At 68.9% G+C, this 57,671-nt stretch carries 48 protein-coding genes, 2 pseudogenes and 2 riboswitches (2 of these 52 only partly in view); of the genes and pseudogenes, 26 read left to right on the top strand and 24 right to left on the bottom strand.

The features are described from left to right. Positions 1-900, bottom strand: the 5' end (the start) of a protein-coding gene (locus GFH48_RS01540) for a carboxypeptidase regulatory-like domain-containing protein (protein ID WP_228120258.1). The gene continues 3,234 nt to the left of window position 1, outside the view; the window shows 900 of its 4,134 coding nt (coding positions 1-900); it begins with the start codon at positions 898-900; the stop codon falls past the left edge of the window. Between the two features lie 507 nt (positions 901-1,407). Between GFH48_RS01540 and GFH48_RS01535 the strand changes: the two genes are divergently transcribed. Beyond that, positions 1,408-5,586 (top strand): carboxypeptidase regulatory-like domain-containing protein, encoded by a 4,179-nt coding sequence (locus tag GFH48_RS01535; protein WP_153286488.1) that lies wholly within the window; start codon positions 1,408-1,410, stop codon positions 5,584-5,586. An 87-nt stretch (positions 5,587-5,673) separates the two neighbouring features. Here the strand turns inward: GFH48_RS01535 and GFH48_RS01530 are convergent, their stop codons facing one another. Continuing rightward, a complete protein-coding gene (locus GFH48_RS01530; RefSeq protein WP_153286487.1) occupies positions 5,674-6,714 on the bottom strand; it encodes a helix-turn-helix transcriptional regulator in 1,041 nt (346 codons plus the stop codon). Between the two features lie 510 nt (positions 6,715-7,224). On the opposite strand from GFH48_RS01530, the gene GFH48_RS01525 reads away from it, so the two are divergent. Both GFH48_RS01525 and GFH48_RS01520 read left to right on the top strand, forming a co-directional pair. Next, positions 7,225-8,061 carry an alpha/beta fold hydrolase gene (locus GFH48_RS01525; protein ID WP_153286486.1) on the top strand — a complete coding sequence of 279 codons (837 nt, stop codon included), beginning with the start codon at positions 7,225-7,227 and terminating at the stop codon, positions 8,059-8,061. Positions 8,062-8,083: 22 nt separating this feature from the next. Continuing rightward, positions 8,084-8,617, top strand: coding sequence for a TetR/AcrR family transcriptional regulator (locus GFH48_RS01520; protein WP_153292666.1), 534 nt, complete (start codon positions 8,084-8,086; stop codon positions 8,615-8,617). A gap of 686 nt (positions 8,618-9,303) precedes the next feature. Here GFH48_RS01520 and GFH48_RS01515 read toward each other — a convergent pair. Then, positions 9,304-9,903, bottom strand: coding sequence for a hypothetical protein (locus tag GFH48_RS01515; RefSeq protein ID WP_153286485.1), 600 nt, complete (start codon positions 9,901-9,903; stop codon positions 9,304-9,306). A gap of 130 nt (positions 9,904-10,033) precedes the next feature. Here GFH48_RS01515 and GFH48_RS38895 point away from each other — a divergent pair, with 130 nt between their 5' ends. Further along, positions 10,034-10,225 carry a hypothetical protein gene (locus tag GFH48_RS38895; RefSeq protein ID WP_228121468.1) on the top strand — a complete coding sequence of 64 codons (192 nt, stop codon included), beginning with the start codon at positions 10,034-10,036 and terminating at the stop codon, positions 10,223-10,225. A gap of 237 nt (positions 10,226-10,462) precedes the next feature. Here GFH48_RS38895 and GFH48_RS38890 read toward each other — a convergent pair. Continuing rightward, positions 10,463-10,798: pseudogene (locus GFH48_RS38890) on the bottom strand (DUF4259 domain-containing protein); the annotation flags it as partial. A gap of 459 nt (positions 10,799-11,257) precedes the next feature. Here GFH48_RS38890 and GFH48_RS01505 point away from each other — a divergent pair. The 6 genes from GFH48_RS01505 to GFH48_RS01480 all read left to right on the top strand — a co-directional run bounded on the left by GFH48_RS01505 (position 11,258) and on the right by GFH48_RS01480 (position 18,120). Then, positions 11,258-12,334, top strand: coding sequence for a hypothetical protein (locus tag GFH48_RS01505; RefSeq protein ID WP_153286483.1), 1,077 nt, complete (start codon positions 11,258-11,260; stop codon positions 12,332-12,334). Positions 12,335-13,034: 700 nt separating this feature from the next. Further along, positions 13,035-13,385, top strand: a complete 351-nt coding sequence (locus GFH48_RS01500) for a hypothetical protein (RefSeq protein ID WP_228120256.1) — start codon at positions 13,035-13,037, stop codon at positions 13,383-13,385. Between the two features lie 292 nt (positions 13,386-13,677). Beyond that, entirely contained in the window at positions 13,678-14,295 is a 618-nt protein-coding gene (locus GFH48_RS01495; protein WP_153286481.1) for a hypothetical protein, read from the top strand. A gap of 155 nt (positions 14,296-14,450) precedes the next feature. Continuing rightward, entirely contained in the window at positions 14,451-14,645 is a 195-nt protein-coding gene (locus GFH48_RS01490) for a hypothetical protein (protein ID WP_153286480.1), read from the top strand. A 380-nt stretch (positions 14,646-15,025) separates the two neighbouring features. Continuing rightward, positions 15,026-15,760 carry an HAD family hydrolase gene (locus GFH48_RS01485; protein WP_153286479.1) on the top strand — a complete coding sequence of 245 codons (735 nt, stop codon included), beginning with the start codon at positions 15,026-15,028 and terminating at the stop codon, positions 15,758-15,760. Beyond that, entirely contained in the window at positions 15,757-18,120 is a 2,364-nt protein-coding gene (locus tag GFH48_RS01480; RefSeq protein ID WP_153286478.1) for a glycoside hydrolase family 65 protein, read from the top strand. Before GFH48_RS01485 ends, GFH48_RS01480 begins: the two co-directional genes overlap by 4 nt. A 379-nt stretch (positions 18,121-18,499) precedes the next feature. Here GFH48_RS01480 and GFH48_RS01475 read toward each other — a convergent pair whose 3' ends face one another. The 4 genes from GFH48_RS01475 to GFH48_RS01460 form a co-directional block, all read right to left on the bottom strand. Next, positions 18,500-19,723 carry an MFS transporter gene (locus GFH48_RS01475; RefSeq protein WP_194280455.1) on the bottom strand — a complete coding sequence of 408 codons (1,224 nt, stop codon included), beginning with the start codon at positions 19,721-19,723 and terminating at the stop codon, positions 18,500-18,502. 597 nt (positions 19,724-20,320) lie between these two features. Continuing rightward, on the bottom strand, positions 20,321-21,073 hold the full coding sequence (locus GFH48_RS01470; protein WP_153286477.1) for an SDR family oxidoreductase: 753 nt from the start codon (positions 21,071-21,073) through the stop codon (positions 20,321-20,323). Positions 21,074-21,333: 260 nt separating this feature from the next. Continuing rightward, positions 21,334-23,283: an N-acetylmuramoyl-L-alanine amidase gene (locus GFH48_RS01465; RefSeq protein ID WP_153286476.1), complete on the bottom strand. Its 1,950-nt coding sequence runs from the start codon at positions 23,281-23,283 to the stop codon at positions 21,334-21,336. Positions 23,284-24,056: 773 nt separating this feature from the next. Further along, positions 24,057-24,950, bottom strand: coding sequence for a LysR family transcriptional regulator (locus GFH48_RS01460; protein ID WP_153286475.1), 894 nt, complete (start codon positions 24,948-24,950; stop codon positions 24,057-24,059). Between the two features lie 102 nt (positions 24,951-25,052). Here GFH48_RS01460 and GFH48_RS01455 point away from each other — a divergent pair, with 102 nt between their 5' ends. After that, positions 25,053-26,144 (top strand): alcohol dehydrogenase catalytic domain-containing protein, encoded by a 1,092-nt coding sequence (locus GFH48_RS01455; protein WP_194280454.1) that lies wholly within the window; start codon positions 25,053-25,055, stop codon positions 26,142-26,144. A gap of 408 nt (positions 26,145-26,552) precedes the next feature. Here the strand turns inward: GFH48_RS01455 and mihF are convergent, their stop codons facing one another. Next, on the bottom strand, positions 26,553-26,867 hold the full coding sequence (mihF, locus tag GFH48_RS01450; RefSeq protein WP_153286474.1) for an integration host factor, actinobacterial type: 315 nt from the start codon (positions 26,865-26,867) through the stop codon (positions 26,553-26,555). Between the two features lie 110 nt (positions 26,868-26,977). Between mihF and GFH48_RS01445 the strand changes: the two genes are divergently transcribed. Beyond that, the gene (locus tag GFH48_RS01445) at positions 26,978-27,316 is read left to right on the top strand and encodes a S1 RNA-binding domain-containing protein (protein WP_228120254.1); all 339 of its coding nucleotides are present in this window, start codon (positions 26,978-26,980) and stop codon (positions 27,314-27,316) included. A gap of 186 nt (positions 27,317-27,502) precedes the next feature. Here GFH48_RS01445 and GFH48_RS01440 read toward each other — a convergent pair whose 3' ends face one another. Then, positions 27,503-28,192 (bottom strand): TetR/AcrR family transcriptional regulator, encoded by a 690-nt coding sequence (locus GFH48_RS01440; protein WP_153286473.1) that lies wholly within the window; start codon positions 28,190-28,192, stop codon positions 27,503-27,505. Between the two features lie 112 nt (positions 28,193-28,304). Here GFH48_RS01440 and GFH48_RS01435 point away from each other — a divergent pair, with 112 nt between their 5' ends. The 6 genes from GFH48_RS01435 (at position 28,305) to GFH48_RS01405 (ending at position 33,720) form a co-directional block, all read left to right on the top strand. Beyond that, the gene (locus GFH48_RS01435) at positions 28,305-28,880 is read left to right on the top strand and encodes a hypothetical protein (protein WP_153286472.1); all 576 of its coding nucleotides are present in this window, start codon (positions 28,305-28,307) and stop codon (positions 28,878-28,880) included. Between the two features lie 53 nt (positions 28,881-28,933). After that, positions 28,934-29,428, top strand: coding sequence for a hypothetical protein (locus tag GFH48_RS01430; protein WP_228120252.1), 495 nt, complete (start codon positions 28,934-28,936; stop codon positions 29,426-29,428). A gap of 1,106 nt (positions 29,429-30,534) precedes the next feature. Beyond that, a complete protein-coding gene (locus GFH48_RS01425) occupies positions 30,535-31,122 on the top strand; it encodes a DinB family protein (protein WP_153286471.1) in 588 nt (195 codons plus the stop codon). A 36-nt stretch (positions 31,123-31,158) separates the two neighbouring features. Further along, positions 31,159-31,608, top strand: coding sequence for a transposase (locus GFH48_RS38885; RefSeq protein WP_228120250.1), 450 nt, complete (start codon positions 31,159-31,161; stop codon positions 31,606-31,608). 379 nt (positions 31,609-31,987) lie between these two features. Continuing rightward, positions 31,988-33,310, top strand: a complete 1,323-nt coding sequence (locus GFH48_RS01415) for a hypothetical protein (RefSeq protein WP_194280453.1) — start codon at positions 31,988-31,990, stop codon at positions 33,308-33,310. Positions 33,311-33,429: 119 nt separating this feature from the next. After that, entirely contained in the window at positions 33,430-33,720 is a 291-nt protein-coding gene (locus GFH48_RS01405) for a hypothetical protein (RefSeq protein WP_153286470.1), read from the top strand. Positions 33,721-33,951: 231 nt separating this feature from the next. Here the strand turns inward: GFH48_RS01405 and GFH48_RS01400 are convergent, their stop codons facing one another. Then, on the bottom strand, positions 33,952-34,827 hold the full coding sequence (locus GFH48_RS01400) for an AraC family transcriptional regulator (protein ID WP_153286469.1): 876 nt from the start codon (positions 34,825-34,827) through the stop codon (positions 33,952-33,954). Positions 34,828-35,070: 243 nt separating this feature from the next. On the opposite strand from GFH48_RS01400, the gene GFH48_RS01395 reads away from it, so the two are divergent. Continuing rightward, positions 35,071-35,970 carry an oxidoreductase gene (locus tag GFH48_RS01395; protein ID WP_153286468.1) on the top strand — a complete coding sequence of 300 codons (900 nt, stop codon included), beginning with the start codon at positions 35,071-35,073 and terminating at the stop codon, positions 35,968-35,970. 294 nt (positions 35,971-36,264) lie between these two features. Here GFH48_RS01395 and GFH48_RS01390 read toward each other — a convergent pair whose 3' ends face one another. Beyond that, positions 36,265-37,260: an aldo/keto reductase gene (locus tag GFH48_RS01390; RefSeq protein ID WP_153286467.1), complete on the bottom strand. Its 996-nt coding sequence runs from the start codon at positions 37,258-37,260 to the stop codon at positions 36,265-36,267. A 148-nt stretch (positions 37,261-37,408) separates the two neighbouring features. Beyond that, positions 37,409-38,335 carry an alpha/beta hydrolase gene (locus GFH48_RS01385; protein WP_153286466.1) on the bottom strand — a complete coding sequence of 309 codons (927 nt, stop codon included), beginning with the start codon at positions 38,333-38,335 and terminating at the stop codon, positions 37,409-37,411. Positions 38,336-38,456: 121 nt separating this feature from the next. On the opposite strand from GFH48_RS01385, the gene GFH48_RS01380 reads away from it, so the two are divergent. After that, positions 38,457-39,335: a helix-turn-helix transcriptional regulator gene (locus GFH48_RS01380; RefSeq protein ID WP_153286465.1), complete on the top strand. Its 879-nt coding sequence runs from the start codon at positions 38,457-38,459 to the stop codon at positions 39,333-39,335. A gap of 641 nt (positions 39,336-39,976) precedes the next feature. Here the strand turns inward: GFH48_RS01380 and GFH48_RS01375 are convergent. The 11 genes and pseudogenes from GFH48_RS01375 to GFH48_RS01335 form a co-directional block, all read right to left on the bottom strand. Further along, positions 39,977-41,383: an amidase gene (locus GFH48_RS01375; RefSeq protein ID WP_153286464.1), complete on the bottom strand. Its 1,407-nt coding sequence runs from the start codon at positions 41,381-41,383 to the stop codon at positions 39,977-39,979. Between the two features lie 868 nt (positions 41,384-42,251). Next, positions 42,252-43,073 (bottom strand): transglutaminase domain-containing protein, encoded by an 822-nt coding sequence (locus GFH48_RS01370; RefSeq protein WP_194280452.1) that lies wholly within the window; start codon positions 43,071-43,073, stop codon positions 42,252-42,254. A gap of 83 nt (positions 43,074-43,156) precedes the next feature. Further along, a complete protein-coding gene (locus GFH48_RS01365; RefSeq protein ID WP_153286462.1) occupies positions 43,157-43,600 on the bottom strand; it encodes a DUF742 domain-containing protein in 444 nt (147 codons plus the stop codon). Between the two features lie 843 nt (positions 43,601-44,443). Further along, positions 44,444-45,469, bottom strand: coding sequence for a LacI family DNA-binding transcriptional regulator (locus GFH48_RS01360; RefSeq protein WP_228120248.1), 1,026 nt, complete (start codon positions 45,467-45,469; stop codon positions 44,444-44,446). Positions 45,470-45,636: 167 nt separating this feature from the next. Further along, on the bottom strand, positions 45,637-46,212 hold the full coding sequence (locus tag GFH48_RS40035; RefSeq protein WP_407698604.1) for an SbtR family transcriptional regulator: 576 nt from the start codon (positions 46,210-46,212) through the stop codon (positions 45,637-45,639). A 285-nt stretch (positions 46,213-46,497) separates the two neighbouring features. Further along, entirely contained in the window at positions 46,498-48,186 is a 1,689-nt protein-coding gene (locus GFH48_RS01355; RefSeq protein ID WP_407698603.1) for a dipeptide ABC transporter ATP-binding protein, read from the bottom strand. Beyond that, the gene (locus tag GFH48_RS01350) at positions 48,168-49,100 is read right to left on the bottom strand and encodes an ABC transporter permease (protein ID WP_153286460.1); all 933 of its coding nucleotides are present in this window, start codon (positions 49,098-49,100) and stop codon (positions 48,168-48,170) included. Before GFH48_RS01350 ends, GFH48_RS01355 begins: the two co-directional genes overlap by 19 nt. Continuing rightward, positions 49,097-50,056: an ABC transporter permease gene (locus GFH48_RS01345; protein WP_153286459.1), complete on the bottom strand. Its 960-nt coding sequence runs from the start codon at positions 50,054-50,056 to the stop codon at positions 49,097-49,099. Before GFH48_RS01345 ends, GFH48_RS01350 begins: the two co-directional genes overlap by 4 nt. Before the next feature lie 3 nt (positions 50,057-50,059). Next, complete coding sequence (locus tag GFH48_RS01340; protein ID WP_153286458.1) at positions 50,060-51,679, bottom strand: ABC transporter substrate-binding protein; 1,620 nt, start codon at positions 51,677-51,679, stop codon at positions 50,060-50,062. Between the two features lie 219 nt (positions 51,680-51,898). Further along, on the bottom strand, positions 51,899-52,015 hold the full coding sequence (locus tag GFH48_RS39860) for a putative leader peptide (protein WP_322746972.1): 117 nt from the start codon (positions 52,013-52,015) through the stop codon (positions 51,899-51,901). A gap of 34 nt (positions 52,016-52,049) precedes the next feature. Continuing rightward, positions 52,050-52,164: riboswitch (SAM riboswitch) on the bottom strand. Positions 52,165-52,252: 88 nt separating this feature from the next. Continuing rightward, positions 52,253-52,409, bottom strand: a pseudogene (locus GFH48_RS01335) (DUF1684 domain-containing protein); the annotation flags it as partial. A gap of 178 nt (positions 52,410-52,587) precedes the next feature. After that, positions 52,588-52,696, top strand: a riboswitch (SAM riboswitch). A 317-nt stretch (positions 52,697-53,013) separates the two neighbouring features. Between GFH48_RS01335 and GFH48_RS01330 the strand changes: the two are divergent. The 6 genes from GFH48_RS01330 to GFH48_RS01310 form a co-directional block, all read left to right on the top strand. After that, the gene (locus GFH48_RS01330) at positions 53,014-53,994 is read left to right on the top strand and encodes an amino acid ABC transporter permease (RefSeq protein ID WP_153286457.1); all 981 of its coding nucleotides are present in this window, start codon (positions 53,014-53,016) and stop codon (positions 53,992-53,994) included. Continuing rightward, a complete protein-coding gene (locus tag GFH48_RS01325; protein WP_153286456.1) occupies positions 53,991-54,788 on the top strand; it encodes an amino acid ABC transporter ATP-binding protein in 798 nt (265 codons plus the stop codon). Before GFH48_RS01330 ends, GFH48_RS01325 begins: the two co-directional genes overlap by 4 nt. A gap of 71 nt (positions 54,789-54,859) precedes the next feature. Further along, entirely contained in the window at positions 54,860-55,885 is a 1,026-nt protein-coding gene (locus GFH48_RS01320) for a transporter substrate-binding domain-containing protein (protein WP_153286455.1), read from the top strand. Between the two features lie 89 nt (positions 55,886-55,974). After that, positions 55,975-56,700, top strand: coding sequence for a GNAT family N-acetyltransferase (locus GFH48_RS01315; RefSeq protein ID WP_153286454.1), 726 nt, complete (start codon positions 55,975-55,977; stop codon positions 56,698-56,700). Continuing rightward, complete coding sequence (locus GFH48_RS40030) at positions 56,612-56,833, top strand: putative leader peptide (protein ID WP_407698602.1); 222 nt, start codon at positions 56,612-56,614, stop codon at positions 56,831-56,833. The genes GFH48_RS01315 and GFH48_RS40030 overlap by 89 nt, the downstream gene beginning before the upstream one ends. A gap of 76 nt (positions 56,834-56,909) precedes the next feature. Continuing rightward, positions 56,910-57,671: the 5' portion of an LLM class flavin-dependent oxidoreductase gene (locus tag GFH48_RS01310; protein WP_153286453.1), read on the top strand. 456 nt of this gene lie beyond the right edge of the window; 762 of the gene's 1,218 nt are visible here — the first part of the coding sequence; the start codon lies at positions 56,910-56,912; the stop codon falls past the right edge of the window.

The raw sequence follows: 57,671 nt of genomic DNA, 5'->3' as shown, positions 1-57,671 counted from the left end.
GGGTTCGTACAGCGAGCAGCCTGAACCGGCGAGGTTCCAGGCCGACTCGGTCCAGCCGCGCGGCGTGGAGGGGGCCCGGGTCAGCGTGGTGCCGCCGACGGAGGTCACGTACTGCGAGGCCGCCGGGTAGCCGACGCCGTAGGCGTAGTCGCCCGTGGACGCGGTGATCGCGACGCCCGGGTGGTTGTAGTGGGCGTCCAGCGTCGTGGTCTCGGACGGGTCCTCACCACCTCCGCCGCGGTAGTCGGTGCCGTAGGAGTTGGAGACGAACTTCGCACCGAGAGCGACCGCTTCGTCGACCGCTGCGGACAGGCTCTCGAAGCTGTTGTCGTCGGCCTCGACCAGCAGGATGTGCGCGTTGGGTGCGCTCGCGGAGACCATGTCGAGGTCAAGCGAGATCTCGCCGGCCCAGCCCGGATCGGGATCGGGGTAGGTGCTTCCGCCTCGTTGGTCGACCTTGCGGAAGCAGCCGTTGTCCGTGGTGCAGGCCGGCAGCCCGTACTGCTCGCGGTAGACGGCGAGGTCGGCCTCGGCGCTGGGGTCGTCGAAGGCGTCCACGATGGCGATGGTCTGTCCGCCACCGCCGTCGGCGGGCAGGTTGTACGCGCTCTGCAGATCGGTGGCGCCGTAGCCGTTGGGGGTGTCGGCCGCCCGCATCAGACCCTTGACGGGTTTCACGTCGGAGCGGCGCAGGGCGAAGCAGGAGAAGTGGCTGCGTTCGGGGACGGCGCATGTCGGCTCGAAGCGCGGGCGTGCGCTGTCCGAGGCGGCGGCCGCGGGATGTGCGGACGCCTGTGGTGCCTGCAGGCCGAGCAGCGCCATCGCGGTGGCGCCGAGGACGGCCAGGCCGGTGGATATCGTTCGTCGAAGAGGCGATCTGGTTCTCGCTGTTGTGCGCAAGGCGTGACTCCCATGCGTGCTTGCAGGGGTCGACCCGTACACGGCTCTCGGGCGACGGTGAATGTCGTGTGTGTTCACCGGGGGCTAATTAGCGGGTCCAGTAATTCACGTGTCAATCAGTTGCCTTCTGTGACCGTGGTGACTCACCGTCAGTGCTGAGGTGCCGTCGTGACCGCTTCCGTACGCGATTCAGGGATGTATCGCAGGGAATGCGCGATTCCCACGTCCGGTGAGCGGACGCCAGGTGGTAGCTACGGGCCACCGCCCGGCGGAATATGTCGAAGGCGTGAATACGACACGGCGCCAAACCGCCACCTTCCCGCGTTGACCGGCCGCTGCGACTGGTTGGACTTTTGTCCTGGTCAACACGTCTCTTCCGCCGAGCGCCCATGTGCCGAACGATGCCGGGCCGCCTGCCCCCGTCACCTCCTGGAGCTGTCCTTGTCGCACAGATCGCTCGCCGGACCCCGGTGGCGCAGACCGTCCCGACACCGGTCCGTCGCGGCCATGGCCGTCACCGTCCTCGCGGTCCTGATGGCGCTGCTGCCCCAACACGCCTTCGCGGCAGCCGCGTCCGCTCCGGAGCCGGCCGGCGTCTCCGCCGAGGCCGCCTGCGGCACACCCAGACCCGGCTCGTTCACCTGCTTCGCCCTGCGCCGCACCGACGTCCGCGCCGCACTCGGCCTGCGCCGCGCCGCGGTCGGCCAAGCGGCCCCCGACGGCTACTCCCCGGCCGACCTGCGCGCGGCCTACGGCCTGCGCGCGGACGGCGGCGAGGGGGCCACGATCGCCATCGTCGACGCCTACGACAATCCCGGCGCCGAGGCCGATCTCGCCGTCTACCGGCAGCAGTACGGGTTGCCGGCCTGCACGTCGGGCAACGGCTGTTTCCGCAAGGTGGACGAGCGCGGTGGCACCACCTACCCGGCCGCCGACGACGGCTGGGCCGGGGAGATATCCCTCGATCTCGACATGGTCTCCGCGATCGCACCGAACGCGCACCTCCTGCTCGTCGAAGCCGACACCGCGTCCTCCGACGACCTGGGCGCGGCCGAGAACACCGCCGTGTCCCTGGGGGCGCGGTACGTCTCCAACTCATGGGGCGGCTACGGCGACGATGCCAGCCAACTCGCCTACGACGAGGCATACTTCAACCATCCGGGAGTCGCGGTCGTCTTCAGCTCCGGTGACAACGGCTACGGCACCAGCTATCCGGCCTCTTCGCCGTACGTCACCGCGGTGGGCGGCACCTCCCTGGTGCGCGACGGCAGCACACGCGGCTGGAACGAATCGGTGTGGAACGCCACCACCATCGACGGCGGCGGTCAGCAGCACTGGGGCGCTCCCGGATCGGGCTGCTCCGACGTCGAGCCCAAACCCGCCTTCCAGGCGACCGTGGACTGCGCCGGCCGGTCGGTGGCGGACGTCAGCGCCGTCGCGGACCCGGCCACCGGCGTGGCGGTCTACAACTCCTTCTCCGACGGCGGCTGGAACGTCTACGGCGGCACCAGCGCCTCCGCACCCATCATCGCCGGCGTGTACGCGCTGGCCGGTACCCCCGTCGCCGGAACGTACCCGGCCGCCTACCCCTACCAGACGTCCGGAGCCCTGCACGACGTGACCCAGGGCGACGACGCCAGCTGCGCGGACCGCTCGGTGTGCGGCCACGGCCCGACGCCCGAGTGCACCCCCGCCTTCACCTGCTCCGCGCAGCCCGGCTACGACGGACCGAGCGGGCTGGGCACGCCGGACGGCACCATCGCCTTCCGGCCCGGCCCGCACGGCACGGTCTCCGGCTCGGTCACCGACGCGGGCACCGGCCGGCCGGTGCCCGGCGCCACCGTCACCCTCGGCGCCTACCGGGCGTCCACCGACGCCCAAGGCGGATACCGCCTGGACGTGCCGGCCGGCGCGTACCCGCTGACGGTCAGTGCGTTCGGCTACAGGGACAGTGACCTGGGCACGGTACGCGTGGACGACGGCGCCACGCTGGCCAAGAGCACGGCGCTGACCGGGGTGCCCGCGCAGACCCTGTCCGGCACCGTCCGCGACGGCGGTCAGCACGGCTGGGGTGTCTACGCCCGGCTCACCATCGACGGCGTGCCCGGCACGTTCTTCACCGACCCGGCGAGTGGCCGGTACGCGGTCCGCGTGCCCGAGGGCCGCACCTACACACTGCACGCCACGGCGCTCTACCCCGGCTACCGGCCCGCCGCCATCACCGTCCCGGTGCGCTCCGCCGCGCGGACCGCGAATCTGACACTCTCGCTCGAGACCACGGGAACACTTCCGCCCGGATACGAGATGACCTACCACGGTGGTGAGGCCCAGCACTTCGCGACCACGGCCACGCCCGAAGGGTGGACGGTCCGCAACAACACCGCAGCCGGCGGCTGGCAGTTCGACGACCCGCTCAACCGAGGCAACCAGACCGGCGCCACCGGCCGCTTCGCCGAGGTGGACGACTTCGCCCTGGGCTGGGCGCCCGCCGACACCGAACTCATCAGTCCTGCCTACGACTTCAGCGCCGAACGGGCCCCCGAGCTGCAGTTCGACACGGCACTGCCCTCGCTGTACCGAGTCGGTGACCTGACCGCCGACGTGGACGCGAGCACCGACGGCGGCGCGACCTGGACCACGCTGTGGCACCACACCGACATCGTCGCCGGACCCGCACACGAGACGGTGCCCCTGACCCGGTACGCGGGCAAGAAGTCCGTGCGCATCAGATTCCACTTCACCGGCTCCCTGACCGGCATCTGGCAGATCGACGACGTGAGCGTGGGCACCCCGGTCCTGGTCACCCGGCCCGGCGGACTGCTGGTCGGACGGGTCGACGACGCCAACACCGGACACGGCGTCCTCGGCGCGTCCGTCGCCGCTGCGGCGGTGCCCGCCGACAGCGGACGCATGGTGGCCTCGCCGGGCGATCCGGCGCGAGGCGAGGGTCTGTACTGGCTGTTCTCCTCACACACGGGCACCCGGAAGTTCACCGCGGGCCTTCCCGGCTTCGGCTACCCGCCCGTGACCGGCACAGCCAGGGTGCGGCCCGACGCCGTCACCACGGCGGACTTCACACTGCATCCAGCACAACTGCGCTACGACGTCCCGGCGGTGGCGGCCAACGTGCCCTGGGGCGACAGCAGGAGCGTCACGGTGACGATCCACAACACCGGCGGTTCGCCCGCCGACGTCTCGCTCGGAGAACAGCGACTCGGCGGCCCTTCGGCGTCCTCGGCCGGCGCTCCCGCTCGGCACACCAAGGCCGCACTCACGCCGAACACCCTGCTGCACACTGCGGCCGGGCCGGCGTCCGACCCCGGTTCCCGGGCCGGACAGGCATGGTCGGCGCTGACCGACCTGCCGACCGGGACTTTCGGAGGAATCGCCGCGGTCGACGGCGGCACACTGTACGCCGGTCTCGGGGAGGCACCGGGAGGCCAGTTCAGCGGCGCGTTCTCCGCCTACGATCCCGGCACCGCGAGCTGGCGCACGCTCACCGCCCCGGCGACCAAGCGGCTCGGCCCCGCCTATGGCTTCATCCGCGGCAAGTTGTATGTCACGGGCGGCCGTGACGCCGCGGGCGCGCCCATCGCGGGCAGCGAGGTCTACGACCCGCCCACCGACACCTGGTCGCAGATCGCCGACGCGCCCAAGGGGTACGGCGCTGCCGGCTCGGTGGTCCTCGGTGACCGGCTGTACGTCATCGGCGGCTGCGACCGGATCAACTGCGGCACCGACGACATCCAGGTCTATGACCCGGCCACCGACACCTGGTCGGCCGGGGCGCCCTACCCGGAACCGATCTCGTACCCGGTGTGCGGCGCAGCCGACGGAGTGGCCTACTGCACGGGCGGTGCCTACGAACCCAACGGCCACACCCCGCAGGACACCGACCACACCTACGCGCTGGACCCGGAGGCCGGGACCTGGCACCGGGTGGCCGATGCCCCGGCCGACGTCTGGGGCGCCACCGGGACGGCTGCCGACGGCCAACTGCTGGTGGCGGGGGGCTTCGAGGTGAGCGCAGGAGTGCTGACCAACGAGGCGCACACCTACGACCCGGCCACCGACACCTGGTCGGCGCTGCCCAATCTGGCCGAACCCGTGCTCGGCGCTCAATCGGCACCAGGCTGGTTCGCCGTCGGCGGCATGGACGCGTACAGCGTGCCGCAGTCGGCCGTACGTGAACTGCCGGGCTGGGACCAGGCGCACGGCGACGTGCCGTGGATCGCGGAGTCGGCCAGGAAACTGACCGTCAAGGCGCACGGATCGGCCCGGATACGGCTGACCCTCGACGCCGGGGCGATGACCGCCGCCGACGCCCGCACCCACCGGGCCGCGCTCGTCGTCGACACCGACACCCCGTACGGCGCGGTGTCGCTGCCGGTGACCATGACAGTGGTGCCGCCGGCCGGCTGGGGCCGCCTGACCGGGACCGTCACCGGTAGGACGTCCGGTGGTACGGCCGCGCCGCTGGGGGGCGCCGCCGTCGAGGTGGACGGAGCGAACGGCGCGATGACCGTGGCCACGGCTCTGGACGGTACCTACTCCGCATGGTTGGCGGTGAAGGGTGGCCCGGTCCGGGTGGTCGTGTCGGCCGCTGGCTACCGGCCGGTGACAAGGCCGGTTCGGCTGGTGAAGGGGGGAGCGGTCACGTCGGACTTCCGTCTGCGGTCGAGGTGAGATGGGGCCGACGGGGGTGCCCGGCCGGCCGCGGTCCGGTGGTGAGCGAGGTGCCGGTCGGGATACGGCCGGGTTGTGCATCACGGCTCACGGGCTCGTGAGTTCGGGCTCGCCGCTCAGTGCCGGGCGCGCGGCCGCCCGCTCATGATCTGGCTGCCACCAGCCGCGGCTGGCGGCGAGCACTCCGGCCTGGAACCGGCTCGCCGCCCCCAGCCGGTCGAGCAGCTCGTGCACGCGGCGTTGCACGGTGCGGTGGCTGATGCGCAGTTGCCGGGAGATGGCCTCGTCCGACATGCCCATGGCTAACAGGGAGATGATCCGCCGCTCCTCGTCGCTGACGATCTCGTTCGGGCGATTCGTCGCAGGTGTTCCGGGCATGTAGGGCTGGGCTTGCTCCCACAGCGACTCGAAGAGGGCGGACAGCGCGTCCAGCAGGGCGGAGGGATGGACAAGTATGCACGCGTCCAGAACCTGAGGGGTGGCCAGCAGCGGGATCAGTGCCGCCTGGTCGTCCGCGATGATCAGTTTCATCGGGGCCTTGGGCAGGAACCGGACTTCTTCGCCCGCCATGATGTCGGCTTCCAGCCGTGCCACGGCACCGGGGCTGCTGAGGGTGTCACGGGCGTGGATGAAGCGGCTTCGCACGCTGCGTCCGGCTAACGCCGTGGCGGAATTGACGCGTTCGCCGTCGCTGGCCTGGGCGTAGGGAGGTGCGTCGATGCCGCGGAGCTCCTGCTCGGCGCGTTTGAACAGTTGCTGCCCGCAGCGGGCGACGCCGTCGCGGCCCGTGACGACCTCGATCAGCGCGGTCGAGTCACGGCCGCGGCGGGCCTCGCGATGCCGTTCGGTCAGCCGCTCGGTCAGGGCCCGCACCCGGTGGATGTCGCGCTCGCGAGCGAGCAGGAGTACTTCCAGGGCGTGTTCGGGCGGCAGGGCGGTGTACGAGGGCGGGTTGCCGGGGAGTCGGGATATCAGGCCGCCGTCCTCCAGCCGTACCAGAGCGGTGTCGGCGGCGTCGGGCTCGATGCCGGTACGGCGGCACAACTCCGCGACGGACAGGGGCGGGTTGTCGACCAGGGTGATGTACAGCGCCTCGGCCGGCTGGTCCAGCCCGAGAACTTCCAGCATGGTCACCTCCGACCACAACCTAACCTGCGGTTCCCCTGTGATCGCACCGTTGACGATCACTGATCCTTGAGTCTTCCGTCTGAAGGTGACGAACCGGCCAACGGGTGAACGCGGTAGCCGGGCGCACCGGGCTGCCGGTGCCGGCTGTCAGGCCGGTATGCGGGCACTGCGTCTGCTGTAGCCGGCCGGTCGTGGCGATGCGGTGCTGGGCGAGCGCGACGAGCGCTTGGTGACGTAGAGGATCAGGACTCGAAGGAGGCCGTATGGCTCGCGGGTTCAGCACTGGGCACGAAGGCCGCATCGCCCTCGTCGGAGACGCCGCCCCTGCACCTCGCTCCTCAGCGGCATGGGTACCGGCCTTGCCCTCGTCGGCTCCTGTACTCGACGCCGAGCGCAGGGCTCCCTCACCCCTTGGGCGTCCTCCCGTTGACATCACAAGCTAATAGCACTAGCTTTTAGCTAACAACATTAGCCGCATGGCTGATGGGGCTCACTAATCCTGGAGGCATCATGACCGAGCACCTCGCCGTCGACGGTGGCACGATCGCCTACGAAGTGGCGGGCTCCGGCCCGCTGGTCGTCCTCGCGCACGGCATGGGCGACCACCGCGCCGCCTACCGTGCCGTCACCCCGCAACTGATCGCGGCGGGCTACCGGGTCGCCGCCGTCGACCTGCGCGGCTGCGGCGAGTCCAGCGCCGACTGGCCGGACTGGAGCCGCACCGCCATCGCCAACGACCTGCTCGCCGTGATCAGGCACCTGGGCGGCCCGGCGGTGCTCGTCGGGCACTCGATCTCCGGCGGTGCCGCCACCATCGCCGCGGCGCGGGAACCGGAGCTGGTCACCGCGGTGGTCGAGCTGGGGCCCTTCACCCGTAAGCAGTCGATGGGTCTGGGCGATCTGCGGAGCAAGCGCGTGCGGCAGGGCATGCTGCGGCTGATGCGCGCCATCATGCTGGGCAGTGTTCCGGCGTGGCGCTCCTATCTGGAGGTGGCCTACCCCGGGGTGAAGCCGGCCGACTTCGACGAGCGGGTCGGCCGCGTCGAGGCGATGCTGCGCGAGCCGGGCCGGATGAAGGCCCTGCAGGGCATGGGCCGCACCACGCCCACCGATGCCGGCGACCAGCTCGGCAACGTGCGCTGCCCGGTCCTGGTCGTGATGGGCACCGACGATCCCGACTGGTCCGACCCGCACGCCGAAGGTGTTGCGATCGTCGAGGACCTGCCCACCGGCCTCGGACGTCTCGAAATGATCGAAGGCGCCGGGCACTACCCGCACGACCAGTACCCTGATCAGGTGGTTTCGCTCATGCTCCCCTTCCTGCGAACGGACGCTGCCCGTGCCTAGGGCGGGTCTGGACTCCGCGACCGTGGTCGCGGCCGGCGCCGACCTCGCCGACGAGGTAGGCCTCGGCCGCCTGACCATGGCGCTGCTGGCCGAGCGCCTGGGCGTGCGCACGCCGTCCCTGTACAAGCATGTGGGCGGTCAGGAGGACCTCGTCCGGCGCATCGCCGCGCTGGCGACGGACCAGGCCGCCGACGCCGTCGGCGCCGCAGTCCAGGGAGTCGCGGGCCGTGACGCCCTGGCCGCCGCGCTGCGCGCCTTCCGCACCCTCGTGATCGCCCATCCCGGCCGCTATGCCGCGACGACCGGCATGGAACCCACTGGTCCCGACGACCCGATGGCCCTTGCCGCCCAACGGCTGTTCGATGTGTTCCGGGCCGTTCTGCGCGGCTACGGGATCGACGAGTCCGACATGGACCACGCCCTGCGCATGTTTCGAAGCCTCTGCCACGGCTTCGCCACCCTGGAAGCGGCAGGCGGCTTCAAGTGGAGCACCGACATCGACAAGAGCTTCGAATGGCTCATTGCTTTTGCCGACCGGGGCTTGCGCGCCATGTGACAGCGGTGCGGCCGGCAGGGCGGTGCCGGCCGCGGACCGGGCGAACTCCTGCCGCACCCACGACCGCACCCCGCCACACCATGGTGACCGGCCGAGCCGACGACCCTACGACCTGCCGGTCCCGGTCAACAGCATCGACTGCGCCCGCATGGCCGCCGACCCTCGCGCCACATGCCGGAGGTGCCTGGAACCCGCGAGCGGCCGATCCTGCTGGGCGGGTTCGTCGTCGCCAGGTGTTGCGTGCGGTATCGGTTCGCGTGGTCATGACGCGGACGGTTTCCGGCTCTCCGTCGCTGCTGCTGCATGCGTTGGCGGGCGCTGCGATGAGCGTCGCCGACACCGCCCTACCTGCGGCATGTTCTTCCTGTACCGGCCCGCGCTGCCGTGTGCGTACTTTCCAGCGTTGCTTGATCCGTCTCCCCGGACGGTCCTGGCCATCGTGGAGACCGGCCGATCAGCCCCCGAGAGGCAGGCGGGTTCGCCCGGCGCGTCCGGTTCCCGCACGAGGCCGGCGCGCCTGATCCGCGCATACGCGAAAACGCTCCGTAACCTGTGCGGGTCGCGCGGGGCGGGGCGCCGGCATCAGCGCCCCGCCCCGTCCCGATCGGGTCATGCTGTGTGCTGGAATCGGGTGGACGGTGAGAAAATGGCAGCCGTCGGAGTGCGTTCCGCGGGCTGCTGTCGGCTCAGATCGTCGGTGTGTCGTCGACCGGCTCGTGGTGCGGTTCGACGATGAACTTCCAGCCGGTGCTGGGCTCCATGAATCGCACTCGGGTGGGGTAGATGTCCAAGGCGCGGCGGTCGCGGTTCTGGCCGCTCGTGTTCTTCCGACCGCGGGCCGGCTCTTCGAACAGGTCTACCTTGATGTCCGGCACCGCCACGACTTCCTCGTTCCAGCGCTGGACGATTCCCGCGCCGAACGCTTCCCTTGCGGCGGTGTAGAGCGACTCCAGAGATTCCTTGTTCCCGTTGGGCACGAAGAGCGCGAGGTTCAGGAGGACGCCGGCGCTCTGAAGAACCTCGATCTCTTCCCCGGCTTCGTCGGCAACCCAGATCCCGCGCTCTTCGGCATTGTTCGGAAGAATGTGAATTTCCTTGCCGAATATTGTCCTTGCGATGAAGGATCCTCCGTCGAAATACTTTCCGGGCTTCGTGAGGTGAGCCGGAGCGAAGCAGTCGAGGGAAAGGTCGTCCAGCTCTGCCGAGACGAAAATCTCCTCCTGGAGGCCCAGCTCTGAAACCTCCTCGCTCGTAAGACGTCGAGCTGTAACCTTTTCGGTGTTCAAGCTATTTCTCCTTGTTCGTATGGCCACGGACGGTCAGAGGATCCGCTGGATCCGATGCTCGTGGCTCGGCCACGGCTCCACCAGCAGGCCTGAGTTTGGGCTGATCGAGGGGTGTCGGCCGCTGAGGGTGATGTTCGAGATCGCCGCCTCGGATAAGATCGCAGACACGGGACCCGGTCGGCAAATCTTCGCGGGAAAAGCGGAGGTGACGGCATCGCCTCCGGGCGCCTCGGGCTTCCCGACCCACCTCTCTGTTCAGGACATCCGCCCGCGTGGATCTGTCGAGCTGTATCGGTTTGTCGGTATTGATCTTTCGACATGAATGTGTCAGCACGTGTAGTTTGGATAACGCCCGGTTGGTTCGCGTGTGCAGTCGGGACGCTCGACCGCGGCTGATTGAACGCCTTTCGAAGTCGTGAACATATACAGTCCGTTTCTCGGGTTCTGAGTCAATTTCCGTGCAAGTGACGCTTCGTTGTGGCTGGACGTCGAAGAGTGCGATGGAAGGGGACGGCGGGACAAGCACTGCGCGAAGGCGTGTGAGTGTGGCCTGCCACCGCTTCCAGTCCTCCGGGTCGACCCGCTTCGAGGCCAACCCGGCTTCGTCGCCGGCGATGCGGGCGAGGGCCTCGTCAGCGAGCGTCCGAAGGTCGCAAGGGAACACGGGCATAGGCGTTTCCGGGTTGTAGGGCGTGTCGACGGCAGGTTCGCCTCCCGGGCATTGCGCCGCGACGAGTGCCGCGGCGGACACCGCTTCGTCCGCTTCCCCGAGACAGCCCGTGGTGATGACCGTGCGGACGAGGACGCCTCGGATCTGAGCTTCACCTGCCCCGGACTCGGGGTCGTCGAGAGCGTCGGCGAAGTCCGCGGCTGCGTCGTTGCCGAAGGGACCCATGTCCCGGATGCCCATGCCGATCTCCCTGCGTAAGGTCGTCTGGATCCTCGCATCAGGCACTGACATCGATGCTGATACTCAGGTTCCGTTGGCCGTGGCCGGGTTGCTTACTCCCGACGTCGCGGGGTTCCTCCATCTCTCAGAGCCGACGGACGACCCGGTCGAGTCAACGGTCGTGCACAGCCGCACCCGGTGACGCCGCGGATCGACCTCGGCGACCTCTACTGTGATCAGCTCGCCTTCATCGACAAGCTGATCCGGGGTCGGCGGACGCATCCCACGACTGGTCGCGTGAAGCGTGACCACTCAGTGCCAACAAGCACGTCCCGCTGGCCAGAGACGCCGCCCCGCCCGGTTCTGCCGGTTCCGACTACCGTGTCCTGGCTCAGAAACCAGTTGAGGGCTGACGCGGGTTGAGGCGGCGGGGGACTGTCGGTGGCTGGTGACAGGATCGCCGGCATGGGATTCGTACGCACTACTCCGCCGCGGCCTGTTGAGGTGACCGCGGTCCTTCCCGAGCTGGCTCCGTTGGCGCGACCTGCCATACGGCTGCATCCGCGTCCGGGGTCGCCTTCTGTCAGGGACAGTTCGGTCGGCGGGCCGTTGCTGTGGCCGACAGAGGAGCCGTGGCCGCACTGCGAAGACGCGCACCTGCACGTGGACACTGGATTCCGCCGGTCACCGACCGAAGTGCGGCTCCAGAACCGCTTGCAGTCCCGGTGGCGCCCTGATGAACGGCCTCCCGTGCTCACGCCCGAGGAGGAAGCGCTCAAGGCGCGCAATGCCGCGTGGCTCGCCGAACGGCTCGACGCGGGTCCTCCCTGGCCCGCCGAATGCCCGGTCCCCATGTTGCCCGTGGCTCAGCTGTTCCTCCGTGACATACCCCTGTTGCGGCCGCCCGGGCAGGCCGATCTGCTTCAGATTCTCTGGTGCCCGTACGAGCACGAACCGAATTACAAACCGTCGACCGCACTGTTCTGGCGGTCCGCCGCGGAGGTCGTCGACATCCTCGCCACACCACCGGAACCGTACGAGGCGGACTATCCGGGTTACGTTCCAGAGCCGTGCGTGCTGGCGCCAGAAGCGATCACCGACTACCCCAACAGCCTTGATCTGAACCCGGAGCTGCGGCGGATGCTGGAGGACTGGAACAGGTGGCAGGCAGCCGGCGCCGGCGTGGACAGCTCCTACGCGGAGTATCCGCGCGACTTCTACTCCATTCATCTGGGCAACGCGCCCGGCTGGAAGGTCGGCGGCTGGCCCCCTTGGGGTCGCACCGACCCGAACCCCCGGTACTGCGCTGTGTGCGAGGTGCGGATGGTCCCACTACTGACGATCGCTTCCTGGGAGTGGGACGGCGGTGAAGGCCACAGTTGGGCGCCGCAGGAAGACCAGGCCGCCGCCCTCGCGGGCTCTCATTACGCGGGCCAGGATCCCTCGCAGCCGACGAAGGTAGAAGTAGGCAGCACGGACAACATGCAAATTTACCTCTGCCCGGTTTCCCCCGAACATCCGCACACCGACCTGATCCAATGAACTGCCGGGCCTGCCACACATGACCGCGTACTTCGCTGCCAAGCCAGGTGAGACCTTCGCCTTCACCGGCAGCGAGGACGCCTTCGAGATTCTTTACGGCATTCCCGTCGCCACTCTCGGAGAAGGCGAAAGCCCCTGGCCCGGGGACACCTCACCGACCGGCGCGTCCCTGCCGTCCCCGCCGCCTACTACCGGAGAGTGTGGGGCCACCGTATGCAGGACAGCCGAGATCTGGACGACCTTCTGCCCTCCGGCACCCAGCACCGGTGGATCCTCTCCGTCCGCAGCGACAGCGCCGACAGCTACGGCTGGGAGCACAAGGAGACAACCGCCGACGTCAGCCACGCGCAGCGGGTCGCCCTCATCGATGTCGAATGGCTCGCGCGAGAGGACGCCTGCGTCCAGTCCGAATGCCCCGGCTGCGGAAAGCCCAGCCGTTGCGTCTGGCGACAGCTCGCCGCCGTCGCATACGGCACCGCGCGCCGGACAGTCACCCGCGACGACCGGCGCGACCGCTGGTTGTACAGCGAGGCACCGCGCGGCATCGCACCCGTGCAAGCCACCCGAGGCTGGACGGATCGGGTCACCGCAACCGAACCGCCGGGCCACGCGATCCGTCGGCCTCGGCTGACCTGCAGCTCACCAACTGGCCTCGGGGCAGCCGCCCTCAGGTTCCACCGCATGCCCACGAAGGATGCACGTGCACCAGCAGACCCCCCACCCCACCGTCTCCCGTCCGCCGATCGTCGTCCTGTGCGGGTCGACCAGGTACTGGGACCAACTCACCGAAGCAGCCCTCTACGAGACCGCGGCCGGCCGCATCGTTCTCTCCCTCGGCTGCAATATGAAGCAGCCGCACCCGCTCTGGTCCGACCTGAAACGCGCCGACCGCCTCAAGGCGCAGCTGGAAGAACTGCATCTGCGGAAGATCGACCTCGCCGACGAGGTCCTGGTCGTCAATCCGGGCGGGTACATGGGCGAGAGCACCCGACGCGAGATCGCATACGCCCTCAGCCTGGGTAAGCCCATCCGCTACACCCACCCCGCCTGACACCGGACAATGCCCCGGCCCGGCTCTCGGTCCCGGGCCGGGGCGTTCCTGGGTGCCGGAGCGGCGGCGGACCGGCTGATGCCCCTCCTGGGAGAAGTCGAGCAGGAGTTGATGACATTCCTTGAAAAACGGTCATCTCCTGCTCGGGATTGACCCCAGAACTGCTCGATGGATCTCCCCACGCGGAGAGGTCACCGGACGGGGCGCGGGGCGCACTTCTGAAGTGGACGTATTTCGTTTGCCGTGCGGCGTAACCGCCGCATAGGGTCACCGCGTCCCAGGAGGTGAGGCCGTGACCACGTACGGCACGATCTTGATTCCCAAGCCGCTCGAACAGGCGGCCCTCGTCCTGGGCGAGTTCTGTGCGGCCGGCTACGCGACCCCCGCGGGGCCGAGATTCTGTCTCGCCCATCCGGACCGGTTCGTCGACGAGAACGATGTCTTCACGCTCGCCGGGCCGATCAGCGCCGAGTTGGGAGTCCCGGTGCTGGCGGCCTTCCCATACGACGGTGACCGACTGGAGTTGGAGGTCTGGCGGGACGGAGTTCGTGCCCACCGCTACGACTCCTGGCCGGACCGGGACGCTGAGAACGTCAACCGGGCACCCGTGGGCGCGGATCCCACTGCGTTCCTGGACTTCGCCGCCGGGCCCGTGGACAGCCACCGCTTGGCCTCCGCGCTCGCGGACATCCCGATCGACGCCGAGGACATGGACGTCGACGGCGACCCGGGGTACGTCTGGGCCCAGGCCCTGCACTGGGACGTGCTGCACGCGCTCGGTCACCCGGACCAGGTGATCCACCGCGCACAGTGGGACCACCTCCAAATGCGCGGCGTACCGCAGGCGCTCGCGGAGGTGCTGGGCAGCACCGAACTCGTCGTTCTGGGCAGGGCCGATCGCCTTTTCTGAAACCCCACCCGCACTCCGGAAGAGCTCCCAGGAGGCAAGACAGCACATGGCGTCTGCCGAAGGTTTCGTCTCGCGCGCTCCACGAGCGGGCGGCCCCGGCCGACGACGCACTCTGCGCTCGCTGTCAGGCAGTCCGAAAGGGCAATGCTCGGCTCGTGGTGACGGCCATGCCCGCCGAGCACATCAGCGACTTCGCGATGGCGGACCTGCTGATGTCCGTCAACGGCGATCTGCTGGACTTTTGCAACGGCGACGAACGGCTTTTCCGGCTGTACAGCGGAGATCGTCGTGCCGCATATTGCGATCCCGATCCACTGCAACGGCTTCTCGGTGTTCCGCTCCGGGCTTGACGACTTCAAAACCGCCGCCGCCGATTCCTCAACGCCCGTCAGGTTCCACCGTCTGACTCACGGTGGCCGTTATGAATTCTCGCCGGACCGGTAGCCTTTAGGCAGAGGGAAAGCGTGCGACCGGTCGAGTGGTGTCTCCAGGCCGTGCCAGATCCGCTCCCATCAGGCAAAGACTTCGGGAATATCGACTGCGGGATTCCGTGCGGACGCCCCGGCGCTCTGGTGCATACGTTTGTTGCACTCGCCCAGAACCGGGAGGATCGTAATGGGTGGGCGGAGGCGTAGCCGGGAGGTGATCCCCCGCCGGACAGGAGGCCCTCAGACGCAGCAGAACAACATCCTCGGCCCACTCAGCGACGTTCTCCTGGAGGGGGCACTCGATGAGGCCGTACAGCCTGCCGGAATCGATCGAAGCGTGCCTGTTCGACCTGGACGGTGTCATCACGAAGACGGCCGTCGTGCACGCGGCCGCCTGGAAACAGACGTTCGACGACTTCCTGTTGCGGCGCGACGGAGCCGGTTTCACGCCGTTCGACGTCACCCAGGACTATGACGAGTATGTGGACGGAAGGCCACGCACCGATGGTGTGCGCAGCTTCCTCGCCTCGCGCGGCATCAGGCTTCCCGAGGGGACCCCGGGTGATGAGGGGGACACGGTGCAAGGGCTGGGGAACCGTAAGAACGATCTTCTGTTGGAGAAGATCAGCGCGGAGGGTGTCGAAGCGTACCCGGGCACCATGCGCTATGTCCGAACGGTTCGGCAGCACGGACTGAAGACGGGTGTCGTGTCCTCCAGCGCGAATTGCCGGGAGATCCTGGTGGCGGTCGGGGCTGAGTCGCTGTTCGACGTTCGCATCGATGGGCTGGTGGCAGCAGAGCGCGGGCTTCCGGGTAAGCCGCATCCTGATACGTTCCTGGCCGCCGCACATGATCTGGGTGTCACAGCTCGGGTGTCGGCTGTCTTCGAGGACGCACTGGCTGGAATGGATGCGGGTCGGTCGGGCGACTTCGGCTACGTGGTCGGCGTCGATCGGGTCGGCCAGGCGGACGCTCTGCTCGCCCACGGCGCCGACATTGTCGTGCAGGACCTCGCTGAGCTGGAGCACCTGGGATGATCACGGACACTTGTTTCGCCGTCGATCCGTGGGTCCTGAAGGAGACGCCTCTCAACCTGGCTCTGCTGCCGCAGAGCGAATCGGTCTTCGCGCTCTCCAACGGTCATGTCGGCTGGCGGGGAAATCTTGACGAGGGCGAGCCTCACGGGCTGCCCGGCTCGTACCTCAATGGCGTCCACGAGTTGCACCCGTTGCCCTATGCGGAAGGCGGGTACGGCTACCCCGAGTCGGGCCAGACCGTCATCAACATCACCAATGGCAAAATTCTGCGGCTACTGGTTGATGATGAGCCCTTCGACCTGCGTTACGGCAGGCTCCGCAGCCACGAGCGTGTGCTGGACATGCGTGCCGGTCTGCTCCACCGCAGCTGTACGTGGACGTCGCCGGCGGGCCGCACGGTACGGGTGCGCTCCACTCGGATGGTCTCCTTCACCCAGCGCTCCATCGCCGCGATCGCCTACGAGGTCGAAGCGGTCGACGCCCCGGTGCGCGTCGTGGTGCAGTCTGAACTCGTCGCCAACGAACAACTTCCGCCCGTCGCAGGCGATCCCCGCGGAGCCGCGGCTGTGGAGAGGCCCCTCGACGCCGAGGAGAACTGTGCGTTGGGGAACCGTCTGCTGCTGATGCACTGCACGCGCAACAGCAAGTTGCGCGTCGCGGCCTCGGCCGACCACACCGTACAGGGGCCCGAGCGGACACAGACCAGTGGCGAGAGCAGCGACGACGTCGCGCGCCTGACGGTCATGTCGTCGTTGGTCCCGGGCGAGAAGCTGAGGATCGACAAGCTGGTCGCCTACGGCTGGTCACGCATGCGTTCCCTGCCCGCCGTACGGGACCAGGTGCAAGCCGCTCTCGCAGCGGCCGGCAGCACCGGCTGGCAAGGGTTGGTGGATGAGCAGCGGCACTACCTGGACGAGTTCTGGGCACGGTCGGATGTCGAAGTCGACGGAGATGAGGAAATCCAGCAGGCCGTGCGGTTCGCGCTGTTCCACGTGCTGCAGGCCGGCGCCCGCGCCGAGCTGCGGGCCATCCCCGCCAAGGGGTTGACGGGCACCGGCTACGACGGTCACTCATTCTGGGACACCGAGACCTTCGTCCTGCCGCTGCTCACCTACACGTCGCCCGGTGCCGTCGCCGAGGCGTTGCGCTGGCGGCAGAGCACCCTGCCTGCGGCCCGGGACCGAGCCGAGCAGCTGGGGCTGCGCGGAGCCGCATTTCCTTGGCGGACCATCGATGGTTCGGAGTGCACCGCCTACTGGCCGGCCGGCACGGCCGCCTTCCACGTCAACGCCGATATCGCGGACGCTGTCATTCGCTACGTCTCCGCCACCGGCGACGAGGACTTCGAGCAGACCAGCGGGGTGGAGCTTCTCGTGGAGACAGCGCGGCTGTGGACGTCGCTGGGCCATCACGACCACCGCGGCGTCTTCCACATCGACGGCGTGACCGGGCCCGACGAGTACAGTGCGGTCGCCGACGACAACGTGTACACGAATCTCATGGCTGCCAGGAACTTGCGCGCAGCGGCCGACAGCGCCGACCGCCACCGTCAGCAGGCAGCGGCTCTTGGCGTGGACGACGAGGAGACCGCGACCTGGCGTGACGCCGCAGAGGCCATGCACCTGCCCTACAACGACGAACTGCAGGTGCATGAGCAGCACGCGGGGTTCACCGGACACCAGCTGTGGGATTTCGCCGCCACCCGACCCGGCCAGTACCCCTTGCTGCTGCACTTCCCCTACTTCGACATCTACCGCAAACAGGTGGTGAAGCAGGCGGACCTGGTGCTGGCCATGTACACGTGCGGCCAGTCCTTCGACACCGAACAAAAGGCCCGTAACTTCGCCTACTACGAACCGATGACGGTCCGCGACTCGTCACTGTCCGCGTGCTGCCAGGCAGTCATCGCAGCCGAGGTCGGCCATGAACGACTCGCCTACGACTATGTCGCCGAAGCCGCACTGATGGACCTGAATGACCTGGAGAGCAACACGCGGGACGGGCTGCACATCGCCTCGCTGGCCGGAACCTGGATGGCCCTGGTTTGCGGTTTCGGAGGATTGCGCCACGACGGCACCACACTGTCGTTCACGCCCCGACTGCCTGAGAACCTCAGCCGGCTCGCTTTTCACATGGGGATCTGGGGCCGCCGCCTGCGTGTGGAGATCAAGACAGGAATCGCCACCTACACCCTGTTGACCGGCCAGACGATGACCGTTCGGCACCACGGCGAAACACTCACCCTCACCGCTCGCTCTCCGGTGAGCCGCCCCGTCCCCGGCGTCACCGCCCGTCCGGCCCCTGAACAACCTCGGGGCCGCCGCCCCGGTCAGCTCAGGCTGCACCACAGGAGCCCATGAATGCCTGGCGGCAACCCCGCGCCCAGACCCAGCCGCCTACGCAGACGTGCGTTCCCCTCGGTGCGCCGCGGCCGACGCTCGGGCCGGGCGCCTCCCCAAGTGCGTCCTGTCCAGCCCCACAGCTCCCCGCCCGGCTCCGTCCGGACGTCCAGAGACCGGGCGGCACGGGCGTGATGGACACAGACACCCTCATCGGCGTTCCGAGTCAAGAGGAGGCAAGTTCATCGGTATTTCCCCTCAACCAGGCGGCTCCCGGAAGACGGTGGCCGGCCAGGTCGGCTGTTCTTCGATTGTGGCGCGGTGACAAGGTGCACGAGGCCGCCCGTCACTCCTGAGCGTGACACGAACACCGCGGTCGAAGTTGCCTCTGCGGCCGGGGTCATCCGCGGGGCAGGCGCGGGCGGATGTGGGTGACCGCGCTGAGCAGGGCGAGCGTGCCGCCGAGGGCGAAGCCGGCCGAGGTGCCGTATCCGTCGACGACCAGGCCGCCGATGAGTGACCCGGTGGCGAGTGCGATCTGGCACGCGCTGACCAGGAGCGCCATGCCGCTCTCCGGAGCCTCAGGGGTAGCCCGCAGGATCCACGTCTGCAGCGCCAGGGGCACTGCCCCGAAGGCCGCACCCCAGATCATGACGAGTACGACGACTGCGGGGGCCATGTCGGTCAGCGTGGTGAGCAGACCGACCGCGGCGGCGACCAGGACAGCGGCGGTGATGTAGACCGCGCGCAGGTTCCGGCCGATGATCGCGCCGGCGGCGAAGTTGCCGGCCAGTCCGGCCACGCCGTATCCGAGCAGGACCAGCGTCACGGCAGATGAGCCGAAATGTGCCTTCTCTTCCAGGTAGGGGGTGATGTAGGTGTAGGCGGCGAAGTGCCCGAAGAAGATCAGGCCGGTGGCCAGCAGGGCGATGCGGGCAGCCCGATTACGCAGGGACGACGTGAGCGTGGCCATGCGGATGGCTCCGGTGGGCGGCAGCGAGGGCAGTCGCAGCGCCAGAGCCGCAAGGGCGAGCAGGGCGGCACCGGCGGCAACGATGAACGCGGTCCGCCATCCGGCCAGGTGCCCGACCAGTGCGCCGAGCGGCAGGCTGACGACGGTGCCGGCGGAGATGCCGGCGGTGATCAGCGAGGTGGCTCGGTGAACGGCTTCGGCGGGCACCAGCCGGGCGGCGACGCCGGCGCCCATCGCCCAGAATCCGCCGACGCCGATGCCGAGCAGGATCCTGGCCGCTGCCATCACCGGCATATCGGGGGACAGTGCTGCCAGGACGTTGGAAGCCGTGATGGACAGCGCGAGCGCGATCAGGACCTTGCGCCGGTCGAGCCTTCCCGAGGCGATGGTGAGCAGGGGCGCTGTGACCGCAGCCATGAGTCCGGGCACGACGACGACCAGGCCGACGGTGCCGACGGAGACGTGGAGGCTGGAGCCGATGACAGGCAGGAGCCCGATCGGCAGGAACTCTGAGAGCACCAGCACGAAGGACATCAAGGCGACCGAGGCGACGGCCGGCCAGTTGCTCGGCGCCGAGGGCGTGGCGCGAGTTGGTACTCGTAGGGTTTCCGGCCGGCCGACGACCGATGCCGAGCTGGAGTGGTCACTCATGCTTCTTCTCTCCTGAAGGAACGGGGCCGCGGTTGCCCGTGCCGCGTTGTCGCGCGGCGGCTGTGCTGCGGACCGTGGACGGGGGTGGCAGGGGTCACAGCGACGTGGCCGGAGAACGAGGCGAAGCGCGCGGGTCCGTGGATGGTCGAGCCGGCGTCGCATGAGATGTAACTCTCTTTGTTACGTCAAAAGCTCGGTGGGCACCTGGACGGGAGCGGGGCAGGTGTGGCCGGTGGGCCGTTACTTCAGCCGTCCTGAAGGAAACAAGGGCCACGGTTTCGGGCTGATCCCCCGCTTGACCAGAGGTTTGTGTCGAACAACCTCATGTGACCGCGGTGAGGTGCAGCGCTCACATCTCCCGACCGGCGCACTACACGCCCGGTTCGCCGCCTGGACCGCCCCCCGGCGAACCGGAGAAAACGCGGCCGAGATCGCCGACCGATTGACGCGTACCACAGCCGCGCCGGTGACCTTCTGCGTCGTTCGGGCAGCATCGCCTCGGGCCGACAGAGGCCGACAGGGGCACGCGGCAGGTGAGTCCTGGGATCCCGTGGGCGGGGGTCCCCTTCGGCCCACCGCTTCGGAACGGTGGATCACTCAGATCTGGTTCAGGCCGCCGTCGACGTAGAGCTCGGTCCCGGTGACGAAGCTGCTCTGGTCGGACGCGAGGAAGAGTGCTGCCGCAGCCGCCTCGGCGGGCTCGCCCATCCGGCCGAGGGGCACCTGCCGCGCGAAGAGGTCGTGGAGCGCCTTGGCCCCCTCCTCGTCGGGTGCCAGGCCGGCGTTACCCGGGGTCTTGATCGGTCCGGGCACCAGCGTGTTGACGCGGATGCCACGGCCGCGCAGCTCGTTGGCCCAGGTGCGGGAGAAGGAGCGGATCGCGGCCTTCGACGCGGCGTACACGCCGAACGCCTCCCCACCGGTGGTCGCGGCGGTGGAACCGGTCAGGATCACCGAAGCACCGTCGTTGAGGAGCGGCAACGCCTTTTGTACGGTGAAGAGGGTTCCCCGGACGTTGATGTTGAACGTGTCGTCGAAGTGCTGCTCCGTCACGTCCTCCAGGGTCGCGAATTCCCCGCCGCCCGCGTTCGCGAAAAGCACGTCGATGCGGCGGCCCTGCTCGGCGACGACAGCGAAGAGCCGGTCGAGGTCGGCCGGATTCGCGATGTCCCCGCGGACGGCGGTGACGTTTGAGCCGATCTCGGCCGCCGCCGCGTCCAGCGCGTCCTGGCGTCGGCCGGTGATGATCACGTGGGCGCCTTCAGCGGCGAAGCGCTGTGCCGTGGCCAGCCCGATGCCACTGTTCGCCCCGGTGACCACTGCCACCTTGCCTGCGAGTATTTCCGTCATGACGTGCCGCCCCTCGATGATTATTGACCAGTTCGTCCATAACGTTAACCGTTGTGGACGAACTGGTCAAGAAAGCGAGCCTCGACTACAGCGTGCCGCGCGCCGGCGGCCCGGCCCGGGTGCCACCGTCCGGACCGGCAGGGTGCGGCCGCGTGCGACCCGGCTCACCGCGTACATGCCGGTGGCCCGGCCGGGGCTCACTGCCCCGGCCGGGCCACCGCTCGACAACTGGCGCTGACGGCCGCCCGCGTGCCTGCGCGTCAGCGCTTCGCGCCGCTGTCCTCCCAGTGCTTGGACACGGGAGTGGCCGTCACGTCGCCCGAGTACACCAGCGCCACGCGGTGGTTGTACTGGATCGTGTACTGCGTCTTCGCGCCGGTGACGACCGTCCCGCTGGACTTGAAGTAGTCCACCGTCGCGTTCGGCGGCTGGGTGGCGACGTACGCCTGGCCCGCGGGAAGGCTGTACCCGCTGATCGGGGCCTGCGTCGAGGCGCCCAGGCCGGCCGGGTACTCCGACGCGTCCGGGTAGCTCGACCCGTAGATGGCCACCGGGTCGCTGCCCGCGGCGGAGATGACCTTCACTCCGTAGGCCTGCTTGGTGTTCTGGCCGTCCGGGTTGTAGAACCACACCTTCGCGCCGCTGAACCAGATGGCTGTCCAGTCGCCCTGCTGGTCGGCGACGACGAACTGCTGGCCGGTCTGTGCCGTGCTGCCCCAGTCGCTGATCTTGTCCGTGCCCGCGGCCGTGCCGTGGATCGCCTGGTCGCCGAAGAGCGGGGCGGACGCGTCGGGCGCGGTGCGCAGGAAGACGAAGTTCGACGCCTGCTGCCGGTCCACGCACGCGGTCGTCGCACCGGTCGGGTCGTCGATCGGGCACACCTGGACGGTCTGCAGGTTGGTCTCGAAGACGGGGTCGATGGTCACGACCGAGCCCACGGGCGCGGTGCCGCGCAGGCCGCTGAGGGGGCGGCCGAGCAGACGCATGAAGTGGTCCCAGTCCCAGCTCGGTCCCGGGTCCCAGTGCTGCGCGCGGACACCGCTCAGGCTGGGTCCGGCGACGTCGTCGTGACCCAGGATGTGCTGGCGGTCCAGCGGTATGTCGAACCGGTTGGCCAGGTACTGCACGAGGTAGGCCGTGGACTCGTACTGCGCCTCGGTGTACCAGGTGGCGCCCTGCGCGGCGTAGCCCTCGTGCTCGATGCCGATCGAGTGCAGGTTCGAGGAGTAGTTGCCCGCTTGGAACGCGATGTCCTTCGTGGCCACCATCTGCGTCACCGCGCCGTCCGAGGACCGCATGACGTAGTTGGTCGACACGATGTTCGACGGATTGGCGAGACCGGCCACGCCGGAGTCGTACGTGCCCTCCAGATCGTGGATGACGATGGTGTCGATCTTGATGCCGTTGGCGGGGCGGTTCGACACCTGCATGCCGGCCGGGGAGCCGGGCACGAAGCTGCACGGCACGGCCGGCGGGCATTCGGTGTCGGTGGCCGCGGCGGCCTTCAGGCGCAGTCGGTCCACCTGGGCGGTGGCGGGGCTCACCGAGGGGGCGGCGTCGAGCCGGACCCGCTGGCCGTCCTTGGTGGTGACGCCGGCGCCGCCGCGGACAGTGGCGTACACGCGGTCGGCGAAGCCCGCCGCGTCCTGCTTCCGCGTCGACTGGCTGTAGCGGGCGACCGCGCCGTACCACTGGGCCGCGTCCGCCGGCACGCCGCCGGCCACCTGCTTCTCGTACGAGGCCAGCAGGGCCGCGCCACCGCGGATGTTCGCCGCGGGGTCCTCGCGCAGCACGTCCTCGGACAGACCGGTCAGCTTCGCGGCGGCCTGCAGAGTGTGCAACGCCGGGTTCGCGGCCATCGATTTCAGATCGCCGCGCCCGACGGCGCCCGCGCCGCCGGAGGCCATCATGGCCGGGGTCACGTCGGTGAGGTGCATGGGCCCGTAACCGCCGTCGGCACTGGCCTGCGCACCGTGCGACTCCCAGGCCGACTCCTGGTACGCCAGGCCGAGCAGGACGCTCGACGGGACGTGGTACTCCGCCGCGGCCGAGGCGAAGTCCTGCTGCCGGGCGCTGCTCGCGGCGCCCGCGGAGCCGTTCGTCGTGTCGGCCAGCGCGGTGACCGGCAGGACGGCGAGGCCGCCTGCGGCCACCGCGCCCATCGCGATCGCGAGCGTCACACGCCGGCGCCGGGTCTTCCTCTTGTGCAAGGTGCTGATCCTTTGGGGGAGTTCAGAAGTGGAAAGTCGTCGAGTACTTCGCCGGCCAGGTCGCCGTCGGGGGCCACGCATGCCGGCGGGCGTTGATCCCCGATCGCTGTCCGACCGGTCTTCTGCACCCGAATCCGCTCCAGTGCGTGCGACCCAGCCGGCGTCACTGGCTCCGGAAGGCCGTCGTCGCGAACCAGGGTGTGAGCCGCCCGCACCGGCCACGTTGCCGTGCGGGCTGCCCTGGCCATGACGAAGGCATCCCGTGACGACGGACGTCACGGGCGATTTGCTTGACGACGCAATGATCCTACGTGGTCGATGCATGTGAACGCGTTGCGGTTGGGCGACGAAGGTGTGAAGGTCTTGAACGGGTCCTCGCAGCAAGGAAGTCGACCCGCTGCCCTCAAGGGGCTTTGCACTTCCGCTCGTTCCTGGCGCCGCCCTCTCGCCCCGGGTTCCCGCGCGGCGTCCGCCCGCCACGCTCCTCCGGGCCGCCTGCTCCGCGCTCCCTCGGCGTCCGCAACAGACAGTCGGCCTGTCCCGGCGCTCGCCGACTGGATCCGCCGCGACGATGCGGCCCCAGTCCGGGCCGTGAATACGCTCGCAGAGCACGGCGAGGGCTGCGTGGGGCCGGCGTCGACGTCCGGCCCGATCCTCTTGCTCCTGGTGAGAAGTGGCCCCGGGCAGTGGCCCCGGCCAGTGGCGGGGCCCACGTGATGGTGTGCGCCGCCGGCGGGCTACGGCACCGAATCCGACAGCTCCGACAGCACGTATCAGACGGTGGAGGCGATCGCCCTGGTGACGGCCGTGATCGCAGGGGCGGGGCGGCCGGGGAGGCGCGCCACAAGGACCCGGCGGATTTCGGGGGGTGCACCCTCGACGGGCAGCAGGCTGACCCCGAGCGGCAGCGCGGGCGAGAGCCGGGACGGCACCGTCGTCACGCCGAAGCCGCCGGCGACCAGCTGGAGCTTGGTCAGCCAGTCGCGTGCGGAGTGGACGATCCGCGGCCGTCCGGGCAGGCCGGGCCAGACGCCGAGCAGCGGCTCGGAGTTCGACGACGGGGTGGCGATCCACGGGGCGTCGACCAGCTCGTCGATGTGCACGGTGGTACGGCCTGCGAATTCTCCGGTCGACCTTACCGCGACGGCCAGTTCGGTGTCCGCGAGGGTCTCGACGTGCAGGCGCGGCGACTCCCCGTCCGACAGACGGTGGGGCGGACGGGACGTCAGAAGGGCAAGGTCGATCGAGCCAGCACGCAGCGCCCGGCCCAGGGTGGGCGTTGTGCCCTCGATCGTAGTGACCGTGATGTGTGGGTCGGTCGCCGCGAGCCGTGCGAGTGCGGCAGGGAGGATCGCCGCGCCCGCGCTCAGGAACACCCCGAGCCTCACCAGTTCGGTCTGCGGGGCGGTGCCGGTGAGGTCGCGCTCGGCCGCCGCGAGGGAGTCAAGGATCGTGCGGGCGTGCCGCAGCAGGGTCAGACCCGTGGAGGTGAGCTGCACCCCGTCGGAGCGGCGCTCGAACAGGACGGCGCCCGCGCTCCGTTCGAGGGAGGCGGCCTGGCGCGAGACCGCCGACTGCGTGTAGCCGAGCCGGGCGGCCGCGGCGGTGAAGCTGCCGGATTCGGCGATCTGTCGCAGGACCCGCAGGCCCACAGTGGAGATGTCCATGCGCCCTACGCATACCACGGATGCCAGATCATCGCTTCCCGCATGGTGGTGGGGGCTCCTAGTGTCGATCCCGGGAACTCGGACGAACATGGAGGTCATCAGGTGCGAGCAGCGGTTCTGACGGGGTTCGGCACCCCTCTCTCGGTGCGACAGGTGCCCGACCCCGGGGCCGGTGGGGGAGAGGTGGTGGTTGAGGTGCTCGCCGCCTGCGTGCCCCCGTACGCGGCCGAGGTATTCAGCGGCGAACGGAACTACCCCCTGGTCCCTCCGGTCGTGCCCGGTGTCGGCGGCGTGGGACGGGTCGTCCATGTCGGCCCGGATGCCACCCGGCTGCGAGCCGGCGACCTGGTGTGGTGCGACTCCACGGTGCGCTCGCGGGACGACGCCCTGACACCCGACATCACGCTCCAGGGCTGGAGTTCCCGCGGCGAGGGCGGCGCGCGGCTCGCCCGGTACGTGCACGACGGATCGTTCGCCGAACTCATGCGGGTCCCGACGGAGAACGTCTTTCCGCTGCCCGCCACCGCAGGGCAGGACCCGGCTCGCTGGGCCGCGCTCGGCGTGCACGTCATCCCATACGGCGGGCTGCTGGCGGGCGGCCTCGAAGCCGGTGAGACGCTGCTCGTCAGCGGGGCCACCGGCAACCTCGGTAGCAGTGCGGTCGCGGTCGCGCTGGCGATGGGGGCGGGTCGCGTGGTCGCCCCGGGCCGCAACCGGGCCGCGCTCGACCTTCTCGCCGCCCGGTTCGGTCCGCGCGTGCACCCGGTCCCGCTGACCGGGGACGAGGCCGGGGACCACGCGGCGATGTCCGCGGCGGGCGACGGCCCGATCGACATGGTGATCGACCTGCTCCCACCGAGCGCACCCAGCTCGGCGGCGCGCACGGCGGCGATGACCGTGCGCGAGTACGGCCGCGTCGTCCTCATGGGCGGCGTCGGCATGCTCGGTGGCGACGACTTCGCACTCCCGTACCCGTGGGTCATGCGCAACTCGGTGACGGTGCGCGGGCAGTGGATGTACCCGCGCGCGGCGAACGTCGGCATCATCCGGCTCCTCGCCTCGGGCGCGCTGGACCTCGCCCCTGAGCGGGTACGGTCGTTCGGCCTTGATGCCGTCAACGACGCCATCGCGTACGCCGCGGTACATGGCGGTCCGTTCGACCGCACCACTCTCACCCCACAACCGGCCGGCTGACCGGGGGACCACCCTTCAGGAGCACATGCGACAGCCCCGGCCGGGACGCGTCCCGGCCGGGGCTGTTTCCTTCGACGCCGTGGACCCCATCCGCGAGGAAGCACGGAGTACAGAGGAGGCCCGGAGTGCATCCGCGGCGGGCTCGACGAGACCGCCGTGAGGGGCCAAGCCGGCCGGTGGCGAGCTCGTACCCGGCGGGCCGTCAGCCGTCGGTGCGGAGGGCTGTCGATTCGGTCGCTCGGCACACATGGGTCGGGCTGCTTTGCGCGGTGGTGCGCGGTGTGGGCGGCGCGTGCGCGGCCCGCAGTGGCGCCGCGGGCAGAGGCCGCGGAGGGAGTGCCGTTCGCAGAGGCGTCATGGCTGCGCGGAGTGTGGCGGGTGTGCTTGTGTCGAGGCCATCAGTTCGGTTCAGTCCGAGGCAGGGAACTGCTGGCAGAGGCGTTCGCGCTGTCGCGGGCCGAGGCCTTGGACCTTGCGTGTCTCGGCGATGCCGAGGTTTATGAGGAGCTCGCGGGCGCGTACTTTCCCGATACCGGGCAGCGACTCGAGGACGCGGCGGACGGATGTCTTGGCGATGACGTCGTCTTCGCGCTCCAGAAGCGCGGGCAGTGAAACGCCGCCAGTCTTGAGTGCTTTGAGCAGCGCGGCGCGTTCTTTTCGGGCGTGCAGGGCTTTGGTCAGCGCTTCGGCGCGGGCCTCGGGGGTGAGTTGGGGCAGTGGCATGAGAATCCTTCCGTGGTGCGGTAGTTGGACATCATGGCCCCTCTGCCTCCCGACGACCAACGGGCGTCCGTGGCCTGCCGGGGAGGTCACCCAAGCCGGAGGCCCGTGACGTGTGCTGCTCCCGTCGACGGCGAGAGAAGCTGCCCATCTGGGCGAGGGTCCCACGGGAGGCCGGTAGTTCACGCTGTCCCAGGCCAACAGAAGGAACGCGGTGGCCCAAGACGCTGCGCGGGCAGGTCACCAAGGTGGTCCTGTTCGGCGTCTTCGTGCAGGTCGCCGAAGGCATTGAGGGACTGGTTCTCCTACGAGAGCTCACCAGGGTGTCCGTGGGGACTCCGTCGGCCGTCCTCCAGGTCGGCGACGAGGTCATGGTCGTCGTCACGGAAATCCACCGACAACGGCGCAGGCCGGCACTCTCCCGACGTGAGGGCTCACCAGACCTCCGGTGACGCCTGTGTGTCACTGTCTCCCCTGTGCGAGTGCTCCAGTCTCCCGGCCTGCCTGGTGAGGACGAGGCCTCACCTCCAACCCGGTGAACCTGTGCGGCAGCGGTACTTGGGCCTCTTGTACGTTCCATTCCGGCAGGAGACCGCACCTGCGGCCTGCTCGACGCTGCCGGTCGCGCCCGATACCGGTTACGCGGTGGGCGGCGAGCACTCGATGTCGGAGACCGCGGCGGTCGCCGAGGTCTCCTCGCCGGGTGCGGAGGGGGAACGCTCGTCGAGTCCACGAGCGGTGTGGATTCGCAGCAGTCCTTCGACGCCGCGCAGCAAGGTCTCGCCGGCCAGGACCGGGTCGCCGAGGTAGCCGGCGCTCATTGCGCCGTCCCGCAGCATCACGAAGTGCCGCCCGGCGTGCTCGGCCTGCGTGGCCGCAATCTCGGCGAACAGGCCGGTGATTGTCTGCAGGAACCACTCGCGGTGTTGTACGACGGCTCGGTGGACCGGGTGGTCGGGAGCGGGGAATTCCGCCGCCGCGTTGAGGAACGCGCACCCGCGGTAACCGGTCGAGCGGATCTGCTCGACCAGGGACGCGCCGATGCCGCGCAGGATGCCGTCGGCCGGCACATCCGCGTTCATCAAGGAGTCGATCTGGGCGCGGATCGCCTGATCGACGCCTGCGAGGTAGGCGACGGCAAGCTCTTCTTTGCTGCGGAAGTGACGGTAGAAGGTGGCGTTGGTGACCTTCGCCTCGGCAACCAGACGGTCCACGCCCACCGTGTTGATGCCCTCGGCGTAGAAGAGCCGCCCGGCGGTCCTCAGGAGCCGCTCCCGGGCCTCGGAGACTCGCCTGCCGGTGCCATCGCCGGTTTCCGTCCCTCTCATGCAGCCGATTGTAGCAGGTAGAACGATCTCTCTTGTTTTTGGGGCGGGGGGTGTGCCAGGCTCTGGGCCAAGGGAGAACGTTCTCTCTACTCCACATGAATCGGAGAGTCCCATGGCATCCACCGTTCCCGCGAAACGCGCCGGCGCCCCGTCCGCCTTGCGTCGGCTCTACGTCATCCGCTTCGCCTTCGCCGTCGCGTGGGCGGGGCTGCTCCTGCTGGTAGCGGACTCGAATCTGTCCGTAGGGGCCAAGCTGCTGCTTTTCCCCTACCCGGCTTTCGACGTGGCCGCGGCCATCGCCGATGTCAGGTCAACGCGAGGGGACGGGCCGCTCAAGGGTCTGTACGTCAACATCGCCATCAGCTCGCTCGCCGCCGTCGGCATCGCGGTTGCCAGTGCCTCGGGTGTCGCCGACGTGCTCCGTGTCTGGGGAGCGTGGGCGGTCGTCTCCGGGTTGGTCCAGCTCCTCGTGGGCACGGCGCGCCGGTCCATGGGTGGCCAGTGGGCCATGATCTTCAGCGGCGGGATTTCGGTGCTGGCCGGCGCGACCTTCATCCGAAGCGCCTCACAGGACGACCCCTCGCTGACCACCCTCGCCGGCTATGCGACGCTCGGAGGGATCTTCTTCGTCATCTCGGCGTTCCGCCTGTCCCGTTCGACACATGAGGGCCGAGCGCCCATACGCTGATCTCCGCGTCGTTCGGCTGACGCATCGACTTCAAGTACGCCATGGTCCTGGAGTTGGACGATCCCGGCTTCCACCACAGCGTCCTGGCCGACTTCCGCGTGCGCCTCGGCCAGGACGGCCGCGCAGACCGCCTTCTCGATCTGACGCGCGCCCGCCTGAAGGAAGCCGGCCTCGTGCGCGAGCGCGCCACGGAGCGCACCGACTCCACCCACGTCCTGGCCGCCGTGCGTGACCTGGCCCGGTTGGAACTGGTCACCGAGGCCGTCCGCGCCGTTCCGGAGGAAGTTGCCCGCACTGCTGATCACCTGCTGACCGGCCTGGCCGACGAGGGCTGGGGGCGCCGCGACGGCCGTCCGGTCCGCCTCGACAAGAACCCCACCCGCCCAAGTCTTTTGGAAGTATTCCTCGATCGGCGCCTGGTGGGTCGCCGGGCCTCCTTCTCGGGCGGCCTCGAAGGTGGCATGCACCGGAAGAAAAGTCGCTTCCAGTTTCACGACCTCAAACCGCGGAGCGGGTGTCATGACGCCATCATTCGCGCGCCGCCATAAATTTGACGATCTGGATGGATGACGTGATGTCGTCCTGGGCTTCAGCCCGATCGCGCACTCACTAGGTGCCGTCTCCGGCCATTGTGCCAAATCCGCTGTCAGTCCGGTTGGACTTGTTGTTGGTGTTTCCCTGATCGAATGGACCGCAGCCGCGACTGGTGCTCATGCAGTCGGGGGGTCGGTTGGTATTCGGGTCGGGTTTGGGCGGCTTGTTGTTGGTGTTTCCTTGGTCGAATGGACCGCAGCCGCGACTGGTGCTCATGCAGTCGGGGGGTCGGTTGGTATTCGGGTCGGGTTTGGGCGGCTTGTTGTTGGTGTTTCCTTGGCCGAACGGGCCGCAGCCGCGACTGGTGCTCATGCAGTCGGGGGGTCGGTTGGTATTGCCATTGCCTGAGCCTGTGTCATCGCCCTGGTCAGCGGGAGCAGTCGCTGTTGTCGCGGTGCGCGACGGCGCCGAAGCAGCGAATGCGCTAGCAGGTAGCAGTGTGCCTCCCGCAGTCAAGGCGGCTGCGGATGCGAGCACCGCAAGATGCTGCGTGCGAGACATGCGGATCATGGGTATCCTCCAGCAAGAAGGGATGGAGGGATTGTCGAAAGACTTCGGCAAACCAACCAGCGTCTTTGGGTGATGCCAGGAGAATGCCATTCCAATGATAGATCGAGACCATGGCAGCGGCAATCTGCTGGGCTTCAATCCGCGCCCCGCGTCCTGGCAGGTCGAATCCCGTGGCGTCGGGAATCCGGACACTTGGTGGACGGCGGCGGACGCAGCTCGCTCTTGTTGCCCGAATCCGGTCCAGCGGGATCGCGGCGATCGTTTTCCGGCTGGGTTGCCGGTTTCACGCTGCCGCACTGCAGGGGCAGTTTCGATGTCATGCGTCACGGAGCGAACCTGCTGCTCTGTCAGGACGGCCGCTGTCCGCGGGCAAGGGCCGGCAGTTGCTTTCCGGGGCGCATACGGCTGAGAGGTTGTCTCACGTGGCAAGTTTCGCGAGCTTCTTGCAAGCAGGTCAGGGCGGCGGCCATGGCAGGCCTCGGTTCTGCGTCGTTGCGGACCATGTAGGGGATCTTGAGACCACGAGCAGCCCATGGCAGGCTCATGGCGCATGATCGATGAATTCGCGAAAGCCAACCTGCACGGGAGACTGCGGCGGGATCGCGAGGCGCTGCTCTGGAAACTCGACGGCTTGTCCGAATACGACGCCCGCCGACCGTTGACAGTGACCGGGACCAACCTCCTCGGCTTGGTCAAACACGTGGCCAGCGTCGAGGCCAGGTACTTCGGCGAGGTCTTCGACCGCCCTTCTCCGGAACCGCTGCCCCGGTGGCAGGACCACTCCAACGGCAGCGATCTGTGGGCGACCGAGGACGAGACCCGCGATCAGATCACCGGGTTCTATCGGCGCACGTGGGAACACTCGGACGCGACGATCAACGAGCTTCCCCTCGACGCCCTCGGCCACGTGCCGTGGTGGCCGGAGCCTTATGCCGACACGAACCTGTTCGCCATCCTGGTCCATGTCCTCAGCGAGTCCGTCCGGCATGCCGGGCACGCCGATATCCTGCGCGAGGGCCTCGACGGCCGGACCGGGTTGCGCGCCGAACACGAGAAGCAGATCGACGAGGAAGCCCGTGCGGCCTACTGCGCGAAGATCGAGCAGGCCGCCAGGTCGGCCGCACCAATCAAGGCTTAGCGGTTGTCTCACGTGACTTGATGTTCGCGCGGCAGGATGCCGGTCGTGGGTGCTGATCCATCGAAGCGTCTGGTGCCTGATGAACTCTGGGAGCTGGCCGCCCCGTTGCTGCCGTCGTTCGCTGCTCGTCCGCAAGGTGGTGGGACCGCACCGTGTGACGAGCGGGCCGTGTTCACGGCAGTGGTAGACGTGCTGACCAGCGGCTGTGCCTGGCGGCATCTGCCGCCGACGTTCGGCACGTCGCCCGCCCACCGCGACGACGGCACCTGCACCGACGCCAAGGGGGCCCGGTCCTCGATGCAGATCGAGCTGTTGAACCGCAGACGGTGGCTTGTTTTCAGGCTCGTCCAGTGGTCCGAGTACCAGCGAGCCGTCGGCCCGGACGGCGGCGCGTTGCTCGCTGATCCCTCCGAAGTGCTCGGCTTCCACCTGGGCGATCGGCCCTGCCGAGGACCACCGGGCGAGCAGCGTCTCGAAGTCCTCTGACCAGCTTTCAGAACCCCAGGCCTTCTCAGTCCCTTCCGTCAGTGACGATGTTGAAGACCTGATCGGTCATCGGCATCAGCGACCACCCCCTGGTGGAGGGGCATCACTCGGGCTTCAGGGATCTCCCACGACGCGTCACGCAGCAAGTGGTCTCCCGCTATCAGTGCCTGCCACTCGTAACCCACTCCGCGTCCTCCCCAACCGATTGGAGCCCTCTCGTGCCTGACAGGCCGGCACGAACCCACGCAGGCGGCCCTCGCGGCCAAGTCAGCTTCGTCGAACACCTGTTGTCAGTGGCCTGGGGCATCATGCGGGGCAGGTGACGGCCCGTCCGACCGAAGGATTTGCGAGGCCGTCGGCCACAAAGGGGAGGGGTGCTGTGCGCAGGCCGGTCGCGGGCGAGGTGCATGTTCACTACGGTCAGATCTACGTCGAGAGCGATGCGGAAGGTGTGATCCCCGATCTTTCCGAGGCGTTCGCGGGCCAGCGCGGAGGGCTGTGCGGGGCGGCAGTTCCGGGTGTGCTCTGGCTGATCACCGGGCTGCACACAGGAAACGTCGGCTTCATGGTGGAGGTCCACGAGGAGGAGCCTTCGCTGGACCCCGTCTGGGACGATGTGGTGGAGGCGTCCTTCCGCCCGGTGTCGGAACACACCCGCTTGTCGCAGTGTGCGGGCGAGGCCGCATGGAACCTGCATCTGGCCCGGACCGACTACCGGGTGCGGTACTGCGCCCAGGGGATGGACAAGGGACGGAAGCTCGACACCAGAGTGTCCGTGGAGCCGCAGGCGGACAGTTACCTCCTGCAGTTCTGGCCCTCGCAGCCCCGCCCGGACCGCGTGATCCGCCAGACCTCCCAAAATGCCGCCTACTGGCACCGCTACGCCCGCGAACTTCCGCCACCGCCGACACCGGAGGAGCGCGCCGAGACTGAACGTCTGGCCCGTCAGACGGAAGAGCGGGCCGCCGAGGAGCGGCGACTGCACCGCGAGCGAAGGGAGTGGGGCGGTCGGCTGCCGAGCGAGAGGCTGCGCGGTGCCGGGGGCAACGTCCGCGGCCTCCTCCGCTTCGACAGCGATCTGGTACACACGCTTGGTAGCGCCGGTTCCGAGGTCCAGCGCGCGGTGGCCTTGTTGGCCGCCCGGAAAGCCTGCGAGACCGCGGGCCTGATCGGTGTTTCGTGGGTTGTCCAGGCGCTCACCGCATTGGCGGAGAGCCGTCCGCTGCCGCCGCCGTTCGACGACACGGACCGGATGTGGGAGACCCTGCGCTCCGATCCACAGGTCCCGGCGCGGTCGGTGCTCCAGGCGGTACCTCCTGGGCGTCCGCCGTACCGTCCACTGACGCCGTCGGTGGTCGGGTGGGCGCAGGCCCCGGCCGCGGAGTCGGGGGACAAGGCCAGGCGGGGCCTCGGCAGTGAGGTGGGCGGGATCGTACCGGCAGGGCCGGCCGGCGCCCCACCGGCACCTGCCGGCGGCGTGGCGTGCGGCGCGGCATTGGTGCATGGCTCCGGAACTGCGCGCGGCCCCGAGCGGATCTCACAGCCGCACGTCGCTCTTCCCGCCGTGCTCGCGGCTGCAGGGCCCGACTCGCTGAAGGCGGCACTGGGCGCGGTGTGGCACTCGGTGGGCACGCACGGCGAGCACTACCCAGAGCTGTTGGAGGAAGTCCGGTCGGTGTGCACCGACCAGGTGGAGGAGTAGGCAAACCTGCGGTCTTGCCGCCGGTGCTGGGACCCGGTTGGCCGTCCGCTTGAGACTGCTCCGTCGACGTCGGCGACACGTCAAGCCACCCCTGCGGAGCGAGGGAAGGCGCGGACGCGGTGATCATCGTGACGCAATGGCCAGAGCCTCGGGACATCGACGGGCGCCAGGCGGCGGCAGCGATGGCGCGTCCGCTGCTCTCCGACGGGCGCAACGTGCTCGTCCCGCGGCGGATGGACTCGCTCGGTTTCACCTACATGAGAGTGGACCGCAGGACGGTACGCGGCGCAGCCTCTCCCTTCGACCGTGAACTTCTTGGGCATGGCATCGGTGGGAGCGTGGCCGCATCGATGCGGGAGGAGACCAGGTCGCTCATCTCCGTGATGGGCCAGCGCCACCGGATTGCGTGACCTGCTGGAGCGCCACCAACTACGGGAACGGCAGGATTGGCGAGTAGACGCACCCCGCCTCGGAAGAGACGGGATGTGGGAGATCTCTAACGTGCTCCCGCGCCTGTACTTTTCCGTGGAAGCTTCACAGAAAAGGCAAGAAGCATCAATCTTGCGCCTCAATCGGGGCCGGCCTCTGCCCATGTGCACGATTACTGCTTCGGTCTCGAACAGGAGATGCTGGTCAATGTCTCAGCGCGGTGCCGATGCGGTGTGACTGGGGGTGGTGCCGAACATGCGGCGGTATTCGCGGCTGAATTGCGAGGGGCTGGAGTAGCCGACGGAGAATCCGACTTCGGCGACGTCGTGGTGGCCGGTGAGCAGGCGCATGCGGGCCTCGTTGAGGCGTAGCTGTTTTTGGTACTCCAGCGGGGTCATGGAGGTGAGGGTCAAGAAGTGGCGGTGGAAGACGGACGGGCTCATCGCGGCGGTCGTCGCGAGGTCGGGGACGCGCAGGGGTTCGCTGTAGTGGTCCCGGATCCAGCGGACCGCGCGGGTGAGGTGGGCGAGTCGACTGTCGGCGATGCCGATCTGGCGGATGGTTGCCCCTTGGGGCCCGGTGAGAAGACGCCAGAGGATCTCCCGTTCGACGCCGGCGCCGAGCGCGGCGAGGTCGGCGGGATGGTCGAGCAGGGCGAGGAGTCGGGCGATCGCGTCCAGGAGCGGCGGTGAGGCGTGACCGACACCGAAGGCCGAGAGGGAGTGCGCGGGGGCGGGACGGTGGGGGCCGCCGGTGTCGAGCAGCAGCGAGGCGATCCGGTCGGGCTGCAGCCGCAGCGTGACGGCCATGAACGGATCGTCCTCGTCCGCGGCGATGATGTTGCCCACTACGGGCAGGTCGACGGTCGCGACCAGGTACTCACCAGGGCCGTACTCGTAGACCTCACCGCCCAGGGCGGTGTGCTTGAGGCCGCCGGCGATGAGTGCGAACGCGGGCTCGAGCACGTCGCCGGACGGCTGGTTGGTCCGGGTCGTGCGCATGACCGACAGGCCCGGCAGCGCAGTAGGGGTGAGGCCGTCGCGCGCGTGACGAGTGATGGCGTTCTTGATGTCGAGGAGCCGGTCCATGACGTCAGTGAAACACGCGCACGGGCGAGCACTGCCGATGTCGACAGGATCAGGCAAGCCTTCAGCAGGATCGTTCTGACGTCTCGGCGGACCGTGGTGGTTGCATGGAATTCACGACCTCCCTGGGCTCTTTATGGCCCTTGGCCGTTTCCGGCCTCCGCGTCAGCCCGATTGCGGCAATGCGAGGAACAACGGGCGGCAAAGAGGACACACGCACCGACATCGGCTGATGAGGAGAATTAAATGTGGACTACGGCAGAAATCCCTGGCCAAGAAGGTAAGAATGTGATCGTGACCGGTGCCAATTCCGGTATCGGCTACGAGACTGCTCTGGCGCTCTACCTGGCCGGGGCGAACGTGACGCTGGCCTGTCGCGACCAGGGCAAGGCCGAACAGGCGAAGGCGAACATGGAACAGCGGTCGGGTCCGGGGTCGCTGGAGATCGGCGTGCTCGATCTGGCGGACCTGGACTCCGTCCGCCTCTTCGCTGAGACGTACCTCCAGCAGCACACCCAGCTCGATGTGCTGGTCAACAACGCCGGTGTCGGCACCCCGCCGGCCGGCATGACCCGCCAGGGCTGGGAATACACCTTCGGCGTCAACTTCCTGGGTCCGTTCGCGCTCACCGGCCGGCTGTATCTGCTCCTTGAAGCAACGCCGGGTTCACGCGTTGTCACGGTCAGCAGTTTCGCCTACGTCCGAGGGGTCATCGACTTCGACAATCTCAAGTCGGAAAAGGGCTACGACGCCGGCCGGGAATACGGCCAGAACAAGCTGGCGGATCTGATGTTCACGATCGAACTGGACCGGAGGGTCCGCGCTCAGGGACACCAGGTCGTCTCGATCGCCGCCCAGCCCGGAGCCAACAGCACCGAGATCACCAGGCACAGCACCGAGGAGCAGGTTGCCGCCATGAAGGAGCGCTTCGGCGGCTTCATGGAGCCCTGGCAGGGCGCGCTGCCTTCGCTGTACGCGGCCGTGTCCAGCGAAGCGACGGCTGGGAACCTGTATGAACCGCATGAAAACGGAGTCAAGGGCTACCCGGCGAAGGCCGACATTCAGGCAGTCGCGCTGGACGAGACGGTCGCCAAGAAGCTCTGGAACGTAGCCGAAGAGGCTACGGGAGTCGTCTACCCCGAGTAATCTCCGCACGCGCCGGCCCCACCGGTGAACCCGGCGAGGCCGACCTCATCGTCATCGACGGGCTGCGCAAGATGGCCGACGAGGTCCGCCTTCTCCAGTGTGCAGTCTGAGGCGATGCGGCGTTGATCCGCCCAACGACCAGCACATCCATGTGGGTTGGATGCGGTGTCGGGACGGGAAGAAGCTCCTGGCCGGACAACTGATCTTGACCATCATCCGTCCGCCTGGAGCTTCTTCCCGTCCGGCGCCAACCTGCACTCAACTACCCACCTGTTCCAGCGGGTTGGGGAAGGATCACTGTCCGGTGAGGTCGAGCATGCCCTTCGGCAGCCGGTCGCCCGCCAACTGGAGCTTCGAGGCCGCTGCGGTGAGGTCGGCACGTTCCTCTGCGGAGAACTCGACGTCCGCGCCGCCCAGATTCTCCTCCAGGCGGTGCAGCTTCGTGGTTCCCGGGATCGGCACGATCCAGGGCTTCTGCGCCAGCAGCCACCCCAGCGCGATCTGCGCGGGCGTCGCGCCCTTGCTCGTGGCCACCTCGCGGATGAGGTCGACGAGGGCCAGGTTCGCCTCCCGTGCCTCGGCGGCGAAGCGGGGAACTCTGCTGCGGAAGTCGCTGGCGTCCAGCTCGGTCGTCAGGTCGATCTTGCCGGTGAGGAAGCCGGCGCCCAGCGGCGAGAACGGAACGAACCCGATGCCCAGCTCTTCGAGGGTGGGGAGGATCTCGGTCTCCGGCCCGCGATACCACAGGGAGTACTCGCTCTGCACCGCGGTGACCGGCTGCACGGCGTGGGCCCGACGGATCGTCTCCACTCCCGCTTCCGACAGGCCGAAGTGGCGGACCTTGCCCTCGGTGATCAGTTCCTTGACGGTGCCCGCGACGTCCTCGATCGGCACGTCGGGGTCGACACGGTGCTGGTAGAGGAGGTCGATGTGGTCGGTCCTGAGCCGCTTGAGCATGGCCTCGGTGACCTTGCGGATGTGCTCGGGACGGCTGTTGAGGGCGCCGAGCCCCGTCGCGGACTGCGCGTCGAAGTCGAACCCGAACTTCGTGGCGATCACCACGTCGTCCCGGATGCCCTCGAACGCCTCGCCCAGCAGCTTCTCGTTCTCCAGCGGCCCGTACGCCTCAGCGGTGTCGAAGAACGTGACGCCGCGCTCGACCGCCGCGTGCAGCAGGGCGGTCATCTCCCGCGAGTCCTGCGGTGGCCCGTAGGGACCGGTCATGTTCATGGTGCCGAGCCCGAGCGCGGAGACTTCGAGCCCGCTCTCACCAAGGAAACGCCTCTGCATGGTCTTCTGTCCTTCTTCTGGTTCCTGAGCGTCGAAATACGCTCCCGGGTCCTCTGCCCCGGAGGCGCGGCTGCCCGGGCGTCCGGTCCGCGCCCCGTCGATCCCCCGGTCAGCGGTGCACGTATCCGTACCGCGGGAGGCTGGTCGGTCAGACCGTCACGGCAGCCTCGCGGGCCGCGAGATTCTCGGTGAAGAAGGAGGCGAGTTGGGCAGCGACCTGGGGGACGTGGCGGTCGTAGAGGTCGATGTGGCTGGCGCCCTCGATCCAGTGCAGCTGCTTGGGCTCGTTGGCCTTCTTGATGGCTTCCTCGGACATCCAGGCGGTGGCCGCCTCGTTGCCGGCGACCATCAGCAGCGGGCGCGGCGCGAGGAGGTCGATGAGGTGGAAGGCGTTGAAGCTCACGATCTTGTCGATGCTGGGGAAGGGGAAGTCGTCGGTCTGGCGCGGGTGCCGGCCGCGGTCGGTGCTGTAGTACTCCCAGCCCTCGTAGGCGTACCGCCCGCCTGTACGGGCCTCCTCCTGCGTGGTGCGCAACGGCATCATCGCGAGCGGCTCACCAGCCGCTTCGGCGGTGCGGGCCGCGGCGGCCGCGTCGAGGAGGCTCTGGACGACGGCGGGGTCCTGGGCGCCGTCGGGGCCGACCCGGAAGTTCAGGCCGAGGTCGACGGCGCTGACGGTCGCCACCGCGCGGATGCGACGGTCGGTGGCCGTGGCCGGGATGACATAGCCGCCGGAAGCGCAGATTCCCAGGGCGCCGATCCGGTCGGAGTCGACGTCGGTCCGGGTGGTGAGGTAGGAGACGGCGGCCTTGAAGTCCTCGACGCGCTGGGCGGGGTCCTCAAGGCCGCGGGGGGTGCCGCCGCTCTCGCCCTGGTGGGCGGCGTCGAAGGCGAGCGCCGCGAAACCTGCCTCGGCAAGCCGCTGGGCGTATGAGCCGGCGGTCTGCTCCTTGACCCCGCTGCCCGGATGGCCCACGACCACGGCGGCAAGCGGGCCGTCAGCGGCGGTGTCGGGGGTGTACAGGTGGCCGGCAAGGGTGATCCCGGCGCTCGTGAAAGTCACATCGGTACGCATGACGCCACCGTGCCCGCCGCTCCCGTGACGCGGGAGGGGAAGGTTTCTGCCGGGGCACGAACGTGCCAGGGAAAATTTCTGCCCCCCTTGACCGGCGTGCGACTGGGGCATAGTGGCTGGCATGTCCGATACGCGTTCGCCTCGCTCCGAATTCGGTGCATTCCTCAAGGCTCGCCGGGCCGAGCTGACGCCCGCGCAGGTCGGGCTCGCCGACGACGGGACCGTGCGGCGTGTCCCCGGGCTGCGCCGCGACGAGGTCGCCCGCCTCGCCACGATGAGCACCGACTACTACACCCGCATCGAGCAGGGGCGGGTACGGGCGTCCGCGACCGTGCTCGCCTCCCTCGTGAAAGCGCTGCGGCTCGACGACGCGCAGCGGGCCTACTTGTACGAACTGGCCGGCCGGGCACCCACGGCCCGGCGCCGGCGCCCGGCGCAGCGGGTGCGGCCGTCGGTGCAGCGGATGCTCGACGCCCTCGGCCATCTGCCGGCGATGGTGCTGGGCCGCTACAACGACATCCTCGCCTGGAACGCGGCCGCCGCGGCCCTCTACCAGGACTTCGCCCTGCTGAAGCCGGCCGAGCGCAACTACACCCGGCTGATCTTCCTCGATCCCACGATGCGCAGCCTCTTCACCGACTGGGAGGACGCGGGACGCATCAGCGCGGCGACCCTGCGGATGGAGACGGCCGCCACCCCCGACGACCCGCGCCTGGCGACACTGGTGGGTGAGCTGTCGGTGCGCAGTCCGGAGTTCCGCCAGTGGTGGAACGGACGGATCGTCTCCGACACCACCTCCGGTCCGAAGCGCTACCGCCACGCCCTCGTGGGCCCCCTCACCCTCGACTGCGACACCTGGACCAGCCCCGGCGACCCCGACATCACCTTCATGGTCCTCACCGCCGAACCGGGCAGCCCCCAGGACCACGCCCTGCGCATCCTCAGCTCCTGGCACACCGCCCCCGCACCCACCCCCACGTCCGACCCCTCCCACGACTGACCCCGGCCCGCCGCAGCCGGACGCGGCCGTCTCGGATCAGGTGCGCACACACCGGCCGTCAGCCATCGCGCCTTTCATCAGGAACATGCCGCACGCGATCGGAACCCGGGACCCGTAGCGTTCGGCGGCTCTGGCGGAGAGCGGATTGATGAACGAACCTCCCGGCCCTGCGGGCGGAGGCTGTGCCCGGCACCGGCACCGGCACCGGCACCGGCACCGGCACCGACCTCCGGCTCCGCCCGTCCCTGGGTGGGGCGACTGTGGCCGACGGCCGGTTCACTTGCCCACCAGGCCCATGTGGGCCTCGTTGTAACGGTCACCCTGGACACCGCGGCGGCCTCCGCCGGCCACCGAGCCTCAGCGTCCTGCCAATGTCCACGGTGCTCGCGCCTGTGTCTCTCCGAGCACGCAAACCCCCGCTCCGACGGCGCGGGCACCCGGTACCCCGAGGTGCGTCAGCCGACGGCAGCCTGGTTTCCAGCGCCGAACAGTGGCACGTCAGACACGTCAGACACGTCGGACACGTCAGCCGGCGTCAGATCGTTTCCCATTGCTGGTACCGGTCACGTACTCGTAGTGCGCGGTATTCCCCAGACGGTCAGGGCCTGAGCGGCGCCGGGACGTCGCCACCCTGTGACGTGTCAGAGGGTGGGGTGCAGGTCGCGGACCGGGCGCAGCGTCTCCAGTAGTGAGGCGAGGTGCAGGATCGTCGACTCCGCGTACCAGGTGGCGACCAACTGCACGCCGATCGGCATGCCGTCGCTGGTCGTGCCGAACCGGATGGACAGGGCCGGGAGCCCGGTCAGGCTGAACGGGACGGTCGTCGAGCTGACGTGGAAGGGGCCCAGAGTCTGGCCGTCGAGGACGAAGTCTCCGAGTGCGTGCTCGTGTGCGGGGATCGTCGTGACGGGAAGCATCAGCACGTCGTACTTCTGGAAGTACTCCGCGAAGCCGTCCCGCAGGCGCTCGACGCCCTGTTCGGCCTGGACGTAGTCCGCGACGGAGGTGTCGGGTGTGCCGAGCAGGGTCTTGGAGTAGGTGAACATCTCGTCCTCGTGACCTGTGGTGGCCTCCTGGACGGCGGGCTTCATCTCCATGACGTGCTGCCGGGCGAAGAGGTCGAGGGGGTTGTCGCGTTCGAGAGCCGGGACACCGACGGCCTCGACCCGTGCCCCTGCCTCCTTCAATGCTTCGGCGGCGTTCTGTACGGTCGCCGCCACCTCAGGGTCGACCGGGCCGAGTCCGGAGTCGACCAGCCAGCCGACGCGGAGGGGCCGGTCTGGGGCCGTGCCCAGCCCGACGTCGAACTCGGGCGGCAGTACGGAGAAGCCGTCGGCGCCGTCGGGGCCGGCCACCAGCGAGTACGCCAGGGCGATGTCGCGGACGGTGCGGGCCATGGGACCGGCGTGCCAGTCACGACGTGGAACCCGCGGCCAGAACCCTGTCAACGGGATGCGTCCGTGTGTCGGCTTGAGGGAGGTGATACCCGTGTCGGCGGCCGGCCCGCGGACCGAGATGGACAGGTCGCTTCCGAGGCCGAGGGGCGACATCCCGGCGGCGATGGCCGCGGACTCTCCGCCGCTCGAACCGCCGGAGGAGCGGTTGAGGTCCCAGGGGTTGTTCGTCTTGCCCGTCAGGAGGTTGTCGGACTCGACCCAGTAGGAGAACTCCGGGAGATTGGTCTTCGCCAGAAGGATCCCGCCGGCCTTCTTGAGGCGCGCCACGGCAGTGGCGTCCGTGGCCGGGACGCGCCCCGCGAAGATCGGCGAGCCGCGCTGGGTGAGCACGCCCGCGGTGTCGAAGCCGTCCTTGATCGTGAAAGGCACGCCGTGCAGGTGCCCCACCTGTGCACCCGACGCCAGTTCCTCGTCTGCCGCCCTCGCAGCGTCCAGCGCGTTGTCGGCGAGCGTCACGATGGCGTTGAGCTGCGGGTTGACGGCTTCGATGCGATCGAGGTGCGCCTGCACCACCTCGACGGAGGAAGCCTTCCCGGTGCGGATCAGTTCGGCGAGTTCCGTCGCGTCACTGTGGATGAGGTTAGTGGCCATGGACGTTCCTTACTTCACCCGTGGGGGACGGACATGCGGGGTGGGACGGTCTTTCTCCGGCGGTGACGCGGGCACCGGGACGCCCCATCAGACCAACATCGCTCGATATCTACCTACTGACATCTGTTTTCATCGGTATTGCACCGCGGTGCCGTTGCGTGTCCACCTGGCTGGACTCGTTCCTTTACGCGCTCCGGCACGCCGTGACATCGATAACCTGCCCACATCGGATCGCATATCGGACGCGGGCCGGCCTGGCGGGCGGGGATGGGACGGTCCCGCTGCAGGGATGCGAGACGGGAACGCAAGGGCGCCACCCTCGCCCAGCTCGCCCTGGCTACTCACCCAGAAGGACTGCGTCGTCCCGATCCCTGGCTCCCGCAACCCGCACCGCGTGGCTCGGAACCTCGCCGCCGCCGGCCTCGTCCTGACCGCCGCCGACCTCGACCGTATCGCCGAGATCGCCCCCGACGGCGGCCTCGGCGGACGCCTGAGCTGACGTCCTGCCGCGGCCGGGCCCAAAGCCCTCCGCTTCGGCCCCGGCCGCCGTTCGGCGGCGGGCAATGCGATGAACCGGTACGCACCTTCGACGGATGGGATCGGTCAGATCCAGGACCGGTACTGCCAGGGCTTGAGCAACCGCCAGCGCTCCGGCCACAGCGGTTGCGGCTACCGCGGTCGCGGCGGCGATGTACGGCCGCGGACTGTCTGCCCGAGTCCGGCCCTCGCTCAAGAGCCTCATGGTCGACCGATTCCCCTTTCCGCGGGCCTCGCACCCGCCTGCGGCTCAACTCCCGTCCACTCGACCACCACATCGGATGCTTTCGGTCGTGTGAAGAACTTGCTGTTCCGGCCGGGGCTGTGGGGGTCAGCTGAGCATGTGCTGAGGTACGCCGAGAGCTCGGGTGGAGAAGAGGCGGGCCAGGTCGGTGGCGTCGCCGCGTGCGCATACGGAGGCGGTGACATCGATCAGGTTGTCGAAGGCCGCCGGCATGCGGCCTTCGTGGACCTGCGCCACGCGTCCCCAGACGTCGCCGGGCAGCACCTCCACTTGGCATAGTGCCGCAAGGTCGCGGACCGTGGTGCTGCTGATTTCGAGGGCGCACCGTGTCGGATCGGTCTCGGCGTAGTCGTACGTCTCCTGTGTGTATTGCCCCTTGCGGTATTCCTGCCAGGCCTCACCGCCTGAGAGGAACCCCAGAGGCTCCGGACTTCCCGCGGTGGTTTCACGGCTCAGCGCCACCGGGAGGGGCCGTATCCAGCACCGTTCGAAGCTGTCCCAGTGCTCCGTGATCCACAGCTCGTCACCCGTCATGTGCCCTTGACGGGTGACGAATCCGGCTCTCACCCGGGCGGCGAAACCTGAGGCTCGCAGAAGCGTGCATGCGAGGACGGCCACATGCCGACTGGTTCCCACGACGCGGGCAGACGGTGGCCTGGGGCTCTGCAGCCGTGCGGAGAACAGGCGGGTCAAGACCTCCACGAGTCCGCTGACGGACCGGATGCTCTGCTCCTCGAGCCTTCGCGCGGACAGGCCCAAAGCCCGCGCTTCGGCCGGCCGCACCACCAGTGCCTCAGCCGCGGTGCACAATGCCGTCGGGTCGGAGGGCAGGTCCTGCAGCGCCCACGCGTGAGCGGTATCCACCTCGGTAAGAGGACCGGGTTGAAGGTAATCGATTACGTGCGACACGGGCATGCACCTTCGACTTTCGGCAGCGTGCAGGTCAGGTACCAGTACGGGACTCGGACGACTGAAGTCGTCTCGGCCGGGGGCTACTCAAGTTTTCGAAGTCCGCTGAGTACCTTTTCGAGCAGAGTCACTTGCGGCCGCCCGCCGCTGGCTTCGTCTCCGCGAACTTGATGCACGGTCACGAGTCCCTTCTCGGCCAGGTCCGACACGAGGACTCTGGTGACTCCGAGCGGTATCGAAAGAAGAGCGGAGACCTCAGCAACTGACTTGACCTCAGTGCAGAGGCCGCAGATTCGGTATTCCTCGGGCGTCTGACCGCGCTCTTGGGCCAGGGGCACCGCCGTCGTGACCAGCGCCTCGATCGCGAGCTGATGGGTCGGCCGGGAGCGCCCGCCGGTCATTGCGTACGGCCGGACGAGCGCGGACGGCTTGTTGCGGTGACCGGACGCGGCGTGAGTCTGGGAGCGTTGTGGTGATGTCGGCGGCTGATGGGACGTGCCGTACCTGTCTCCACCGGGCGAAGTCACGGTTCCAGCTCCATTCGGGTCGCAGACCCGGCACCCCGGCTACAGCTTGCGGCAGTGGACGCTGCGCAACCGTGTGAAAACAGCTCGGGTCCGGCATGAGTGGCGCGCCCACCCGGCAACAGGGCGGATGCCGCCCCGGGCCGGCGCGAAGTAGCGGGTTGAATGCGCGTGAGTCAGTCGGAACCACCCTGCGGCCCGCACATCCGGGCGGATGGTTTTGAACCCTGATCTACGAACGATCCAGGCGCGTCCCCGTCGTCGACGCTTCTTGCCGCGCGCCAGGGTTACCGCCTGAGGCGACTTGAGGTAACGACAATGGAGCTCCCGAATGATGCGTAATCGATTACGACGCCAGTCACCACAGGACTTTAGACGGGAGCAACCTCAAAATCCGGGTCTTCGTCCAGTTCATGTCATGACCCCGAGATCGGCATATGCCGGAGTTTCGCCGGGTGCCGTAACCGTGATCACCGCAGCACTCGGAGGCCGAGCGGTTGCGTACCCGGCCGACCCGCGAAGGGGCCGGTTCGCGCATGCGAGGAGGCCGTACCTCCCGCTACGTCACGGTGGTGTCAGGCTGCCAACCAGCAACGTTCGTTCGACGGTAGGAAGTGCACCGAGGCCGCAGCGGCTGCCGGCGCGCCAGGACTGTCCGCCCTCACGGAAACCGTCGGGTCGAGGTCCTCGGGAAACGGTGGTGGTCCTTCCCACCGGTCCAGGAGTGGGCGGGGCGTCATGCCTCGTCGGCGCGGAGGATCAGGCCTTGTCGACTACGCCACGGTCCCGGCGAAAGTCCGATCGATGCGCGGAGGTGAGGCCGAGAAGCCTCGGTGAGCGGCGACGTCACAGACTCGCCCGCCGGACGAACTGCGCGGACACGCGCACCGTCCGCGGCTGCGTCCGTCCATCAATCTGCTCCAGCAGAAGGGCAGAGGCGACGGCCCCAACCTCTCGTGCCGAGTAGCGGATCGTGCTGAGCCGAGGCCGGACGAGGCTGGCGATATCGATGTCATCGTGCCCGAGCAGCCCGATGTCCCCGGGGATCTCGAGGCCGAGTTCTTCCGCCACATCCATCGCGCCCACGGCCGTCATGTCGTTGACGCACAGCACGGCCTCGGGACGACGGGACGACCGCAACAGCTTCTCGAATCCGGCCGCTCCGGCCTCCCGGGTGTGCTCGCCGTGAACGACGTGTTCGTCCCGTACCTGCAAGCCCAGCGCAGCCACGTGCGTTTTGATCCGATCGAGCCGGGGATCTCCCCCCGGGACATCCAGGGGCCCCGCGATGACTCCAACGCTGCGCCGACCGGACGCCGCGACGTGTGTCAGAGCGTCGACGACAGCTTGGTCCGACGAAGGAGTCACCAGATCGACGCCGTCGAACGGCGTGTCAGCGCTGACGACTACGGGGATGCCCGCTCCGCGGATCATTTCGAAAGCATCGGCGGCGAGACGGAAAGGAGTCATGACCACAGCAGCGAAACGCTGGTGCACCGCCTCCTGGAGCAACGCCTCCTCCTCGCCGCGCTGCGCTCCGGTGTTGGACACCACCACGTGGTACCCCCGTCCGCGCAGCTTGTCCTGTATCGAGCGGGCCAGGAGCGCGTAGAAAGGGTTGGCGAGGTCCGGCACCACGAGAGCCACCATCATGGATCGACCGGTGCGCAGGCTGCGCGCGACGGGGTTGAGGCGGAAACCAAGGCGATCGATAGCCGAGTGAACCGACTCGCGGGTCTCCGCCGTGACGGGACGCTTGCCACTCAGTACGTACGAGACGGTCGCCGAAGACACCCCGGCTGCCCGCGCCACATCGCTCATGGTCACCCGTTGTGCCATGCAGGCAAACCCCTTCTCGAGCTGCGTCATCATCAGTGCCCTGGTCGACACCGGCTTGTGCCGTAGCCTCCCATGTTCCCGCCCGGCGACCACCGCCTGGTGGCCACGTCTCAAAACCCGATACTGCTGCCGCAGAACGACCGGCTACCCGCGGGCAGGGGCAACTTGCCGTCCACCGACATCAGTTCGCAGCAGAGTACCTACCGCCGCCGCCGTAACGAGCCACTCCTGGAGGGCGCGCTGGGCCGGCCGTGACGCCGTTCGGCACGAGCGGGACCCCGTCGGCTCGTTCGGCGTCTCCTCTGTCCGCTCAAGTCGGCGGGCCCTCGTTCGCCGATTTCGGGTGCGCACAACAGAACCGGCGGATTGGGCAACTGGAGGCGCATGGCACGTCCAGAGGTTTGCGATCTGCGCAGGACACCAGCGTGCGCCCGGGGCCAGGGCACGCGGCGCAGAGCATCGACGGTGACGTCGAGCATCCGCTCGGGGCGGTCCGGGGATGTCGGAAGGTGTCCGTTGATTACGACGCTTCCGTGGACAACCAGGAGCGGGTCCCCGACGTCGATGCTGTCCCGTGCGCCGTCCGCCGACTGGGCCTTCACCAGGAGCTGTGCTCCGGCTGCCTTCATCACGTTGCAGCGGGTGTTGACCGCGGTGCCGTCCTGCGGCTTCGCGCTCATGACGCCGGCGGCCGGCCCGCGGCCGGTGGGCCCGCTCACCCGGTGCAGCCGCAGCCGGCGTAGGAACCTCCGGAAGGGGTCCGGGTCATCGAGCATCTGCGTAACCCGTCCGGGAGGCAGGGTCCTCGGTCGGGTCGAATGGTCGTCTTCGATGCGCCGATCAGCTCAGCGACGGTCGGCCGCGCCTGGCGGTCTTCTGCGGAACGTCACTTGCCTCCGCGGGAGTCCTTGCCACCGCCTCCGCGCCGGTCGGGGAGCGTTCGGGCCCAGTGGCTCGGACGTCGGGTTGGGCGGCGGGTTGAGGACGACCCGTGGCTGGCCGGGCACCGGGGTCGGAGGGGTCGTGAGGTGATGGTGGGAGTGCTCATGCGACGTCGGTCCTCAGCTCGTGGTGGTCTCGGCAGGGGCGGGGATCCGACTGCCGGGAATGGCTGCGAGCAGCTCGCGCGTGTACTCGTGGCGCGGATTGGTGAAGAGCTCCTGCGGCGGGCCCGTCTCGACGATCCGGCCGGCCCGCATCACGGCGACCTCGTGCGCGATCTGCCGTACGACGGCAAGGTCGTGGGAGATGAACAGGTACGCCACGCCCGTGTCGGCCTGCAACTCGGCCAGCAGGGCCAGCACCTGGGCCTGCACGGACACGTCGAGCGCGGAGACCGGCTCGTCGCACACCACCAGGTCGGGGGAGAGGGCGAGGGCGCGGGCGATCGCCACGCGCTGCCGCTGCCCGCCGGACAGCTCCGCCGGTCGGCGTCGCAGGGTCGCGGCCGGGAGCGCCACCCGGTCGAGTAGTTCGCGGGCCCGGGCGAGCCGCGAGGCGCGGTCACCGACCTTGAAGGCGCGCAGCGGCTCGGTGATCACCTCGCCGATGGAGGAGCGCGGGTCGAGAGAGGCGTACGGGTTCTGGTAGACGAGCTGGGCACGTCGGCGCAGCTCTCTGACCTGGGCGCCCTTGGCGGCGGTGACGTCGGTGCCGTCGAACAGGACCTGTCCGGCGGTCGGTTCGGCGAGCCGGAGCACCAGACGGGCGGTGGTGGACTTGCCCGAGCCCGACTCGCCGACCAGGGCGAGGGTCTGCCCCCGGTGGAGGGTGAGGCTGACGTCGTCGACGGCGCGCAGGGTGCGGGGCCCGCCGCCGGTGCGGGGCAGTCCGAACTCTTTGACCAGGTTGCGTACCTCGACCAGGGGCCCTGTCTTCGGCACGGGGATGTGGACTGGGACGCGGGGCCGGGCGGTGGCCAGGCTCGGGGCACTGGCCAGCAGGTGCCGGGTGTAGTCGTCCTGCGGGTCGGCCAGGATGTCACGGGTGGGACCCGTCTCGACGACCTTGCCCTGTGACATCACCACCAACCGCTGTGCCCGGTCGGCGGCGACACCGAGGTCGTGGGTCACGAGCAGGACCGCGGTCCCCGACTCCTCGGTGAGGCGCTGGAGATGGTCGAGGATGACCCGCTGAACGGTGACGTCGAGTGCGCTGGTGGGTTCGTCGGCGATGATCAGCTCGGGGCGGGCGGCGATGGCGATGGCGATCAGAGCGCGTTGCCGCATGCCCCCGGACAGTTCGTGCGGATACTGCCGAGCCCGGACGGCCGCGTCGGGTAGCCCGGCCCGGCTCAGGACGGCAACCGCCTCGGCGGGAGCCGATCGGCGGGTCGCCAGGCCGTGGATGCGCAGCACCTCGGCGACCTGCTCGCCGATCCGCTTGACCGGGTTGAGGGAGACGGCCGGGTCCTGGGGGACCAGCCCTATCCGTGCCCCGCGTACGGTACGCAGTTCTGCTTCCGACAGAGTGGCGAGGTCGTGCCGGCCGAAGCGGACGGTGCCCGCGTCGATGCCGCCGTTGCCCGGCAGGAGCCGGGTGATGGCGTGCGCGGTGGTGCTCTTGCCGGAGCCGGACTCGCCGACCACCGCGGTCACCTGGCCGGGCCATACGTCCAGGTCGACATTCCGCACGGCCGCCACCGTGCCGCCCCGGGTGCGGTACGACACCGACAGCCCGCGTATCTCCAGCAGTGGTGTGGTCACGTCCTCACCGTTCTCGCTCTCGTCAGTCATCGCTGCCGGGACCATTCGCCGTCCAGCGCCCGGGCGATGCGGTTGGTGGCCAGCACGGTCGCGGCGATCGCCAGGCCGGGCAGCGTGGTCAGCCACCAGGCGTTGGCCAGGTAGTTGCGGCCGTCGGAGATCAACGTGCCCCACTCCGGGGCCGGCGGTGGCGCCCCGTAGCCGAGGAAGCTGAGTGCAGACACGGCCAGGATGGAGGAGCCGAAGTCCAGGGTGGCCAGGACGATCACCGGCCCCGCCGCGTTCGGCAGAACATGCCGGCCGAGGACCGAGTACCAGCGGGCCCCGCTCGCCCGAGACGCCTCCACGAACACCGCCTGACGCACCCGCAGCACCTCGGAGCGTGCCACCCGGGCGAACGACGCGACGCTGGCGATGCCGACGGCGACCGCCACCTTCACGGTCCCGTAGCCGAGTGCGGTGACGATCGCCAGGGACATGAACAGCGCGGGAATGGACAGCAGGACGTCCACGAACCGCATCAGCACGTCGTCCACCCAGCGGCCCACGAACCCGGCGACCACTCCGAGCAGCCCGCCGACCACGAACGCCACCAGTACCGCGATCAGCGTCGCCTTCAGGGAGAGCTGGGCGCCGTGCACCACGCGGGAGAAGACGTCACGGCCCAGTTCGTCGGTGCCGAACCAGTGACTGCCGCTCGGGCCGCGGAAGTTCTCCGTCGGCAGCCCCTTCAGCGGGTCCTGCGAGGTGAACAGGCCCGGCGAGAAGGAGGCCAGGACCACGAGTACGACGATCACGACCGACAACAGCAGACCGGGGCGGTGCAGCACGAAGCGCAGCAGCCGCCGTAGGTCCACGTGCCGCTTCTGCTCCGGCCCCGATCTCGCTTCGGGCGGCCGGGCCGGGCCGAGTGCTGTACCGGCCGCGTCGGCTGTGCTGTCGGCAAGGCTCTGACTCATGCGAGGGCCGCCTTTCCGCCCGAGGCCACCACGATCCGCGGGTCCAGCAGCGGGTGGACGAGGTCGACGACCAGGTTCGTCGCCACGAAGATCAGCGCCCCGAACACCACCACCCCCTGGACCAGCGGAATGTCCTGTGCGGTGACCGCCGCGGCGGTGACCCGTCCGAGACCGTCGCGCGAGAACACCGTCTCGACGACCACCGAGCCGGCGATCAACTGCCCGACCAGCAGGCCGACGACCGTCAGCGCGGGTAGCGACGCGTTGCGCAGCGCGTGCCGCAGATGTACGCGCCAACGCCCGGCGCCCTTGGCGCGCGCGGTCTCGACATAGGCCTGGTCCAGCGCGGTGAGCAGACTCTTGGCCAGCACCTGAGCGACCTGCGCGCCGGTAGGGACCGCCAGGGTCAGGGCGGGCAGGACCAGGCCCCGCAGCCCGTCGTTACCGAACGCCGGGAACCAGTGCAGCCGGAACGAGAACGCCTCGACGAGCAGCAGGCCCACCCAGAACGTGGGGACTGACACTCCCAGCGGCGGCAGCGACAGCAGGAGTTGCCGCAGCCAGCGCCGCGCGGTGTATGTCGCCACCACCGCGACCCCTCCGCCGAGGACCACCGCGAGCAGCAGTGCGGCCCCGGTCAGCTGGAGCGTCTGCGGCAGCGCGTCGGCCAGCGTCGAGGTCACCGGTCTGCCGGTGGACACCGAGTCGCCGAAGTCCCCACGCACCGCCCGGCTGAGATACTCCGCGTACTGCACCAGCACCGGCTTGTCGAAGCCGTACTCGTGCCGCAGTACGGCGATCTGTTCCGGGTCGACCTGCCCCGAGTCCATCCCGGCACTGGCCATCGCCGTCACCGGATCGCCCGGCAGGTAGTCGAGCACCAGGAAAGACACCGTGTAGGCCGCCCACAGCACCCCAACCGCTTGCGCGAGCCGCTTGATCACATACCGGCGCACGGTCTAGCCGATCCAGGTGTCGTGCAGCTGGATCCGGCTGGAGGCGTCGAAGTCCAGGTCGTGCACCTTCTTCGACACGCCCAGCTGGGTCTGCAGTTCCACCACCGGCGCGTAGTAGGCGTTCTGCACGATCGACTCCTGGGCCTGGGCCACCAGCTGTTTGCGCTTGGCGGTGTCCGTGGTCGCGGCTTGTGCGGACAGTGCGGCGTCCAGGTCACCGGCCGGTACGCGGTAGAAGTTGGCCAGTTGAGTGGAGAAGGAGCTGCGGAGGATGTCCGGGTCGGCCCGGGTGACGTTGCTCCAGGCCGCGTCGTAGTCGCCCGACTGAAGTGTCGGGGCCAGCTGGGTGACCTGGAGCTGCTTGAGGACGACGTCGATGCCGACGGACTTGAGCTGCTGCTGGATCAGTTCCAGCGCGGGCTGGTTGGTGGCCGCATTGGGGATCCAGTTGATGGTCAGGCCGAGTTTCCTGCTGCCCTTGGTGCGGATACCGTCGCTGCCTGACTTCCAACCGGCCTGGTCGAGCAGCGACTTCGCCCTGGCCGCGTCGAAGGTGAGGTTCGAGGCGAGGCTGGTGTAGTCGGGCGTCGTGTGCGCGAGCACACTGGTCGCGGCCCGGGTGCCGGTCGGGAAAACGGTGTCGGCGATCTGCTTCCGGTCAATGGCGTACCGGATCGCCTGCCGCACTCTGGCGTCCTTGAGAGCTGGACGGGAGTTGTTGAAGGCCAGGCCGAATACCACGCCCGGGTTGGCCCGGCGCTGGAGAGCGACCTGACTGCCCCTGAGCCCTGCCTCGTTGGCCTTGCCGACACTGCTGATGGCGTCCACCTGGCCGGACTGGAGGCTGCCGGCCCGTACGCCCGCCTCCGGCACGACCTTGAAGACCAGCTTGTCGAGGTAGGCCTCGCCCTTCTTGCTCCACAAAGAGGAACCCCAGGCGTATCCGGTGCGCCTGGCGAGGGTGATCGATTGGTTCTGCACGTACTGCTTCAGCACGAACGGTCCGGATCCGACGACTCCGTCGCTGCACCTCTGCTGCGGGGTCTTCTTCACGCTCGCCGACGACTCGATGCCCAGCGAGTGCGTGGAAGTGGCCTGCAGAAATTGGGCGTTGGGTTGCTTGAAGGCCACCTTGACGGTGAGCGGGTCGATCACGGTGGTGCTCTTGACGCCGCTCAGGTAACCCTCGGCCAGTGCTCCCAGGACGCCGAGCTTCGGCACCGCGTCGAAGTTGTCCTTGACCACCTGCGCGGTCAGCTTCGAGCGGTCGCTGAAGGTGACGCCCGAGCGCAGATGGAAGGTGAACGTCGTGGCGTCGGAGCTGACGTCCCAGCTCTTCGCCAGCCACGGCACGATCTTGCCGGTCTCGGGGTCCTGGTCGGTCAGTGAGTCCACGATCTGGCGGACCGAGTAGATGGTCTCGTTGCTGGCGACCTGCTGCGGGTCGACGCAGCCGGCGTCCGAACCCACCGCGAAGGTCAGGGTGCCGCCGGACTTTGCCCGGCCGCTGCCGGAATCGGAGCCTTCGCCGCTGGATCCGCAGGCGGTCAGCAGGACACTGGTGGTGAGGAGGGCGCTCAGCGTGGCCCATCGGGGGGTTCTGAAATCCGGAAGTGCGGTCACAGAAGGCTTCTCCAACTCGTGTCACCAGGCACGGGGTGTCCAGTTGGGCACGGCCGTACATGGGCGTTCGACCCCGGTCGGCGCGACGCCGGCGACGGGGGAGCGCTGCGCGGAGGGGGACGGTCAGGTGGATGCCCCCGATACCGACATCGGTGGCAGGGGGAGGAGGGACGAGAGCCGAGGCCGCCGACGGATGTCAGCCGACCGGAAGAAGGCTCCTCAGACCTGACAGAGACAGCTGGTCGAGCGCTTCAGATCGATGTGGCGCCGACGCGAGAACCGGGAGAACACCGAGACGACGGCGAAGGAGGCTGTCAGGTCACCGCTGTGCCGCATGCTGCCCCTCCCCATCTCCGACCCCGCTCATGGGGCCACGCGCTTGCGTGGATCGCCGATGATCCACGCCGGGCTTTCACCTGGAGCACCCCACCGCGCGGGAGGGTTGCCGGTCAGCAAGCCAGGGCTTGACGCTGACACTCAATGCCGTTGGGGATCGTACGGAGGGCTGTTGTCGTACGTCAATGCCACAGAGCGAGGCCCCGCAAGGCCGGTCGGGCCGGCACCGGGTCCGTCTCAGGAACCGCTCCGCCCAAGGGGGATTCTCTGGCCGGCCTCGATCGCCACCGGCAGCCGGTCCACGGCCGGGGGCAGCGGACAGGTGGCCATGTCCGTGTAGGCGCAGGCAGGTTCGCAGCGCGTTGAAGTCCAGGACAGCCCTTCCGTCGGCCGCCCACCTCGACCTCGCGATGCTATCGACTACCACCACCGGGCTGCTGCCAGGTCCTGGCGGCCGGCGGAGCGGCCATTCGCATCCTGGACCGGACGGCCTACACTGCCCGCTGGCCTTTCCACCTGCTGGACCGGCGTTGACAAATGTCCGGGCCGTTGCCTTAACTACTGGCCAGAACGGTCATGAGCGTCAGCGACAAGCCCTGGCTTGCTGACCGGCAACCCTCCCACCGCGGTGGGGTGCCCCAGGTGACGACCCGGCCGATGAAGTTTCGGTAAGCGCGAGGCCCTCAGGGGCGGAACGGTGACGGTGAGGTCATGTACGCAGTTCCCAGGACGGCCGCACGCCGCTCCCAGGGTTGCGTACCGCCGTACGTGAATCTGCTGGTCGCCGATCGTGCCGTCGATCTGCTCCGCGTGAACAGCGCGCTGTGTACCGCCCCGGGTCGCGCCCTCTGTCGGGGCTGACACTTCTCCGCAGCCCCCGTACTTCCTGACGAACACTGCCGCCGCGGTGTTTTCCGTCGTCCTCCCCGCCCCCGGTGCCTCGCCGGCGCATGCCGCCGTGCCATCCGGGGTGTCGTCCGATCCAGCCGGAGCCCACCGTGAGTGAACCCCCTGGCGCTACCGTCACGCTTCCCGAGACGTCCACCGCCGATGAACCGTCAAAGCCCCTCACCGCTCAGCGAGTTCTGCCGCTGCGGCGCCCCGGACGCTGGATCGCGACCGCGGTCGTACTCGTCCTGGTCGCCCAGTTCGTGCACGGACTGGTCACCAATCCCTTCTACCAGTGGGACCGCTGGAACTATTGGTTTCTACGCCCCACCATCCTCGACGGCCTGGCGATCACCCTCGAAGTCGCCGCCTACAGTGCGGTGTTGGGTCTTGCCGGCGGGATCGTGCTCGCATTGGGCCGCCTCTCGAAGAACCCGGTGCTGCGCGCGGTCAGCTGGACGTACGTCTGGGCGCTGCGCTCCGTCCCGCTCATCGTGGTGCTGATCTTCCTCTACAACTTCAGCGCCCTGTACAAGACGTTGAGCGTCGGCATTCCCTTCGGGCCGGCCTTCTTCTCCTTCGACGAGTCGAGACTCGGCACCGACATGGTCGTGGCCGTCATCGGCCTCAGCCTCAACGAGGCCGCCTACGCGGCCGAGGTGGTCCGCGGCGGCATCCTCTCCGTCGACCAGGGCCAGCACGAAGCGGCCGCGGCACTCGGGCTGCCCAAGAGCTACCAGTTCCGGAGAATCGTCTTCCCGCAGGCGCTGCGCTCGATCGTCCCGAACTACGTCAACCAGCTCATCGGCCTGATCAAGGGCACCTCGCTGGTCTTCTACGTGTCCCTGCTCGACCTGTTCGGCTCCGCGCAGACGATGGGCGCCACCTATCCCGGCGACATCGTGCCGCTGCTGCTGGTTGTCACCGCCTGGTACCTGATCCTGACCAGCGTCGTCTCCGTCATCCAGTTCTACGTCGAGCGGCACTACGCCCGCGGTGCCACCCGCGGCCTGCCGCCGACGCCTCTGCAGACGTTCCGCACCGGCCTATCCGACCTGCGGGACCGCATCCGCCGGGAGGCCGCCGTATGACCGCCGAGACGCTCGAGACCGTGGCGGACGTCGCGGCCGCCACCGTCGAGGTCCACGACGTGCACAAGTGGTACGGCACCCACCGGGTACTGGACGGCATCGACCTGACCGTCCGCCCCGGCGAGGTCACCGTCATCCTGGGCCCCTCCGGCTCCGGCAAGTCCACCCTGCTGCGGGTCATCAACCACCTGGAGAAGCCCGAGATCGGCTACGTCAGTGTCAACGGCGAGCTGATCGGTGTGAAGCGGCAGGGCGAGCGGCTCAAGGAGATCAGCGAGCGGGCCATCCTCGCCCAGCGCGGCCGGATCGGCTTCGTCTTCCAGAACTTCAACCTCTTCCCGCACCTGACCGTACTCGACAACGTGGCCATCGCCCCGGTCGCCACCGGAAGGCTCGGCAGGCCCGAGGCGCGGCAGCTGGCCAAGACGCTCCTCGAACGGGTCGGCCTCGGTGAGCGCGTCGGCGCCTACCCGAGGCAACTGTCCGGCGGCCAGCAGCAGCGCGTGGCCATCGCCCGCGCCCTCGCCCTGCGGCCCGGCGTCATCCTCTTCGACGAGCCCACTTCCGCCCTCGACCCCGAACTGGTCGGTGAGGTCCTCGCCGTCATCAAGGACCTGGCGACCAGCGGCACCACCCTCGTCATCGTCACCCACGAGATCGGCTTCGCCCGCGAGATCGCCGACCGGGTCGTCTTCATCGACGGCGGCAAGATCATCGAGCAGGGTCCACCCTCCGAGGTCCTCGACAGGCCGAGGCAAGAGCGGACCAGGGACTTCCTCAGCAAGGTCCTCTGACTCGCCACATCCCCTACGACACCCCAACCCCCGCACGCCACCCTCATCAACTTCAGCGACAAGGAACGGCCATGGCCACGCACTTCACCCGACGCAGATTGACAAGCGGCATCACTGCGGCGACCGCCGTCGCCTCCCTGGCCGGCGGGCTCGCCGCCTGCGGTGGCAACAGCGACGCGGCCACCACCACCGACAGTGCCAAGTCCGGCGAGGTCGTCATCGGACGTGTCTCCAACGGCGCCGCCACCCAGACCACCATCAAGGTCTCCGAGGTCACATCCATCAGTGCCGAGCTGCCCGCCGCCGTCAAGAAGAGCGGCAGGCTGGAGATCGGCATCGGTGCCCTGCCCTCCGGTTTCCCGCCGCTGGCGTACGTCGGCGACGACCAGAAGACACTCACCGGCTCCGAGCCCGACCTCGGCCGCCTGGTTGCCGCGGTGTTCGGGCTCAAGGCCGAGGTCAAGAACTCCACCTGGGAGAACCTCTTCGTCGGCATCGACAGTGGCAAGGTCGACGTGGCCTTCTCCAACGTCACCGACACCGAGGAGCGCAAGAAGAAGTACGAGTTCGCCTCCTACCGGCAGGACAACCTCGCCTTCATCGTGCCCAAGAAGAGCACCTGGAACTTCGACGGCAACTACGCGAACCTCGACGGCAAGACGATCGCCGTCGCCTCCGGCACCAACCAGGAGAGAATCCTCTTGGAGTGGAAGGACAAGCTGGCCAAGGAGGGCAAGAAGCTCACCGTCAAGTATTTTCAGGACAGCCCCAGCACCTACCTCGCCCTGAACAGTGGCAAGATCGACGCCTCCTTCGGTCCCAACCCCGGCTTCGCCTACCACAACCGTCAGGTGGCCGGCACGCCCAACGCCACCCGCACCGCCGGCACCTACTCCGGTGCGGGCGCGAGCCTGCAGGGCCTGATCGCGGCAACGGCCAAGAAGGACAGCGGACTCGCCAAGCCGCTCGCTGACGCGATCAACTACCTGATCAAGAACGGTCAGTACGCAGAGTGGCTCAAGGCGTACGACCTCGCCAACGAAGCCGCCGCCAAGTCCGAGGTCAACCCGCCGGGCCTGCCGCTCGACAACTCCTGACCACCGTCTGCCGGGGACTCCGCCGCTGCCCCAGGATGGATTCCCCGCTCGCCGGACATACCGAGCCGCACCCCGGAGACCGCCACACCATGTCCGTCACCGCCCTCGACGCCAAGTCCTCGCACATCCTGGACAACCCCGCCTGGGCCGCGCTCACCGGCCCCCACGCCCACTTCGCCGAACGAATCGGTCACGCCGCCCGCTATCACCAAGACGTCGCTCCCTTCCATGCCGTCTCCGACGAGGACGACCCTCGTGCCTGGGACGACCTCGCCGCGCTCGTCGGCCCTGGCGGCACCGCCCCGGTACGGGGCGTCACCGAGGCGCCGGAGGGCTGGAAGGTGGTGCGCACCGGATACGGCGTCCAGCTCGTGGACACCGGCCTGCGGGCGGAGCCCGACTCCGAGACCGTACGGCTTGGCCTCGAGGACGTGCCCGAGATCCTCGACCTGGTCGCCCGCACGGTACCCGGGCCCTATCTGCTCCGCACCGTCGAGATGGGCACCTATCTGGGCATCCGCCACCGCGGCCGCTTGATCGCCTTGGCCGGCGAACGGCTCCATCCACCCGGCTGGACCGAGATCAGCGCCGTGTGCACCGACCCGGCGTATCGCGGTAGGGGTTTGGCCACCCGCCTGGTCCGCGCCGTCGCGGCCGGCATCAAGGACCGTGGCGAGCGGCCCTTCCTGCATGCCAGGGCCGACAACGCGAACGCGATCCGGCTGTATGAATCGATCGGATTCACCCTGCGCCGCCGTACCGCCTTCTCACTCGTACGGCAGACCGCAGCCGCTGTCCTGGAAGAAACGGCATAGCCGTGCCGTTGTCCTTGTCGAAGGCGATGACTTGGAGGTGGTTCTCGTGACACCTGTACCGCGTGCCGTGCTCCTCCACGGCCGGCCCCACATCGACCTCCAGCGCGTGGCCGGCGCCCTCTGTTGCTCCTGACCCCGTTTCCCCAGCGCCGTGCGCCCCGATTCCCGCGGGCCGGCGATCTCGTACGGACCTCCAGGAAGGCACCCCCGTGTCCGCAAATCCTGCTTCCCCTCTGCACCTTGCCGTCGCACTGGACGGCACCGGCTGGCACCCCGCCTCCTGGCGCGAGAAAGTCGCCCGTCCCCGGGACCTGTTCACCGCCGGATACTGGGCCGACCAGGTCACCGAGGCCGAGCGCGGCCTGCTCGACTTCGTGACCCTGGAGGACGGACTCGGTCTCCAGTCCTCGCACTACGGCGAGCTCGACGGCCGCACCGACCAGGTACGCGGCCGCCTGGACGCCGTGCTGACCGCGGCCCGTATCGCGCCCCTCACCCGGCACATCGGCCTGGTACCGACCGCGATCGTCACCCACACGGAGCCGTTCCACCTCTCCAAGGCGATCGCCACCCTTGACTACGTGAGCAGCGGCCGCGCCGGTCTCCGGGTCCAGATCTCCGCCCGCCCGCACGAAGCCGACCACTTCGGACGCCGCACCTTCCCACCGATCAGTCTGGAGGAGCTGCAGAGCCCGGACGGACAGGAGCGTCTCACCGGGCTGTTCGACGAGGCCGCCGACTACATCGAGGTGGTGCGCCGGCTGTGGGACAGCTGGGAGGACGACGCGGAGATCCGGGACGTCTCCACCGGCCGCTTCGTCGACCGCGACAAGCTGCACTACATCGACTTCGAGGGCAAGCACTTCAGCGTCAAGGGCCCGTCCATCACCCCGCGCCCGCCGCAGGGTCAGCCGCTGGTCACCGCCCTCGCCCATCAGACCGTCCCGTACCGGCTGGTCGCCCGGCAGGCC

Source organism: Streptomyces fagopyri (assembly GCF_009498275.1).
In the GTDB taxonomy this organism is placed as follows: Bacteria; Actinomycetota; Actinomycetes; order Streptomycetales; family Streptomycetaceae; genus Streptomyces; species Streptomyces fagopyri.
This window is presented reverse-complemented; position numbering and strand designations above follow the sequence as displayed.

Excerpts from the sequence above, each read along its gene's own strand:
- GFH48_RS01535 (WP_153286488.1), top strand. The coding sequence starts at position 1,408 with ATGGCCGTCACCGTCCTCGCGGTCCTGATGGCGCTGCTGCCCCAACAC.
- GFH48_RS01530 (WP_153286487.1), bottom strand. The coding sequence starts at position 6,714 with ATGCTGGAAGTTCTCGGGCTGGACCAGCCGGCCGAGGCGCTGTACATC.
- GFH48_RS01525 (WP_153286486.1), top strand. The coding sequence starts at position 7,225 with ATGACCGAGCACCTCGCCGTCGACGGTGGCACGATCGCCTACGAAGTG.
- GFH48_RS38895 (WP_228121468.1), top strand. The coding sequence starts at position 10,034 with ATGTTCGAGATCGCCGCCTCGGATAAGATCGCAGACACGGGACCCGGT.
- GFH48_RS01505 (WP_153286483.1), top strand. The coding sequence starts at position 11,258 with ATGGGATTCGTACGCACTACTCCGCCGCGGCCTGTTGAGGTGACCGCG.
- GFH48_RS01485 (WP_153286479.1), top strand. The coding sequence starts at position 15,026 with ATGAGGCCGTACAGCCTGCCGGAATCGATCGAAGCGTGCCTGTTCGAC.
- GFH48_RS01480 (WP_153286478.1), top strand. The coding sequence starts at position 15,757 with ATGATCACGGACACTTGTTTCGCCGTCGATCCGTGGGTCCTGAAGGAG.
- GFH48_RS01475 (WP_194280455.1), bottom strand. The coding sequence starts at position 19,723 with ATGAGTGACCACTCCAGCTCGGCATCGGTCGTCGGCCGGCCGGAAACC.
- GFH48_RS01470 (WP_153286477.1), bottom strand. The coding sequence starts at position 21,073 with ATGACGGAAATACTCGCAGGCAAGGTGGCAGTGGTCACCGGGGCGAAC.
- GFH48_RS01460 (WP_153286475.1), bottom strand. The coding sequence starts at position 24,950 with ATGGACATCTCCACTGTGGGCCTGCGGGTCCTGCGACAGATCGCCGAA.
- mihF (WP_153286474.1), bottom strand. The coding sequence starts at position 26,867 with ATGCCACTGCCCCAACTCACCCCCGAGGCCCGCGCCGAAGCGCTGACC.
- GFH48_RS01440 (WP_153286473.1), bottom strand. The coding sequence starts at position 28,192 with ATGAGAGGGACGGAAACCGGCGATGGCACCGGCAGGCGAGTCTCCGAG.
- GFH48_RS01435 (WP_153286472.1), top strand. The coding sequence starts at position 28,305 with ATGGCATCCACCGTTCCCGCGAAACGCGCCGGCGCCCCGTCCGCCTTG.
- GFH48_RS01425 (WP_153286471.1), top strand. The coding sequence starts at position 30,535 with ATGATCGATGAATTCGCGAAAGCCAACCTGCACGGGAGACTGCGGCGG.
- GFH48_RS38885 (WP_228120250.1), top strand. The coding sequence starts at position 31,159 with ATGCCGGTCGTGGGTGCTGATCCATCGAAGCGTCTGGTGCCTGATGAA.
- GFH48_RS01400 (WP_153286469.1), bottom strand. The coding sequence starts at position 34,827 with ATGGACCGGCTCCTCGACATCAAGAACGCCATCACTCGTCACGCGCGC.
- GFH48_RS01395 (WP_153286468.1), top strand. The coding sequence starts at position 35,071 with ATGTGGACTACGGCAGAAATCCCTGGCCAAGAAGGTAAGAATGTGATC.
- GFH48_RS01390 (WP_153286467.1), bottom strand. The coding sequence starts at position 37,260 with ATGCAGAGGCGTTTCCTTGGTGAGAGCGGGCTCGAAGTCTCCGCGCTC.
- GFH48_RS01385 (WP_153286466.1), bottom strand. The coding sequence starts at position 38,335 with ATGCGTACCGATGTGACTTTCACGAGCGCCGGGATCACCCTTGCCGGC.
- GFH48_RS01380 (WP_153286465.1), top strand. The coding sequence starts at position 38,457 with ATGTCCGATACGCGTTCGCCTCGCTCCGAATTCGGTGCATTCCTCAAG.
- GFH48_RS01375 (WP_153286464.1), bottom strand. The coding sequence starts at position 41,383 with ATGGCCACTAACCTCATCCACAGTGACGCGACGGAACTCGCCGAACTG.
- GFH48_RS01360 (WP_228120248.1), bottom strand. The coding sequence starts at position 45,469 with ATGATGACGCAGCTCGAGAAGGGGTTTGCCTGCATGGCACAACGGGTG.
- GFH48_RS40035 (WP_407698604.1), bottom strand. The coding sequence starts at position 46,212 with ATGCTCGATGACCCGGACCCCTTCCGGAGGTTCCTACGCCGGCTGCGG.
- GFH48_RS01355 (WP_407698603.1), bottom strand. The coding sequence starts at position 48,186 with ATGGTCCCGGCAGCGATGACTGACGAGAGCGAGAACGGTGAGGACGTG.
- GFH48_RS01350 (WP_153286460.1), bottom strand. The coding sequence starts at position 49,100 with ATGAGTCAGAGCCTTGCCGACAGCACAGCCGACGCGGCCGGTACAGCA.
- GFH48_RS39860 (WP_322746972.1), bottom strand. The coding sequence starts at position 52,015 with ATGCGGCACAGCGGTGACCTGACAGCCTCCTTCGCCGTCGTCTCGGTG.
- GFH48_RS01325 (WP_153286456.1), top strand. The coding sequence starts at position 53,991 with ATGACCGCCGAGACGCTCGAGACCGTGGCGGACGTCGCGGCCGCCACC.
- GFH48_RS01320 (WP_153286455.1), top strand. The coding sequence starts at position 54,860 with ATGGCCACGCACTTCACCCGACGCAGATTGACAAGCGGCATCACTGCG.
- GFH48_RS01315 (WP_153286454.1), top strand. The coding sequence starts at position 55,975 with ATGTCCGTCACCGCCCTCGACGCCAAGTCCTCGCACATCCTGGACAAC.
- GFH48_RS40030 (WP_407698602.1), top strand. The coding sequence starts at position 56,612 with ATGAATCGATCGGATTCACCCTGCGCCGCCGTACCGCCTTCTCACTCG.